Below are 51,451 nucleotides of genomic sequence, written 5' to 3' on the forward strand. Positions count from 1 at the left end.
TGCTGAGGTATTGAAGAAGTTGTTGTAGATAAGATTCTCATTTGCAGAACTTAACAACATGCCACCACCACACAATTCCACCACATTGTCTGTTATAGTGTTGTTGTAAGAAGTATTCAACTCTTGGATATATATACCCACGTTGTTCAAAATAATACCATATCCGGCAATATTCACTACAGTGTTATCAATGAGTGAATTATGACTGGAAGAAGACAAACGTATACCATCACCGTTTTGTTTGGTTACAATATTTCCAATCAACCTACTATAGCTGGTACCTTCCAAATAAATACCGGGACTTCCACCGATAGCTGGTTCCTCTTCTGGTTCATAATCACCCTCACCCTCAACCCTATTACCATCCAAATAGTGATTACTACCACTTACAACGATACCAGCCTCACTTATTTGATCGCAATAAACGGTGTTATTTATTAGAGTATTGTTAGTTCCACCCATATGGAGAGGAGGCGTAGTACCCATAGGAACATAAACAATATTATTGAGCAGTATGTTGCCCTCAGCATCACCAGCCACTTCAACACCTGCAGCATTATTATTGATTAGTTTGTTTCCATTTGAATTTATAACATTAATACCTGGTAAAACATCAGAACTAACCGCATCGTTGTTGGTTATTATGTTGTTATTAGAATGAGACAAAAAAATCTCTCCACGACCGCCTCCATTGCTGTCTAATATGTTATTATCAGAATAACTAAGGCTAATACCTCCCGTGAAATATTCACCATTTATAATATTACCGGTTAAGTTGTTGTCGTTTGAAAATACCAACACTATACCTTGCTCATTATGTTGTAATAAATTACCATCCAGGACGATATTTTCAGATTTACTCACGGAAATTCCTGTAAAACGATCTTCTATAATATTATTGGAAACTATACTTCCACTGGCTGAAAAAATATGTATACCGAGTCCATCATCGCGTGATACGAAATTACTATTAATATTAAATCCATTAATATAGAATCCATTAATAGTCGTTTCATCTGCTGAAAGATTGAACACTGGATCACTTGAAGTACCAATAACATTTGTTACATCAGCACCATCTGTGGATCCAATAATCACTGATTTATCCACATCAACATTCTCATTATATGTGCCCGGCGATACAAGAATAGTGTCGCCTGCGCTGGCAGCATCAACAGCAGCCTGTATTGTAGTGAAATCTGCACCGCCATCATCATCTACAGTAATCACACCATCACTTACAAATGCCTCTTTCAGGTTTATTACCCATATATCACCAACAGAAGCAAAAGCTATCTTTGTTCCATCAGGACTCCATACAGGATTAGTATTACCTACAGAGCTTGTTGTTAATTGAGTTTTATTGCTTCCATCGGCATCCATTATCCATATATTGCGATCTTCACTACTAGATAAATCAAGATTAGTATATAAATAGACTATTTTACTTCCATCTGGTGAGAAAGATGGTTGTTGACTGATTTCATCTTCCAGCATATTAATATTGGTTCCATCTGAATTTACTATCCAGACTGAACCTGCTACACCTTCATGAATATCGTCGGTTTGAGTGACTATCTTTGATCCATCAGGAGACCATACCTGACTTTGCCAGGGCTGCGTCTGTGAAACAAAATAATTGATACCATATGCTCCCGTATGGACCGGGTTCGTACCATCTGCATTTAGTACTGTAAGATAAATTTCACCTTCGTTACCCATTGATTCCTGAACCACTATTTTAGATGAATCAGGTGACCATGCTAGAGCCGCAAGAAACACTTGCCATCCGGTGCCATCACCAGGATATTCTGGTTGAGTATAGATTACCTGTTTATTTGAACCATCCGGCTCTATTATTATCAGCTCAGTATCGTGTGTATAAGCAATCTTTGTCCCATCCGGGGACCATGCAAAATATGTTACTACATCATCTGTATTTGGTATTTGTCGTTCTGAAGAACCGTCCTTGTTCACAATCCAGAGACTACCATTTAAGAAAATTACTTGATTGCCGTCAGGCGACCACTTGCCACCAGGCACATCCAGCTCAACCTCTATTTGATCTGCCAAAGCCATCTTGTAAATAGTACCATCCCTTGAATAAATCATTTCAGTACCATCTGGTGACCATACTGGTGATCCTTCGTTCCCGCTTCCGCTTGTAAGTTGCACAATACTATCAACTTCAAGAGGAGCTGCTGATGCGACACTGCTCATTAGTAGAATAAAAGCAAAAATTATACCAATCAGGCATAATTTGGTGTTTAAGTTATATTTCTTGTTAGTAGTATTAACTAATCTCAACCCTTTTTTGAAAGCTTTCATGTGTGTACCACCTCTGCCATATCCTCTACCCTATTTCTGACAGAATTGAATAAAGAGTACGATGTAAAAAAACTATATAAACATTATGAAAAAATTTGAATTGTATATGAACTATTAATATATACTCACTTATATTTAACTTCCTGAACTTGAGCATTGTACCATCAAATAAGTTGTATCAAGCCATCTGGAAAGTTACTATACACACCAGCAAATGCTCGAATACACTGAAACAATGCATAAACAATGCAAAAATCTTGAAAAAAAGAGCAGATAAGAGAGAGAATAACATCACACCTCTTTCAGCATTCAGCTTGCTTTCTGGAGTCGCGAATACTTAGATCCTATAAAAATGATACGAAGAACACCGATAGTGAGTATCGGTGTTCATGGTGGTTTGGGGTGGTACTATTCAAAAATAGTGTCCATACCACTAATGACAAAAATACTATAAAAACACTTACATTTCAAATAAGTTTGAAATATCGACTTGTAGGACCATTTAGGGTTGCTAGAGTTTTGCGGTTTATGTGCGTCCTACAAGTCATGGGAAGAAATGGTAGTAAAACTTCCCTAAGTAGCCATCTAATAACAACTTAATATATATAATTCTAGCATAATAATTGCATATTAATGTACATTATACTTTTTTGCTAGCTGGTCTATATATTTTAAAATCACGCTTTAAAGAAGGACTTTCTTGGGGTTATTTATAGCAAGGTATTCCCGGCGTCTACTAGTATAATCTCTTATTTAGTTATGAGCGATAGGAGCTATATAGATTTTCGAATCAATCTCCTGTTCCGTCTTCTACATATGAATAGTTTACCTACGGGAAGACGACATCAAGATAATAGAATAAATATAACTGGCTTGGAAGCATACAATAAAGAGATTAAAATGATGAAAATAGAAGTGAAAAGAGAAGTTGGTAAGAATGTCATTGTACTGACTGACGAAGCCAACGGAAAAGAAGAAGCTATTGAAAAAATAAAAGAGCTTGAAGATATTATTGAGTCATCCAAAAAGTCAAAAAAGGAAAAAGGAGCAGCTTCTAAAAAGCCGGAAAAAGAAAAGATAGTGACTGTAGGCGATCAGGCTAAGGTGTTAAAAAAGAAATAAATGTGGATGCTTAGAAAAGAAGATTGGACCATAAATGGCAATTCCCTATTAAAAGTCCAATCATTTGGTTTAGGTATTATTTGCCATTAACAAGTGCTCAATTTATTTTATAACTTAGTTTTTCTGTAACCTTTCCCATTATAATGAAGTAATGGTTATTCCGTTATAGCCCCACTCCAACCACCAGAAAAATGCTGCCATGATATTGCCCCGGTAGCCAGTATCTATATTTTGTAGAATGTGCGCGACAGGTTTATACATTTTTAAAGAATAGATTCCACAGGTTCGTTAAAATTTTCGGCGATATCATGAGTCAGAAGTACACTAACAAAAGAAAAAGGAAGGCAACTGAAAAGCAGAAAATGAATATCAAAATGCTGCCACTTATACTGGGAATTTTGCTCATGATAGCAGGTGTCGTCGGAATACTTAGTAGTTCTGACGAGCAGGCTGACTGGTCGGTTTCAGATGAAGGAATCCTTTCTTATTCACAAATTGAAGATATAGAATATACTTTAAACAATGTCACAACGATCCATGACAATGTCACTCTCAAGTCAGTCACATTCAAAAGCAGGGACACAAAAATCGAAGGGTTGATAAGAATACCTGTATCCAATACAAGCGTTCCCGGTGTAGTGGTGCTTCCAGGTGCAGGAGTGTCCAAAGAAAAGCAAGTTGCAGTACCGGAATTGCTTTCAGAGATGGGATACGCTTCTGTAACAATTGATCAGAGGAATCTGGGCGGTATTGACATGCAGTCAGACATGGAACTTTTTATGGCTGGCAGCGAACCAGTGGAATATATGATGGTATATGATGCACTGGCAGCTGCAAATGTTCTTGCTGAACAAACTGAAGTTGATGACGAAAATATTGCCATGCTTGGACTTAGCAACGGAGGAAGGTTTGCCATAATTGCAACTGCGATCGATCCGTTGATAAAAGGTGTTGTGGCCATCAGCACAAGCGGATATGATGCTGATACCATTGTTGTTAATGAAAGCACAAACCTTGAAGCTTATCAGTTCTACAGATCCATTGACCCGGATACTTATATTGGAGAGATAGCTCCACGAAAAGTTGTGATGTTACATTCACAAAACGATAGCATAATTCCATACGATCTGGCACTGCTTACGTTCAGCAAGGCAAATGAACCAAAGGCAATATATTCTGTCAACGGCAGTACTCACGGCTATTCGCCAGCTATGGCAGATAATCTCCAAAAAGAACTGGAAAACATATTACAATAAATATGCAAAAAATGGATTGATATGTAATTTCAATCCATTTAATTCACAATAACAGTTCCTGACATGGCAGTGTTATCCTTTGCACTGTACGTATAAGTACCAGATTCCTCAAAGGTATATGAGAAAATCTTACCATAATAGATGATCTGGTCATCCCACAGGTCATCCTCGCTCCTGAGCACAACAGGGAACTTCGGTCTTTGAAGATTTCTCCAGGTAACGGTATCTCCTGCCTCTATCTCAATCACCTCAGGAGTGGCTACACGGACCATAAGTATCTCATTTGTCATGCTCATTTCCTGTGTCCTTTGCTGAGTCTCCTCCCTTACAGGTTTCATCCTGGTTTCACCAGCAGTGGTCTCAGTCATCATGATCACAGGTTCGGGCACTTTTGTAATATCCTCTTCAGTGGTATCCGACACGGACTTGACCTTTTTTTCGATGACAATAACTGTACCGGATAGCCGCTCATTATTCTTGTCACTGAAAGTGTAAGTCCCGGGCTCATCAAAAGTATATGAGAATATTTTCCCGTAGTAGATAGTTTCATCATCCCACAGGTCCTCATCGCTTACGAGAACAACAGGAAACTTAGGCCTTTGCAGGTTTCTCCATGTCACCGTATCTCCTGCATATACTTCCAAAACAGAAGGTGTTACTGTACGTACTATAAGGAACTCCTTCCTGTGAATCATCAGTTGTTCCCTGACAGGAGCCATCATACCTGTACCTGCAGATGCATCATCCATCATTGCAACCGGTTCAGGTGCCTTTTTACCATCATATCCAGATATGTCAGAAACAGAAAGCATCTTTTTTTCCAATACAATGATAGTTCCGGTCATTGCAGGATTATTCTCCACGCTGAACTTGTATGTTCCAGGCTTATTGAAAGTATATGAGAATATTTTCCCGTAGTATATAGTCTCGTCATTCCAAAGACCATCATCACTTACAAGCACAACAGGAAACTTGGGCCTCTGCAGGTTTCTCCAGGTAACGGTATCGCCTACTGATATCTCGATAAATTCAGGAGTTGCTATTTTAATAAGCAGGAATTCATATTTGTCACCACTTGCCAACATCATCGTATCATCTGTATCTGAATTTGCTGCCAATGCAGCAAATGTTAAAAATACTGACCCTGCTATGAATAGGGCTGAAACTAATGCTATTGTTCTTATATATCCCATTAGATAATTCCTCCCGAGGTCCCTCTCCTCACTACATATTTTCAGCCGATTCCATATAGACAAAACTATGATGTATTGATAAAAGGCATTTGTATATTCCAATACACTAGGAAAATTCTATTAGCATTGGAATAAGACAACATTGTTAGAATAATTGATATGAAACTTTTTTCCAATGACTATATATGCGTTTAAATGTAAACTATTATGGGGGTTATATGAGGTCATCTTTAATTGACACTTTATTCCTTTCTGAAAAAAGAAAGGAATTACTGTTATTTCTCAAAGACGGAACTAAGAGCTCAGATGAGATAAAGAATGCCTTTGATTTTCCATGGAAGTCCATGATACCTCAGATAAGAAAACTTGTTGAATGGGACCTGATAACATACGATAAAGGTAATTGTACCCTTACGCCCATGGGGCATATCATTGTTAAGAACCTTGAAAATTTTCTGATGACTTTAGAAGTCCATGAAAAATACAGGAAATACTGGATAAAACATGATCTAAGCTCTATACCGGAAGGACTTCGTTGCAGAATAGGAGACCTTTGTGAATGTGAGATTCTTGAACCGGATATACCAAACATATTCGAACAACATGAAGAAACACTGAATAGAATAAACGGCTCTGAGAGAATAATGGCTTTTGTATCAGTACATCATCCGGCACAGTTAATCGTCTATTCAGAGCTTATGGAGAAAGGAACAAAACTTGACCTGATAATGACCGAAGATGTTTACAGTATAGTCAAAGGGGATAGAACTCCAACCCTGAGCATTTTACAGATAGAAAGCCCAATATTCCATTCATTAAAAGAGAAGTATGAAAAAGAGATCGAAAACCTGTTCAATGACCCTCATTCATGTATATTTGTTTACAAAGGAGAGATAAAACCCCTTAATCTCATAGTAACTGACACTTTTTTCTCACTGACACTTCCAGATAGTGCAGGCAAATACAATAACTCCATGATCACAAGTTCTGAGAACTCTGCAATTTTATGGGGTAAAGCATTGTTTAATTATTACGTGGATATATCGGATAAACTTTAGACATAGAATTGTAAGTATAATATCAACTTTGACTATATATCCGCCATCATCCAAAAATAAGACATTCGATCTCTGGATTTTATTTATTATTTATCCGAATGAATGCCTGACCACATGAAGAATAAAAGCCATCTTCTTCACTTCGTATAGATACGTTTTCATCAGCTGTTGTTATTGCCTGCAAGCGCATAGAAGTATCACCCTTCTTTTGAAAGTTCATTTTTGTAACCATTGTTAACCCTCGTCAACGAAATTATCTGACAAACAATTCAGATGTTTTTATATACACGTGTGTTATATAAATAATTTTTTATAATATATGTTGCAGACGAATACCTGATATATGAATGCTGCATAATTCCGACCAGATAACTCACATAAGAATCCAAAAAGCAGGCTGATGTTATGAACAACATAAAAATAAAAGGTGTGATTTTTGATATGGATAACACCCTTTTTGATTTTATAGAAGCAAAAATTGCTGCCTGTACAGCCATTGTAGAATATATAGGAATAGGTGAACCCCATGAGCTCCTATCTTATTTTCGCAGGAAGAAATATAGATTTGAAGACATTGAAAATATCAGTGATTACCTTGTAGAATATGGAAAATACACAGAACAGGTATTCAGAGAGTGTTGCAGTATATATGAAAGGGAAAAAATACGCACTATAGAACTTTATCCTGATGTTAAAAAGACAATGATTGATCTGAAAAGTATGGAACTTAGCATTGGAATACTCACTGATGCCGACGGAATAAATGCCAGAACACGCCTGAAAAAAGTTGGCCTTTGCGGATGCTATGATTCACTTTTTACCTTTGACATGACCGGATGGAAAAAACCCTCCCTGAAACCATTTATGTATGCGCTTGAAACAATGGAGCTTAAAGCCTACGAGACCCTTTTTGTAGGGGACAGCCTCATAAGGGATATTGCTCCTTCCAAACAACTTGGAATGATGACCGCACATGCGATATATGGCGACTGTAACCCTCCGGAAGATAACAGTTTGTCAGGCGAAAAACCAGACCATATAATTAGCAATTTCAGAGATGTGCTTACAATAATACAGAATGGGAACAAATATTGATATGACAGAATATGACGTTATTGTTGTGGGAGCCGGACCCATTGGCTCAACAGCAGCAAGATATGCCGCCATGCATGGTGCACGGACATTGATGGTTGAAGACCATTCCTTCATAGGAAGTCCCGTTGGATGCACAGGACTGTTGAGTACAAAAGCAGTCAGTGAATGTGATATTGAACCATCGGATGATTTTGTTTATAATTCGGTAAGAGGTGCATTTGTACACCCAATGAATGGAGAGTGTCTTCCCATAGACGGGAAAAAGACAAAAGCCTATGTTGTTTCCAGGAAGATGTTTGACCGCCGGCTTGCTGTCATGGCACTTGAAGAAGGTGTTGAACTCAGTCTGAACACAAGAGTCAATGATATTGAAACATCCAGTGAAAAACAAAAAATATCTGTTGTAAGGAATGGACAGCCTGAAACAATAGAAGCAAAAGTTATAATCGCTGCAGATGGTGTGCGCAGCAAAGTTGCAAAAATGGCAGGTCTTGGAAATGTCAGCAAAGTCTTACCCGGAATTCAGGTAGAAGTACCTTATCGCTCAGATGATACTGATTTTGTGGAGTTATTTGCCGGTTCACAAGTTCCCGGTTTCTTTGGATGGGCAGTTCCTGTTAATGAGAATATTTCCCGCGTAGGAATGGCAATTGACCCTAAATATGGCGTAAGCGCACATCAAGTACTTGAAAACCTTTTAACGCAAAATCCCCATGTTGCCTCAAGGTATGGAGGTGGAAAACTTGACCTGGTAATGGGGGGGATACCACTTGGACCACTTGAGAAGACATATGCAAAAGGCGTACTGGTTGTAGGTGATGCAGCAGGCCAGGTAAAACCCACGTCCGGCGGAGGTATATACACAGGAGCAGTGTGCGCAAAGATAGCAGGAGAAATGGCTGCCAGGGCTTCTGCCGAAGAAGACAGCTCAGAAAACTTCCTTTTAGAGTATGACAGAAGATGGCGGGGAAAAATAGGAAAAGAACTTGCCATGGGAATGAGAATACACAATTTCATAGGCGGGCTAAAAGACAGTGAACTCGACGAACTGATAGGCTCAATGAATAATCCTGCTATACTTGACACCATAACACGTTATGGGGATATGGACCATCCATCAATACTAATGAAGAAAATGTTGCACCCTTCAAGATCGGTGCACATACTAAAGGTCTTCCGTGCGTTTGCTAAAGCGGTCCTTTAAAATGCAGAGTACTTCAATAGATGCTTACACCTTTTACAGATTCCAGCTTAAGCAAGTCTTCCACGATGCTGCCTGGAACCTTGGTGTCTGTGATAATCGTGAGTTTCGGATCGTTTGTGAAGAACGGATCGTCAGATACGGCCTGTCTTATGCTGATATTGTGTCTGGCTATGACTGTGGATACATCGGATATTATACCTTTATGAGAAGCATCATCCGGAGATATTATAATCACGCCCTGCCCCATGAGAGGAGCAACGTCACGGAGAAAAGGTATTGATCGTACATTCTGGAAGATTTTTTTTAGCTGCTCATCTGAAAGAATTACCTCGGTAGTGGAATCCACAACACGCCTGTCAACACCTGCTTCCCTGGCAAGTTGTGTATGGGCTATTTCTATGGCACCGGAAGTAACCTTGCCCTCATCATTGACCTGGAAACCACGTTCAAAAAGAAGCTTTAAGACTTTTTGCTGGGCCGGGTATTTTTCAAACTTGCTGAGTAATGTGCTCCACATATTAACCATATAATCATTTAAATTATAAAGATTTAAGGTTAATCAAAAATGATACAAACTAATAGAATATAGAAAATTTACCAAAGAAAAGACATTTTAAGTATGAGGTCGTGTATAGCATTCTGTAATTCATCTTTCATAAAGATAATCATCCGGAGTATAATCGTTTTCTGATGTGATATTAGAATATTGGTATTAACTCATTTCTACAATTGATCATAAATTCCGGGATCTTCACGATTTACACCAAAGGAGGTATTGAATGAAAATATACAAAGATTATGAAGACCTTCCAAAAATAAAATTACCGCTTGGCCAGGAAGTATCTATTAGCGACAGCACGATTAGGGACGGAGCACAGATGCCTGGTATTGTAATGAAAAGCCAGCAGAAGTTCCAGATATATGACTACCTACATAAGATAGGAATAGAAAAACTTGAGACTTTTGTCTATAACGATAGAGACCGAAAAGCTATCAAGCTCATGATGGATCAGGGTTATGAATTCCCTGAGATCACCGGATGGGCACGTGCAAACCCTGCTGACATCGACATGGTCCTCAACATTGACGGCATAGAAGAAACCGGTATCCTCATGTCAGTTTCAGACCCTCATATAGTTGACAAGATGGGGCTAACCCGTGAAACAGCTGAAGAGAAATACCTCAATGCACTCCAATATGCAGTAGACCATGGCCTTCGTACCAGGGCTCACATCGAGGATATGACCCGTGCCGATAATTATGATTTCACATTCCCACTTGTTAAGAGAATAATGGACATCGATCCTGATTGTACCATTCGTATATGTGATACTATCGGATTTGGAATACCATTTGTTGACGTTGATGAGCCATTCGGCATGCCAACAATTGTACAATACCTGAAGGATGAACTCAATGTGAAGAACATCGAGACTCACTGCCATGATGACTTTGGTCTTGCCGTTGCTAACTCCATTGCAGGATACTGGCACGGTGCCAACTGGTCAAACGTGACCTTCCTGGGAATAGGAGAAAGGGCAGGTAATGCAGAGATGGAGAAACTCCTGCTCTTCCTTGCAAGACGCATCGAAGGATTTGACAAGTATAACCTTGAATGCCTTGTAGACTTTGCAAAATTTATGGAAAGAGAGATTGGTATCCGTGTACCAAGGAACAAGTCAGTTGTGGGCAACAATGTGTTCGCTCATGAATCAGGTATCCACTCTGCAGGTGTTATCAAAAACCCGTTCACCTATGAACCATATCCACCTGAAATCGTAGGAGGCAAGAGGATATTCCTCATCGGCGACTCTTCTGGAATCGAAGTTCTAAGGTATAAGGTCCAGGAAACACTGAACGAACTAATGGACGTGCAGATAGAGATAGGAAAGGATGACAAACGTCTGCGGGCTATCCAGGCTGATATCCAGAAGCTCTACAATGACGAGAAAAGAGTTTCCTGCATATCTGACGAGGAAGTCATGGCCTATGTGAAGAAATACTTCATGTTCAACCCGATGGTAAGCAAGGACATGCACCGCAAAGAAGATGAAGAGAACAACGAGCCTGAAATTGAAACAGATGATAATCTGGGGAACACGAAAGCTCGTATGCATGATGTGGTCGACTAGATCGCACAAAGACTATATCAATATTTGATCTATTATGGTGGATTATTCCACCATGCACCTATTTTTGAAAAAATATTGCAGATGTTTAATCTGCAGGCTCTTCTATCTCGACTACTTCAGCTATCGGAGCATTTTTCTTTATGGACTCAATTCCATGCATACAGGCAGCTTTGCTTGAATATCCCTGTCCTGTTGCTATTATCTCACCATTTCCGGCCTTCAGTCTGAATCTGTACTTTCCGCTTTTGTCTGTAAATACTTCGAATTTTGGCATTTTATCACTCACTCCTGAATGCAAAACTGGGAAAATATACACTACCAATATTCTCCTCTAATAGACATTTATATGTGTCTATTAAAAAAGTTTGTGATTTTAAGCGCCCATTGAATAGAAAGTGTGTAATGTTTTCATTAAACACAAAAAACGTGAAATGAGGAAAAAAGAGATGAAATCACTTCATCTCAGCTTCGACGTATTTTACAATAGCATCGGTCATTTCGCTCATTTTAGCGTTACCGTCCAGGTCATAGGTCAGGTATTTGCCTTCGGTGATGACCTTCTCGGTAGCTGCGAAGATTGCCTTTGATTCTTCTTTCTCGCCAAGGTAATCGAGCATCCATGCGCCTGCAAGGATAGTTGCCACAGGGTTGACCTTGTCCATGCCTGCATACTTTGGTGCTGAACCTTGTGCTGGTTCGAACATTGCATAGTCGTCAGCGATGTTTGCAGAGTAGATGAGTCCGATACTGCCTACAAGTGCGGAGCATTCCTCACTGATAACATCCATGAACAGGTTTGTTGAAAGCAAGACCTTGTTGTTGCAGAGCTGGGGTTTCTTGATAAGCTGCTGGGCGATGTTGTCAATATGATATTCCCATACTTCAATTCCATCATAGTCCTTACCGGCTTTCTCAACCTCTTCAAGGAAAAGACCGCATGTTCTTCTCAGGATGTTGCTCTTGTGAATAGCGACAACTGCATCGCAGTTTCTTCTCTTTGCTTCCTCAAAAGTATACTTTGAAACCTTTGCACTGGATTTACGTGTGATCTTCCTGATTGCAATTGATACATCTTCTGTGAGTTTTATTTCCTCACCATGTACATACCCTCAGTTCCTTCCCTGACACATACAAAGTCCACATCACCAAATGGCCTTGGAGTGTTTGGGAATGTCTTGATAGGTCTGACGTTTGCGTAGGGGATCTATAACGAAAACTGACGATTTCATGATAGAAGACACATCTGTCTTCCCAACCCAAGCGGAAGCTTTAGCTCCCTAATCACATTGCTTATTTAGATACTAAAAAGCCCCGGCCGAAACCGGGGCTTTCCTTTTGTTTCCACAATAAAATTAAATAGAATCGATAATCCCATTCAATGTCGCACTAGGTCTCATGGCCTGGGATTTCAACTCCTCATCTGGAGCGTAGTATCCTTTGATATTCATAGCTTTGCCCTGAGCTTCTAACAACTCATTGGCAATCTTCTCTTCATTTTCCATCAGAGCTTTAGCTACAGGTTCAAAAATAGCTTTTAATTCGCTATCTTTCTCCTGATCAGCCAGAGCCTGAGCCCAATACATTGCCAGATAAAAATGAGATCCTCTAGTATCAATCTCATTCACTTTTCGGGAAGGTGATTTTATGTTTTCCAGAACCAGCTCTGTCGCTTTATCCAATGTTTCTGCTAAAACCAGAGCTTTAGGATTATCAAAACTGTTGCCCAGATGCTCCAGAGAAGCAGCTAAGGCCAGGAATTCTCCTAGAGAGTCCCAACGCAGGTGACCTTCCGATTCAAATTGCTGTACGTGTTTGGGTGCCGAACCGCCGGCACCTGTCTCGAAAAGTCCACCGCCATTCATTAGGGGAACGATTGATAGCATTTTCGCACTGGTTCCCAATTCCAAAATGGGAAAGAGGTCTGTCAGATAATCTCTCAAAACATTTCCAGTCACAGAGATTGTATCTTTGCCCTCTTTAATTCTCTCCAATGAAAACTTGGTCGCTTCAACGGGAGCTTTGATCAATAGTTCCAGGCCATCAGTATCATAACCTTTCAAGTATTTATTCACTTTTTTAATGAGCTGTGAATCGTGAGCTCTTTTCTCATCGAGCCAGAAGACTGCAGGATTGCCTGTCGCTTTGGCTCGTTTAACGGCCAGCTTGATCCAGTCCTGAACGGGTGCGTCTTTCACCTGACACATGCGGAAGATATCTCCTTCCTCTACCGGCTGTTCAATGAGTACATTATTGTTGTCATCAATAACTTGAACTTTTCCTGTACCAGTCATCTCAAAGGTCTTGTCATGTGAGCCATATTCTTCAGCTTTTTGCGCCATAAGCCCCACATTGGAAACGCTTCCCATTTTTGATGGATCAAAGGCACCGTGTTTTTGACAGAACTCAATAGTTTCCTGATACACTCCCGAATAAGCGCGGTCTGGAATTATGGCTTTCATATCTTTCAGTTTCCCGTCTGGTCCCCACATGCAGCCTGATGAGCGGATTGCTGAAGGCATGGAAGCATCGACGATAACATCGCTGGGAACATGGAGATTGGTAATTCCCTTATCGGAGTTTACCATAGCCAATGCCGGTCTCTTGGCATACACAGCTTCTATATCTGCTTTGATTTCAGCCTGTTTGTCTTCAGGCAGATTCTGGATTTTTGTATAGAGATCTCCCAGTCCATTGTTGGGATCTACACCCAATTCTGAAAGCAGATCACCATATTTATCAAATATCTCTTTAAAGAAGACCTTAACCACATGACCGAAGATAATAGGGTCGGAAACTTTCATCATTGTCGCTTTCAAATGAACGGAGAATAAGACATCTTTAGCTTTGGCATCTTCTATCTGTTCAGCCAGAAATGCCTGAAGCGCTTTTTTGTTCATAACAGCCGCATCAATGATTTCTCCGGCCAGAAGAGGGGCTTTGTCTTTTAATAGTGTTTTATTACCAGCGTCATCTGTAAAGAAAATTCTGAAATTGGTAGCCTCTTCAATTTCAACAGATTTCTCACTGCCGTAAAAATCTCCGTGAGTCATGCTGGCTACATGGGATTTGGAATCGGACTTCCATTCTCCCATGGAATGGGGATGTTTTTTCGCATAATTTTTTACAGCTTTAGGAGCTCTGCGGTCAGAATTCCCTTCTCTCAATACAGGGTTAACAGCACTGCCCTTGACAATATCGAATTTCGCTTTGATCGCCTTTTCTTCATCATTAGAAGGATCTTCGGGATAATCGGGCAGATCATACCCTTTAGCCTTGAGTTCTGCGACTGTCGCTTTAATCTGGGGAACTGAAGCGCTGATATTGGGTAGTTTGATAATATTGGCTTCCGGAGTTAAGACCATCTCTCCCAATTCGGAAAGAGCATCGGAAATCTTCTGGCCCTCTATCAGTCTTTCGGGAAACTGGGCAATGATTCTTCCCGCCAGGGAGATATCCCTCGTTTCCATAGTGATTCCGGCGTTTTTCACATAAGCCTGTACAATAGGCAGGAGCGAACTGGTTGCCAAAGCCGGAGCTTCATCGGTTTTCGTATAAATAATTGTCGGTTTCTGTGCCATGTTAATCCTTTTCTCTGTAAATTAATATTGCTCAAAATCAATACATTTTTTAACAAATTGTAATTTGACAGAAAACAAATAATTTTCTAAGAGTTCCGTTTTTCAGTATTAACTATATCCCCTAAGTATTGTACGAGGGGACCAAATTTGAACTTATTCAAAATTAAGCGTACACTTTTTTCACTTTATATATATCCCTGACGTTTGCGTAGAGGTTGTATTTCTGCCTGATAGATACTGCCACACTTCTTAGAGCAAATTGCCCTATTGACGACTCCATTATATATATGTCATACCCAGCAGGGAAACAAAGCTGCAACTAAGATTGTAACTGATTTTACTGTCAGTTTTTAGAGTCGTTTGTTAATATAATTAATTGAAAAACGGTTTTTACAGAGTCATACGCAATTCATTTCGAATTTATATACCCTGTGCTCTTTGCTAAATTTAATAACCTTAAAATAGTGACGGAAAAGATAAAGGTAAAACCAAGCAAAACAACTACAAGAACAATAGCCCTTTCTAAAGACACATCTGTATAGAACAACATAACAGAAGCAATGGATATAATGATCATCTGCCCAAGCAACGAAAGCAAACTGAGCCTGACATACCTGTGCTTTAAGAACATTCCTAGATTCATCAGGGCATATTAGTATTGAAGCCATTTATACATAATTACCCATTAATTTTGAATTTCACAACAGTATCATTTTACATAATGGTAACATATATCCATATATGACACAAAGTTTCCCCATAACAGACGAGCACATGCACATAGACCTGCGGGCTAAGGGACTAAAAGCGGTCAAAGAGTTCCAGAATAATGGCGGAACACACATTTTTCTTGTAATGAAACCAAGCTGGACCCTTGGGATCAAAGTTACAAAACCTGAAGATCAGATCGCAGTCTTTGAAGAAACCGTTGACATCTCACGTCAGATCAATGAAACAGGCGTTACATCCTTCCCCGTACTTGGAGTACATCCGGCAGAGATAACAAAGCTCACGGAGTACATGGAGCTTGAAAAAGCGGTGGAAACCATGAAAGGCGGACTGGATATCGCAGCAGGATATGTGGAAAAAGGACTTGCAGTGGGCCTTAAAAGTGGACGACCGCATTACCCGGTAAGCCCGGAAGTATGGGACGCTTCAAATGAAGTTATGGAATACGGATTCACACTTGCCGCTGACCTTGACTGTGCGATCCAGCTACATACCGAAAGCGTGGGTGAGCCAGAACTTATCGACATAGCAGAGCGGGCCAAAAAGACCGGGATCAAACTTCACAGAGTCGTGAAACACTACGCACCACCGCTTGTGGATGTTTGTGAAAGGCTGGGTATATTCCCCGGAGTGCTGGCAGGCAAAGATGCCATTGAGGAAGCACTTGAGCAGGGAACCCGTTTCATGATGGAAACCGACTACATCGATGACCCGGAAAGACCAGGGGCGGTACTTGGACCAAAAACAATACCAAGAAAGACATTAAAGCTTGTAGATAAATTTGGAGAGGAACCATTCTGGAAGATCCATAAAGAAAATCCGGAAAAGGTGTATGATGTTGATATTGAACTCTAGAACCTGTCAATCAGGATTATGTAAATATCCATTACATTGGTGCCTGTAGGTCCTGTTACAATAAGATCACCTGTTTCCTTGAAATAATAATGGGAATTATTAGTGTACAGCTCATGTCTTGCATCTATTTGTAGATCCTTTCCCCTCTGAACGGTATCACCGTCAGCAAAAGCTCCTGCACTGTCAGTTGTTCCATCGTTGCCATCCGTACCGGCGGCGAGCAAAAGGACACCTTCCAGATCAGATACTTCTATTCCAAAAGAGAGTGCCATCTCCTGGCATCTGCCTCCATCTCCTTTGCCTTTCATGGTCACTGTAGTTTCACCACCAGCAAGAATACATGCCGGAAGTGGCAGGGGGTCTTCCCTCAACCTTTCCTCACGGGCAATTGCAGCAAAGACCTTGGCAACCTCCTTTGCCTCACCAATGATCGATGATGAAAGGAACATTGTATTATATCCAAGTTCAGATGCCTTTGTCCGTGCCTCATGAAGAGCAAGCGCATTGTTGCCGACAAGATAATGAGATGTTTTTTCAAATACAGTTGCTCCTGATTTAGGAGTTTCCTCTATTACACCTTCCAGACCATCTTCAAGTAATCCGGCAACAGCAAGTGATAAATTGATATTATACCTTCCAGTTATTTCGCTGAACTCAGCAAACGTAGAAGTATCAGGAACTGTTGGACCGGAAGCGATAACGTCAAATGGATCTCCTACAACATCTGAGAGAATAAGACTAATGGATTCAGAAGGATAAGCCATTTTAGCAAGTCCTCCTCCTTTTACAGCGCACAAATGTTTCCGGATTGTGTTTAGCTCATCAATTGTAGCGCCTGCGCGCATGAGACCATCAGTAAGTTTTACAACATCAGTAATGGATACACCTTTGCGCGGATAAGTTACAAGAGCCGAACCTCCACCAGATATAAGGAAAAATATCAGGTCATTTGGACCTGTCTTTTCAAGAAACCCATGTATTGTTTTTCCGGCAGCAATACTATCGTTGTCAGGTATTGGATGACCCGCTTCATATACCTTCATTTTAGCAAGATCTCCGCCAAACCCATGCTTTGTAACCGCAATGCCACTTGTAAGGGAAGCACCAAGAATATCTTCGATGGCTTTTGACATCGATATTGCAGCCTTTCCAAAAGCTACAACATATATATTGTTATAATTTGAAAGCTCATAGGAAGCGCTATTTATAATAACACTATCGCCTTCCTTTTTAACAGCTCTGTAAACACATGAAGAAGGCTCTACAGCAGCAATCGCCTCTGTCATAATCAAATAAGCATCATTTCTCATTTTATCAGCCATATGCCATCATCTATTTTTTGTATAACAGGATTTAAAACATTCATGAACGACTGTATAAGCCTACAAGTTCCCCGTAGGCAATTATATGACCATTCATGGCATCTTCCACAAGACTCCTTTCAGAGCCACTTTCAATATCCAATTCCGTGTCAAGTCCATAGAATTTAAAGAAATACCTGTGAGTTCCCGAAGGAGGACACGGACCAATATAAGCAGCCATACCAGCGCCATTTAAACCTTCAATACCCATAACATCATTTTCAGGTATCTGCTCTTGTGGATCGATGTTCCAGACAACCCAATGTGTAAATGTACCGGAAAGCGCATCGGGATCGTCCATGATCAACAAAAGTGATACAACATCATCGGAAACATCGCCGATTATAAGAGCCGGATTGATATTCACCCCATCACACGTGTATTTTTCCGGAATTATGTTGCCATTTTCAAAAGCCGGACTTGTCACAGTTAACTGGCCTATGGAAATACCATCTGAAGCAGTGTTTTCAGGAATATCTGAATTTTCAGAGGACTGAGCAGATTCGTACACATCCGGCATCTCATCAGGTTGTTCTTCACCTGATTCTACACAACCTGAAAATGATAAGGTCACTAATAATAACAATATCACTGCGGCCATTGCACTAGCATGCCTTCTGCGACTAGTAAATTTACATGAACTATTATCAGGACTATTGACCCCGGACATATTTCCCACACGTTATACACTATTTGCAGGCTATTTATTGTTTGTTGTTTGTGGGATATTAAATTCCCAAAAAAAAAGTCATTTTGATAAAATGTAAAAAATGCCGTATCGATACATCATTACTCCTTTTTCTTCACCTGTAAAATAGTACACAGCCCCGCCAACAATTACCAGAAGCAAAAGGATCCACAACCAAAGAGGTGTTATTCCCAGAACCATCTTGATCTGTTCTGTGTCTTCTATTGAATAGATGTTAGACCAGACAGAATATTCAATTACCCACTTAGTTGTAGAGATCTAAAAAGGATAAAATGAAAAGAGCAGACCAATGGACACAAAATATCCAGCACCTATTCTTCAGGAATCACTATCCATGCGACCATATATACAAGAATGCCTGTCCCCATACTAAAGAGTGTAGCTAATGCCCAGACCAGTCTAATAACTACTGGATCGATCCCAAGATAATTTCCAAGACCACTGCAAACTCCTGCGACCATCCTGTCACTCATTGAACGTCTTAATAGTTTATCCATGATTACCTCTTAATGGTGTTTCCTATCTGTGATGCAAAAATATGAAAGTACTTATATGCATTTATAAGACCCGTGGCATCTGAATTATCACAGTTCGCAGGTCTTACAGTTGGTGCCACCACATTCAGGGTTCTCGAACTGCCACTTGAGACCCCATTGCTTGACATTCTGCAAAACATGCAGGAATTCCTCCCCGCTTTCTGTCAGAGAATATTCAGATTTGATAGGGAATATAGAAGCATCTACCTTCTTATCAACGAGGCCATGCTCTTCCAGTTCTTTCAATCTTGCGGAAAGGGTTTTAGGAGTCACATCCTGCAATTTACTCTTAAGCTCATTGAACCGTTTCTGCTTGTTTTCCCCCTTATACAACTCGTGTAAAATACATAAAGACCATTTTTTGCCGATAATATCGACCGTTTTGTAAATAGTACAATCTTTCATAGTATCTAATAGGAAACCACCCAATATATAAGTGAGTATCCATAATATACCTATTATCCAGAAAAGAATTTTGGAAGAAAGGAGTTACCAATATGGCAAAAGATTTACTTGAAAAGGGAGCAATCCTACAGAGAGACCAGGAAACATATGCAATCGCACCGCACCTCCCTGGCGGAATTGTTTCAGCAGAAACACTTAGTAAAATAGCAGAAGTTGCTGCAAAATATGAAGCTGCAACCCTTAAAGTAACTTCATCTCAGAGAATTGCTATTGTAGGATTGAAAGAAGAAGATATAGACAGCGCATGGAAAGACCTTGGTGTTAAACCAGGTGCAGCTATTGGACTTTGTGTCAGAAGTGTAAAGATTTGCCCAGGTACAACATTCTGCAAGCGTGGACAGCAAGATGCTGTCGGACTTGGCCTTAAACTCGACGAGAAATACCACGGAATGGAACTTCCATGCAAATTCAAGATGGCTGTTTCCGGATGTGCAAACTCATGTTCAGAACCTGCAATTAAAGATATAGGTGTCATGGGAACACCAAAAGGCTTCACAGTCATGGTTGGCGGAAATGCAGCAATTAAACCAAGACTTGCTGACGTAATTGCAGATGAACTTTCAGAAGATGAAGTTATGGCACTTGTAGAGAAGATCATAACCTTCACAAAAGCACACGGTTCAAAACACCGCCTTGGAAGAGTTATCGAAGATATCGGACTCGACAAATTCAAAGCAGAAGTTGGCCTATAAATTCATACAAGAATATCTTTCTTTAGGGGGTAGTTCCTCCTGCTTTTCTTATTTAGAAGATTCCTTAAAAACGGAGTTGTTATCATCGAAGATGTTAAACCGGCCACCAGAATTGCAGTAATAAGGTGCGACATAGTCTCGGAAGCATGTCCGGGCGTAGGATGCTTTATGGCATTCAATAAGAAGACCATGAACTTTAGTGATTATGAGCAAAATACAGAGATGGTTGCTTTTTTCACATGCGGTGGATGCTCCGGTCGCAGGATATACCGTCTGTTGAAATCACTGAAGAAGCGTGGAGTGGATGTTATACATCTGAGTTCCTGCATGCAAATGGAGAACTATCCAAAATGTCCACACATCGATGAGATAAAGAGAACAGTTGAAAATGCAGGAATTAAGCTTGTAGAAGGAACACATCACTAACAAACGGAGATAAAAACATGGGCCAGAGAATGATAGTTAAAATAGATGAGGAAAAATGTACCGGATGTGGTAAATGTGTGTCTCCGTGTGCTGAAGGAGCCATAAAGATAATCAATGGAAAGGCAAAGGTCGTTTCAGAAGATCTCTGCGATGGTATGGGATTCTGCATAGGAGTTTGTCCTGAAGGCGCAATCACCATCGAAAAAAGAGATGCTATTCCCTTTGACCTGAGAAAAGCCGAATCACAGCCAAAGAAGACAGATATTTCAATTCACTGTTTCAGTTGCGGCTGCGGAGAGCAGGATAATTACCTGATGCCTGTAAGGCATAATATGGAAAGCCTCTGGGTTTGCACAAGATGTCTTCCAAAACTTATCCACGGATGAAATAATGGTAATTGAGATTGAACTTAGCAAGAATGCAGACTACCTCTGCGACTACACTTTCAATTTTTATTGGCATAACAAAAGCCTTGATCCCGATTCACTGATACCATCCCAGAAGGATACTGAATTGACATACAGAGAACTCGTTAATGAACTAAAGGCAGGTGGCGAGGTTCGTATCAAAGGCAATGTGGCAAAGAACTTTGCCTACAGCATGGGAGCAGACCTGAAGCACTTCGGAGGAAACGGAGAAGCAGAGAAAACAGGAAAAATATTCATTCAGGGAGATGTAGGCCCTGAAGCCGGTATGGGCATGGTCTCTGGAATCCTGTATATAAAAGGCAACATCGAATATCCGATAGGTAACCTAGTTGAACTTGAATCTGATGTCCATAGTTATCGAAAATTTCGCTCAATAACAGATATCCTCTGTAATGGTGCAGGAGAAGCCAAGCTCATTGGCAACGACTTTAATGAAAAGGAAAGAACACTGATCCTTAAGGATGGCATACCCAGAGGTACTGTTGCTGCCAGGTGCCCATATGATGCGAAGGTCATCATAGAAGGCGATGCATATAACGGAACAGGAATACTGGCAAAAAAAGCTATTGTTATCGTGAACGGAAATGCAGGTATGAACACTGGTTCACATCTTAATGGAGGAACTATCGTGGTCCATGGAGATGTGGGAGAATTTGCCGGTGCTTATATGAAAGATGGAAAACTCATATTTCTAGGTGCTAAGGGCTTCATTGGTGCAGGAATGGAAGGTGGTTCTATATACTCAAAGAATAAGGCCAAAACAAACCCTCCTGCTGCAAAGTCCAGAATGAAAAGAGAGGATAGCGCGCTTATGAGAGAACTGATGGGTGCCGGAAGAGTTGAATCAATGCTCTACAACAAGTACGAGCCAGAAGAGGAAAAACAGAAATATGCAGAAGTCCACATGCGTGATGGTTCCATTGTTATGCGTAAGATAGACTGAAACTACGCTTTTTTGAGCATTACCCAGAAAACAGAGCCCTTCCCATTTGGATTGTCTTCAACGCCAACGCTTCCATTGTGAATATCAACTACCCTTTTAACAATAGCGAGGCCAAGACCACTTCCTTTGATACCTTTTTTGTCAGCTCTTTTGAATCTCTCAAAAATATGTATTTTATTTTCATCAGAAATGCCGTCTCCCTGGTCTGCTACCTTTATTTTCCAGTTCTTATCCATTGAAACAATTTCAAACCTTATAGTTGTACCAGAAGGACTATATTTTAGAGCATTGGAGATCAAATTGGAAAATACATCCTCTATTGTAGCATTCACACTTGAAAGGTATTCACCTTTCAGATTAAATACAGGTTTGATATCCTTTACTGCAAAATCCGGAGAAAATCTGTCGGCAACCATCCTTAGTATTGCACCAACATCCTTTACTTCAAATTCCAGTTCTTCGTATGATTCAAGTTTTGCAAGCTTTGCAGCAGAACCTATCATTGATATAAGATGGTCCGTATGATCATTTATCCTCTGAAGCTTCCTTTTTTTCTCATCATCTGTTTCTTCCACATACAACACATTACCGAATCCTTTGATAACACTTGCAGGATTCAACAGGTCATGCCTCATGATGTCTGTAAACAAATCTTTGAGTTTGTTTGAAGCCTCAAGCTTTAACTTCTTCTCCCTCTCCACCATTAAACGTGAATGGACCTCCACAGTCACAAAGAGCATAAAGATGAGAGCAAAAACATACCAGTGTTGTATGAATACTTCAGCGAGGGGAACCATTCCATAATTTATGTATGGACCAATCCTGAGATCTCTCATCAGGTTATCTATGGAACTGTAATCTTCCGGAACTGCCCAGCCGGTTGAATCAAGATCCATTGCTGCAGTACTATTTGAAGGCAGCATCAAGAGGGCTATAGAAACCTCTTTGGAAATATCATCCGGTGTAAAACTCGTCTTTGCAAAAGCCCAGTCAGGATAAATATCGGTACTCACCAGAAGAGGATAATTCTCATATTCTTTCTGGTTAAGGACTTTAACATCCTCCATATCTATTTTGCCTTCGAGAACCATTTTCTCTAGGGTTCCGGTTCCTACTGTACCGACATCCGCATATCCGTTAATAATAGCAAGAACCACATTGTCATGAGTATGACCAAATGTCAGTGATCCTATATCACTCCTGTAATCAATTCCGTCATGTAGCAATTCCCCCATGGGAATCAGAAAGCCTCCATCTGACTTTTCACTTACTGCCATGAAGGATTTACCCTTCATATCCTGCAAAGAATTGATGTCAGCTCTGTCAGCCCTGGTAAAGATCACACCACCAAGTCCTAAATAAGAAGAATTATTCCACATCGGCTGGAAAGTTGCAATTCTGCTGGATCCGTAGCTTCGTTCCATTTCAACATAGAGCATTGGATTGGCATAGAAAAAATCTATTTCATCATTGCTTACAGCAAGGACAAAATCATCATAGTCAAGAGGAATGATTTCAAAATCAGAGTTTGGAATGCTCTCTGATAGATAATCTGCCGTAGGTGTCCATAATTCAATTGAATTTTCTTTTTCCCCGTAAACAGAAAGAACACCAATTTTGTAAATGTTGGGCTCACAGCTCACCACAGAAAGAAAAATAGAACTAAGAATGACTGTAAACAAGATTAATCCGGAAAAAAATCGCATTTTTCTTTTATTCAGCATTCATCCCTCATAAGTGCGGAACATCTATGCGATCGTATATATTTAGATATTACGCACTATTTATAGATAAATATATAATATCCCATTATTAATATACTTATAGGATATTTGTCAGATTTATATGACCCTACAACGATGATCCAATGATCGAACCCATTTTAGTTTTTTGGATTCTCCTTAACCTGTGAAGAAGAAAAACTGATTTCATGCTTTGCCAAGCATTACCCAGAATATGGAACCTTGGCCGTCCGAATTGTCCTCAATTCCAAGATCACCTTTATGGAGTTCCACTACCCTTTTTACGATGGCAAGACCAAGGCCTGTTCCTTTTACACCTTTTTTATCAACCCGCTTGAACCTCTCAAAAACATATTCCTTTTGTTCATCAGGGATACCATCTCCCTCATCCGTGACCATCACTTTCCACGAATCGCCTGCATCGAGAATATCGACCATGACCTTACCGCCCATTGGACTGTATTTCAAAGAATTTGATATAAGATTAACAAAAACATCCTCGATAATATCATTCACGAGGGACGGATATTCACCATGGAAGTTCAAATCCAGTTTAATTTCTTTTTTAGAGATTTCTAAAGAAAACCTTTCTACTACTCCCAACAGTATAGAACCTATATCCTGTACCTCGAACTGCAGGTCATCAGGGGATTCAAGCTTTGCAAGCTTTGCGGTAGACTCTATCATTGAGGCCAGATGATCAGCCTGATCACGTATCAACTCCAGATTTTCTTTTTTCTTAAGATTAGTTTCATTCATATAAAGGATATCACTGAATCCTCTTATAATATTTACAGGATTGATCAGGTCATGCCTCATAATGTCTGTGAAAAGGTCCTTAAGTCTGTTAGACTCTTCAAGTTGTGCTTTTTTTGCTTTTTCCAGCGTCAAACGTGAATGCACTTTCATGAGAAATATCAGCATGAGTATGAGAACCAGAACATACCAGCACTGAATGAGTAACTGAGTAGGAGACACTTTCCCATAATCTACATATAAGCTAACCCTGAGTTCTTTCATAAGATTATCTACAGGACTATAGCTTGCCGGAACTGACCATCCATTAGAATCAAGCTCAATAAAAGCATTGCTATCAGTAGGCATGCTTAAAAGGGCAATAGATACCTTATTGGAGATACCATCCGGTGTAGAAGCAATCTTTCCAAACATCCAGTCAGCGTAAAGGTCTGTGCTGACAAGGAAAGGATAACCCGTGTAATCCTTCTGATTAAGAACCTTGATATCTTCAATATCTATGCTACCCTCAAGAGCCATTCTTTCCAGAGTTCCTGTCCTGACCGAACCAGCATCTACATCCCCGTTGATAATGGCAAGGACCACTTTATCATGTGTCTGGCCAAATGTCAGTTCGCCAAGATCAGTCTTATAATCTATGCCGTTATGTTTCAATTCTCCTGCAGGCGCCAGGAAACCACCGAATGATTCTTCGCTGACCGCCATGAAAGATCTCCCTTCCAGGTCCTGCAAGGAATTGATATCAACCCTGTCAGCCCTTGTAAAGATCACACCACCAAAACCAGTATATGAGGAATTGTTCCACATTGGCTGGAAAGTTGCTATCCTACCGGCTCCGTGAAGGCGCGCCAGTTCAACGCAGACAATGGGGTTCGCATAGTAAAAATCGATATCTTCATTAGTTACTGCAGGGATGAATTCATCATAATCAAGAGGAATTACTTCAAAAGTCTCATTGGGAATACTAGTTGTCAGGTACTCTGCAGTTGGAGCCCATTGATCAATAGTGTCATTCTTTTCACCATGAACAGAAAGAACACCTATTATGTAATTATCCGACTCACAATTTACCACAGGAAGAAAGACAAAACTAAGAATCAAAAAAGCAAGCACTAACCGTGTATCTGAATACCCAGACCCCATGTTGATTTCCACTCCCTGTTAGTATGCGCTAATATAACTTGTATAATAATTATACACAAATGCAAATGCACATACCCCCTATATTAAGGTTACTGACTTGTCAACCTATTTCACCTCAATGAACTTCAAAAGGTTAGTACCACCCGGCTTGCCATATCCTGTTGACTGGCCCTGAGTAAGGATCAGCATATCGCCTGCTCCAATCATATCTGATTTTGTAAGAGCATCCATTACAGATTCCTCCCAATCTTCTACTTTTTGACGAGCTAGAACAGGATAAACAGCATATTGCATTGCAAGCTGTTCGCATGTAAGCGGATAACGACTAAAGGCAAGTATCCATACACCAGGCCTGAATCGTGAGATATGCCGAGGTGTCTTGCCTGAAACTGTAGGAGTAATAACGTACTTTACAGGCAGATTCCGCAGAGCATCATTCACCTGGATGGATATCATATCCTCAACTGTGGGATGCATTCTCTGAATGGCCTTTTTCATCATTTCAAGACCTATTGTAGTGTGATACCTCCACTTTTCCGTTGAGTGAGCTATCATTGCCATCATTCTGACCGTCTCAACAGGAAATTTTCCCACAGCAGTCTCGGCAGATAGCATCACTGCGTCTGTCCCGTCGATTATTGCATTTGCAACATCTGTGGCCTCTGCCCTTGTAGGCCTGATGTGTTCTGTCATGGACTCGAGCATCTGGGTTGCTGTGATAACAGGAGTGCTCATGAGATTGGCCTTGTGTATGATATCCTTTTGAACGATAGGAACCTTCTGGATAGGGATCTCAACACCAAGGTCACCACGGGCTATCATGATGGCATCGCTCTCTTTCATAATAGAATCGATGTTCTTCACAGCCTCCTCCCTTTCTATCTTCGAAACTATGAATACCTCTTTGCCCTTACTCGCAGCATAGTTCCTTACCAGCAGGATGTCATCTTTAGATTCTATGAAGGACAAACAGAATATACTTATGCCCTCCTGTAGACCGAAATCGATGATCTCCAAATCCCTGCCGGTTATCGGGTTGATCAGTATCTTTGAACCGGGAAGGTTGAGACCTTTTTTGGAAAAGAGCGGACCCCCTACAACGACATCACAATGGATATCCCCATCAATAATATCCTTGCAATCAAGCTGGATAAAACCATCGTTAAGATAGATAGGACTGCCTAGTGTGACACTCTCTGCAATCTGTTTATATTGAACAGGGATTATCAAATCCTTACCCACTACATCCTTTGGTGTCAGTACGACATGTAAACCCGTCGTGAGCATCATTGGCTCATCTTCAATTACACCAACTCTTATCTTGGGTCCGGGAAGATCAGCCATGATAGCTACCACCCTGTTGAGCTCATTAGCGATCTTCCGTATTCTCCTGATAATAACACGATGAGCATCAAGGTCACCATGAGAAAAATTCAGTCTGGCAACGTTCATTCCCTCAAGAATAAGGCCACGCAACACATCCTCTGAAGATGATGCGGGTCCGATAGTGCATACAATCTTTGTTTTATGATCCGGTAAATGCATGTTTCCTTCTCCCGGTTAGTAATTATAACTTTCTCCAGATATAAGTATGGAATGTGTTGGAAGATCCGGGACAATTTTGGAACATACACGGAACTGCCATAATTCAACCGTATTCTGCAGTATATAATTCAGTATATATAGTCCGTATATAGTCATTATCTTTGGTACAAATCATTAACATCTACTAAAAACAATATAACTTGTGGAGTTTTTATAATGGGAAATACAATTCATGAACTATCAGACCAGCAAAAGAAAGAGCTTTCAGATATTTTTGGAAGTGGAGTAAACTTCAAAGACAAGGAACGCCACTTTTATACACATGATGTGGGAGCATTGCCATCCCTTATCAAAACCATGGTAGGAAAGGCAAAGCCTGCTGCCATTGTGAAGGTAAATAACGAAGAAAAAGCTGTTGAGCTCATCAATTTTGCACGTAAATATAAGATCCCTGTAGTTCCAAGAGCAGGAGCTTCTTCCGGATACGGTGGCATCATACCGACAAAAGGAGGTATCGTTGCCGATGTAACCCCAATGAGAGAGATCATAGATATTGATAAGGATAATCTCAGGGTGACAGTTGGTGCAGGTGCCGTATGGCATGACCTTGAATCAAAGATCAACGAGGAAGGACTTGCATTGCAGGCTGTTCCTTCAAGTGCGATGTCGGCAACCGTTGGTGGATGGCTTGCCCAGAACGGTGTGGGTTACGGAAGTTACGAATACGGATGGTCACAAGACACCATGGAATCTGCAAGAGTGGTATTACCAACTGGTGAAGTAAAGGAGTTTTCCGGCGAGGAACTTGGAAAGATCATCGGTACCATGGGCACTACCGGAATAATCACGCAGGTCACACTTAAACTGAGGAAATTCGAAAAAACTGCTGCAATTTCAGCTAAGTTCCCTGATGCATCCTCCATGAAGAGAGCCATTAAGATGGTCGGTGAGAAGAAAATCCCTATATGGGCAATCTCCTTCCTGAATCCTCAGTGGGCTGAGATGAAGAACAAGTCCCCGTACAAAACACATTACGGAGAGACGATCGAGGAACACAGACCGGAATTACCACTTTCCTACATATGCAACTTCGCCTATCCCAAATCAAGAGATGTCAGTGCCCTTGAGAGTGTGATCAAAGAAGCAGGAGGAGAGAAGCTTTCTGATGAGATCGCTGAGCATGAGACACAGGAATGGTTCAGGTCCATGAAGGTCAAGAGACTTGGCCCTTCATTCATCCCGGCTGAGGTTGTTGTGCCGGTTGACAAGATCGACACGATGTTCAACGAAATCGAGAAGAAGATCGGCCTTCCAGTTCTTGTTGAGGGTATGGTGACAAAGGGCGACGAGGCTATTATGCTCTGTTTCATGCCACACTCAGAAAGATCATTCAAGTATAATCTTGCATTTCCGCTTGCACTGAGTATTGTAAAAATAGCAGAGGAAAATGGTGGAAGGATATACGCTTCCGGTCTTTACTTTGCAAGTCAGGCAGAAAAAGTGTATAAGGATCGCTTTAAGGCCATTCAGGCTTTCAGGAAGCAGATCGATCCTGATGACATCATGAACCCTGAGACGATGACAGGTAAGTCCATGATTAATACCGGACTTTCCCTTGCAAAGGTGTTCGAACCTATGGCCCGTATGGTGGGTAATATGTCAGGAGTTGGCAACCAGGAGTTCAAAGAGGAGAAAGGACTGCCAGGAGACATTATATCTCATGCTTACACCTGCGCTCAGTGTGGATACTGTGTTAACGAGTGTGACCAGTATTACGGTCGTGGCTGGGAATCACAGTCACCACGTGGCAAGTGGTTCTTTATCAAGGAATACCTTGACGGAAAAATGAAACTAGACCAGGAGCAAGTGGATACTTTCCTTGCCTGTACCACATGTGAGATGTGTGACCATAACTGCCAGCTTGACCTGCCTATCGAGCGTTCATGGATGACACTCAGGGAGAACTTCGTCCAGAAGAGAGGCATGATGACAATCCCACCATTTGAGATCATGGCACAAAGTCTGGATAAGGAAAGGAATATCTGGGCAAACTACAGAGTAGACAGGGACAAGTGGCTGCCTGATGATATCAGGGCAAAACTCAAGGACAAGGCGGAGATTGCATACTTTGCCGGATGTACTGCATCCTTTGTGGAAAAGGACGTGGCAATAGGTACCGTTCGCTTGCTGGATGAAGCAGGTATCGAGTTCGCATATCTTGGTGATAAGGAATCGTGTTGTGGAATTCCAATGCTAGTTGCCGGAAAATGGGATGTGTTCGAGAGAATCCTGAAAATGAACATTGCCAACATGCAGAAGATAGGTGCAAAGACAGTTGTTACCTCCTGTCCTGCCTGTCTGCTTATGTGGAGGACTATCTATCCTCAGTGGGCCGAGAAACTCGGAATGGAATTTGACATCGAAGCAAAGCACTATTCTGAAGTGCTCGTGGATAAACTTGATGTATTGAAACCAAAGTTCAAGATACCTCTGAACAAGACTATTGCATGGCATGATTCATGCCACCTGGGAAGAGCCGGTGCAGGAGTATACGAGCCACCACGAGAATTGCTGAAAGCAATTCCTGGAGTGAAGTTCAAGGAGATGGAACACAACCGTGAGAAGGCACTCTGCTGTGGTTCTGTTGTGACGCTTATCGACGAGCCGAAAGTGGCCAGTAAGATTGGAAATGTCCGTTTGCAGGAGGCTGTTGACCAGGATGCTGACATCATGGCGGCACTTTGTCCATGCTGCCTTGTTCAGTTCAGGGTTGCTGCAAGGGATAATAATGTCGATATAAAGATAGAGGACCTTGGAGCACTGGCGGCACGCAGTCTTGGATATGACCTGCCGGATACGAATAATGATGCTCTTGTAGCATGGGCGACCTTCGAAAAGATGATTGAGCTGATGGAACCGGAGAATATGACCGAGATGATGGTGGAACTGCTGCCTGATATGATCGGTGCCATGCCTTCATACATGCAGGCTATGATGAAGACGGTAAAATATGTACCGGGTATGGATGTTCTTATGAAGCCAATGATGCCGATAATGATGCCTATGCTCATGCCTTCTTTGATGCCAAAGGTCATGCCAAAGATGCTAAAGGCTGTCGAGAAGAGGGTTCCAATGCCAGATTACATGAAGGAGCAGATGCCAGACCTCATGCCGGATGCAATGGGTAATCTTTTGCCTAACATGCTTCCGCAGATCATACCTCTGCTGACACCGAAGATGATAGCGTATATTAAGGCGAACTGAGAATAAAAGGCCGATATGGCCTTCTTTTTTCTTATTAATGTGGAGAACTAATTTAAAAAGTACCAGATAATTAAATATCTGCAATGGCATTGAGATACTATAAGAAATGAAGAACATGTGATCCAAGTACTTTTTCAAAAAATCTTATTATTTTGTATCTGAAAGATAGGTATCATCTTGTTTAATTAATTTACCGCTTATATCTTTATAGGTTATATTTTTCAAAAGATTATCCCCAGAAGGAGCGTCAGTTGAACGATATTTAAATATCACCTTTTTAGAATTCGGAATTAATTGTTTTGTTTGAGATTCACCTTCTGGATTTACGTGCTCTTCGTATAAATGCTCAGGAATTTACTGAATCCATATATTCAAGATTATATTTTATATCATATGCAGGACCTTTGCCAATATTTTCAACATACATAACTTCTTTATAACCATCGTTTTCTCTTGAATATTTCCTCTCAAAATATAGAATCGGTTTATTTTGGAGAGAAAACTGTTTTGTAGAAAAATACAATGCTATCAAAGACACAATAAAAGCAAATATAGCGACTATATTATTTTCTAAAAATAATATTATGTTTAGCAAATTGAAACCTCCAATTATATACATACCATATTACATAACTTAAATAATATACATAGTATTTAAAAATATATTATTGGTTTTGAGATTAATTATTAGAAAATGTAACTGAAGGCTAAAGTCGTAGATACCCATCAATTTTCAATCCCATGCCTAGACAAGTTAAGAAAATTAGGGAAACTTGATTAATTCTGCAGACATTTTCAGTTAAACAAATAAATAACCCATACATTGCTTTAGAGCAGTGTCAATTTCTTATTTAACATTAATAGATTGCTTTTTTGGATTTGACTGGAGGTGTGATACCATAATAGTCTGTTTTTTGCTTGTTCAAAATTTCCGATTAGTCAGCATAATAGGAAAAAACCGTCCTTCGCCTTTGCAGGCTTGCAGTAAACCGATATTTCTTAAAGATAGAAAATTTTTATAACAATGCTGTTAGAAGGTTTACCTTTATTTGGCGGTTAGACAACTTGATTTTTGTACGGAATATCAAACATAAATGTCGTTAATCTAAATGTTATTAATTTAGACAATAGTCTGCAAATATATATATTGAAAAAATGGCAATTTTGATGTTTAATCATATTGTAAAATGATTGAATGCATAAGATTTAACCTATTGAATCATTAGATATTTTATGTTTACTCATTATGATGGATGTGTAGAATGTCTAAAAAAGATTTAGAATCAATTGATGAACTCAATTTAGAAGCAAAAGAAATAATAGATTTATCTAAAAAGTTCTTCTTATCGGTTCCAATCGAAAACAAAAGGCAAGTAATCTCAACTGGCAACCATATATATTCATTAGATGGCGATATTAATAAAAATCCAACCACGTATTCTAATTATTATACATGGGGCAAACTTTCTATGGAAATGTTAACCTTACAAAAAGAGATACTTGATAAATATGCATCATGGTATGAAAATAGTAAACCATTAATAGAAGTATATAACCCAAGCTGGCGTAACGCTTTCAATGAATACAATAAAATAATCAATCGCCACATAAATTTATCTGACCAAACAATCGAGGTCAATAATGAAAAAATATACCAAGTATTCATGAACTGTTTTAGATATCAAAAGAATATGGTTGATCCCATAACAGACATAATTCAAAGCCAATACATTTTTTTTATAAACAAAAACAAAATAAACCAAGCATTTAGAATAGCTTCTAAAGTAGCTAAAAAACAATGGCAATACATTATTGCCTTATTAATTTTTATTGCTTTACTCGCAGATGCCATTAATGGTTGGTCAGTAATAGCTGCATTTATTAACACAACTTTAACTTAGACTCCTACTCCTCACATTTCAGCCTTAAAATAAAATATTCTTCCTTTACTTGACAGACTGGGAAAAATGCGGTTGACGAATCGCTCAAATGGGAACGAATGGTAGGGCAAAAAATTAAATTAAAAACGATTTGTATTCGGATGTGACCTGCTTTTTATAGCAAATAGCCACCCCATATACAATATTAGATATTCTTCTGAAAAATATAGAATGCATAACCATATTCATCCGGGCGTTCTCTGAAGAGCTTTATCTCTTTTCTGTTAAACTCAATTATCATTTCTGCTTCGGTGTTTCCTTTATAGTTATCACTGATGTCATCAACTCTTTTTTCCAGATTGGAATAAAAATCATACCAGACAGAAACTGGCAATTTAAAATGCTCAATGATATCATATCCTACTGCCGTGATAACTTTTTCAGTGTCAGGTATGTTCATGATACCGGGATATATCTCCTGCCAGAACTGAAGCACTTCCGGAGAAGGTTCATCCGTGAACCATGTGTTCTCTGTCACTGCCATATAACCCCCACTTTTAAGAAACTGTTTCCAGTAGCTAAGTCCTTTTTCAAAACCAATGACAAAAATAGAGCCTTCAGCCCAGATGATGTCGAATTCTCCCGCTTCAAATGGCAGGTCATCCATGGAGGCACAAACTGTGGTAATCCTGTCGTCTACTCCTTCTTTAATCGCATTTCCCATCAGTTTGTCCAGAAAAGGCTGGTAAATGTCAGTTGCAGTGATGTGACAGTCGTTGCAGATCTTCGCAAGATGTATTGTCTGCATACCCACACCACAACCAATGTCAAGGATTTTACTTCCTGCAGGAAGGGAAGAAAGCAAATTAAAGGCTTTTTCAGTACATTCATTACTGCCAGGACCCTGTCTGGGTAAACCGTCAAATATCTCAAAAATAGGTGATTCACTCATAAATATTTATGAGAAAAATCTTACTTAAATCTGTTGTGGTACTGCGATAATGATTGTGTTTTTTAAAACCTACATGCATCAGCAAGGTATGGAACAGTACGACAAAGTATTATCAAATAAAATCGAATTAGAAAAAGAGATATAAAAGGCTGGTTTGCCTTTTATTAATACATTATTTCTTAATCGGCTTATCAGGCGTGACACCGTAGTGTTCTGTTCTTGCCTTGCCCCATGGACAACCTTTTTTCCCGAATATCTTAAGTTCAAGGTTCTGTATAGCCTTGCATAAACCGTTACCTGCACGTGCACCTTTGCATACAAGACAGTATTTCTCACAGAATACAGGAGCTTTCTTCTGGTCTGTCATAAATTATCCCCTCCGTTTGTTTAGACTTGTCTGACGTTTTTCCAGATAAAGATAAGTTAGACAGGTTATTATAATTTAGCCTGTACTTCCTTTGCGAATGCTTTTGCTTTCTGTACACAGGATTCGTCAGGCTGTCCCTTTGTAGATGGACCCATCTCACCGAATGCTTTCATCTGAGGGTCATCTGCCTTGAGCAGCATGTCAATCACTGGCTGGGCAAGCTCTCCCTGACAGTCAAATGTACCAAGAATGTTTGCACCTTCTGCAGCCTGGGCGCAGGAACCTGTCCATGAGTGTATAGCCTCAAATCCTTCAGGCACAGCGTGAGTCATGAATGTGGCAATGTTCTTACCTGATGTTTTCCCGGATAAAAATGTCTTTACATTTGCAGGAACATCGAACTGAAGCACGGGGAAACCTATGAAGGCAAGGTCATATCCTTCAAGGTCTGTAACTTCACCTATTGGTTTGATATCTTTCTCGCCTTCGAGTTCGCCGTAAATGGCTTCTGCTATTTTCTGTGTATTCCCTGTCTGGGTCATTTATGTTACGAGTGTTTTCATGTAGATACCTCTGTTTTTTGATGATTTAGTGTATCTACTATAGATTTATATAGCTAAGCGTTAGGAAACTGTAGTGAATCTTGTTTGATACAAAAAAATAACCTTGGTGAGGGTTTTGATTGGATGGTGTTTCAGGGGAGTAGAAAGAAGATAAGGAAAACATGGGACATTAATTTGGGCACTTCTGCCGTGGAGAGATTAATCACCATCTTACATGGACTTTTTTTTATTTTTACTGGATAATATTGTTATTGTTGTAGATGTGGAAAAAATATAATCAAGCAAAATTGATGAAATTAAAAATTTTCATACAGAACTGAATTTGCAGCAAATTATTTACACTATAATGCGTTAAATGCGGTTAAGGTTATGATTGAACAAGGAGTATTTAATGAACCCACAAATAAAAGATGATTTCTCCTTTTTGAAGGTTATGATTAATGATTCAAAACGTCAATCTAGTAGTCTTTATCGTCCCGGACCCTATTGGAATTATAAAGTAAAAAGCGCAATATCTGAAATAAAGAGATGCGGAATAAAAGATTTCAGAGGTTCGTCAAATCTAATTGGCCTTTCTTATGCCGATAATTTAGTAATTGATATCCGAGATGCGTATAATTATGGATTTCGTAAAATCATAATATGGGGGACAAAATTATTTCCATTTAGTAAGATATATGATGCCCAATTAGCACAGACACGTAATTATGCTGCCGAATCAATACGAAATTGCCAAGAAAACCTCAATTCAAAACCTCGAGTCAGAGAATTATTAGGAAAATATAGACTTCCATATTCCCTGCTTGGCGGATGTAAAAAAGCAGTCAACATCAATGGGCAAGATTATGCAATTCATTATCTTAATGTTCTAGAACAGCATGATAATGTGGCCGCTCACATTAGATATGATATGGCTCGAACTGTTTTTGAAATAGGAGGAGGGTTTGGAGTTAATGTCCATCTCTTAATTGAAAACTATCCAAATATCAGGAAAGTGATATATCTTGACATTCCACCGAATCTGTATGTTGGAACGCAATACTTAAAGGCTTTCTATGGCGAGGCTGTTTCTGACTGCAGAAAATTCCAAAATTTGGAAACAATAAAATTTACAGATACAGATGATCTGGAGATTTTTTGTATTGCACCATGGCAAATTGAGAAATTGCAAGCCCAAGTTGATATTTTTATAAATGCGCATTCATTTGTTGAGATGCCTAAAGATATCGTTTCAAATTACGCACACCACATCATGAGATTAAACAGTTCAGATAAATCGGCAATTGCACTAATTTCCTATGATTTATTTGATTTGACAACTACTTTTGATCCTGCGAACTTGCCACAGTTTTTCCCGGGCAGAAAATTTCAATTTTTTGAGCATGAGGGATTGGTGGATTCTTCCAGAAGGAATCTATATTATGTGTCAAGTGGAAACATTCCGGTTGAAGAGAGTTAACGTGAGTCTAATTAAGTACTTCCATAATTTCCCGGCACGAAATAGAGGATGAGTCCATTTCAAAAGTATAAATACAACTTCATGCAATAATTGCATGAGGGGTTTTGAATGAAGTTCAGAGAATTCTCTGATGAACAATGGAAGTTTATTAAGCCACATTTGCCACCACAACCAATAACCGGAAGAAAGATAGTTGATGACCGTAAGGTCATCAATGGTATTCTCTTTGTCCTAATAAAAGGTTGCAGGTGGGGTGATACGCCAGAATGTTATAGTTCAAATGTAACTGCAATTAAATCAAAGCTTTTTAAAATTATCCTCTTAGAATAATGTGTAATTTCTCAATTATCCTTATCTAGAATACAAATCTAAACTTTACTGTTATCACCGCTTCCTTTTCTATGGAATCTCAAAAACATTCACCCACGAAAAAATGAACCGACAATCATAATATGAGATATCGGATAGTTCCTCTAAAAATAATTAGACTCAAGTTGCAAAAAAAGGTTTTGTGTCCAAATAGGACACTATTCAATTTCATCTTTATTCAACGGCATATTGCTTATTTTGCTACTACTCTAACAGTATCAACAAACGCATCTTCCCGTGAATTGGACATCTTTCCCCGGAATTGAAGTTTGAGGTTGTTTATGTCGTTCAATTCAACGCTCGCGTAGTGCCATTGATTTTCCGTATCCATATATCCTCTTAAAATTGCTTTTTCAGTCCAGGTAGCTCCTCCATCTGTGGACACATCAAATGCAAGGTATTCTCAGACCACTTTCAATGTACCAGGAGAAGGTAATTGTAGCGCTTGTTTTACCATCCAGATCTATATCTCTAGAGGTTTATGGTGCATCCCTAGCCCATCCATCGACTTCAGCAGAATATTTGCCATCTACTGCCCGCTGAACTGAATCGTACCCGTAGCTTCGTCTGCCTTCAGTCCATAGTCCATTCCATGCCCCCTGCTCAAAACTATCATAGAATACCTCTTGGGGTTCACTGGATGCTTCTTTAATAGTCATAGTCGTATTTTTAATCGAGGTACCTATGGAATTTCCTGATGGATCACTTATAATCACGTTCTTCAGAGAAATTGTTGATGTGCTTGTAGCCTGCTCTTTTACACTCATTGTGATGCTTGAAGGACTCAGGTTCTAAGATGCTTGAAGGACTCAGGTTCTAAGATGCTTGAAGGACCCAATACCACACCATAAATATCTGAAAGTATCCCTGCATTGTTGTCTATATTTCCATAGCTGACGAATGTTGAAGCACCTTTCGAGCTTAAGAATCTACCTTTAGATACATCATGTACCTGTATCTTTGAGCTATCAAACTCGAGATTGAACTGTAATCCGGCAATTGCAGAATCTGGTGTTATAAAAACATCTACTGTGAAATCTTCACTGGGTGTGACGATTTGAGTTGATGGTTTAAGTGTTACATTTGCTGCAGTCGAATTAAAACAACCGAAAACAAGAAGAAGTAAAAATATAGTAACCTTTGTAATGTTCTTGATAAGGTATAGCCTCATTATTTAAGAGCTTGTAGATTTATAAGCACATATAATTATTTGATTTTATTGATAATAATATATTATTTGTGTTAAACAATACTGTTTTGGTACATCTCAAATAGAGATTTCATAAGAAAATTCATAGTTATCACACTTCTTTTCTATGGGTAATCTCCCCTACCTTTTCCACTTTTACACATCTGATTCCAGAAGTACAGAGCCACTAAATATAATTGGGATTTCCACCACCTTTTAAACCTCTTGTATCCTTTTTACCACAACATTTTCCATAAATACTAACTGTTTTCGCCATATTTTATCTTCCTATGAGAATTTGCCCACAACCATACCACAAAAAACTTATTTGTTCTTTTTTGTCGGTAAGAAATAATTATTACTTTCACTCGACTTACTATGGGTTTTTATTGTACATGTCACATAAAATAACTTGAAGTTGAGGTCGGTGATGAATTTGGAAATTATAAACGAAGCAAAGATTACAGAATTAGAAGAAAGAAACGTAGCATATGTTTCATTTATCGGCAACTACATAGGAAATGTCAAAGTGTTTGAAGATTTATTTGGCAAACTTGGCAGCTGGGCAGGTCCGAAACAATTGATGGGAACAGACCCTCTTTTTATGTCTGCATATTATGATGATCCAGGCGTTACCCCTCCGGAAGAACTTAAGCTGGATGTGTGCATGACCAGCCGTTATGATGTTGAAGTTGAGGGAGACATCAAAAAGCAAACACTTCCCGGGGGAAAATACGTTGTAATGCGTGCAGAACTAGCAGGACCGGAGGAATATGGCCCTGCATGGGAAAAGATTGTTGAGTGGCTGATACAAAATAACCTTAAAATTGATATGGCCCGGGCAAGTTACGAGATATATTTAAACTCCCCCGAAGAACACCCGGAAAAACATCATATTCTTGATATATGCATGCCTGTCAAGTGAATCAAACATAATAAACTTTAAAAAAGTAACTCAATCAAATGATTGAGTAAAAAAATATGGTGCAGCTCTTTAGAAGAGCCGCATTTTAACACTAATTTTCAGAATCCTTCAACATCAGACTAATGCATCCTCCGGGAAGTCATAGGTCATTTCTTCCACATCTGATAAGAACGAATCATCCATATCATCTGATTTCGCATAAGCATTAGCACTCACAGTATCCAGCTTGAACCTGGACACCACCATCCGCATATTAGCTGCCACATCTGCAAGTTCCTGAGCAGATTTTGATACTTCCTGCATAGATGATGTCTGCTGTTCCACGGAAGCAGCCGTTTCCTGTGCCCCTGCTGCCGATTGTTCAGATATTGCAGACACCTCTTCGACAGAAGCTGTGATCTCCTCTATTGAAGCTGACTGTTCTTCAGCGGCTGCAGCAATTTCCTGAACCATCTTGACAATTATACCTCCGGTCTCAACAACTTCACCAATTGCCTTAACCGATTTTTCAAGGGAAACAGCCCCTGTATCAACCTCATCAGCTCCCTTTGCCATAGACGTGACTGCATCTCTTGTTCCAGTCTGTATCTGACCTATCAATTGTGCAATTTCATTAGCTGCATTACCGGAGTCTTCAGCCAGTTTTCGAACCTCGTCAGCCACCACAGCAAATCCACGGCCATGTTCTCCTGCACGTGCTGCTTCTATAGCAGCGTTTAGTGCAAGCAAATTAGTTTGATCAGCGATACTTGTGATAAGATTGACTATCTCACCTATCTGCTTGGATTTTCCATCCAATTCATTAATAACATCTGAAGATTCGCCAACTGCCGATTTTATGCTTTCCATCTTCAACATAAGATCATTGGATATTTCACCAAGGCCCTGTATGAGCTTATTGGAGTCAACAGCACTTTGTGCAGCATTCTCGGAGTTAGCAGCTACCTCCTGAACAGTGAGATTCATATCATTCATTGCCCTTGAGACCTCTTCAGCCTTGACGGACTGCATCTGCGTACCCCTTGATATCTCAGCTACGATGTTAGTCATGTCTTCTGAAGTCGCTGTCAATTCCTCACTGGAAGCAGACATTTCCTGAGCAGTGGAAGCAATACTTTCAGCGTTATCAGTCACAAGAGTTACTATCTCATTCAATGAAGACCTGCACTTCTCCACACCTTCTGTAAGTTGTATGAAGTCTCCAACTCCATTAATACTAACCTTTCTTGTCAGGTCATTGGATGATATTGCATCGAGGACAGCACATGAATCACCGATAATACTCTGCAGTGTATCACCAAAACCATCAAGTGTGTCACCCAATTGTTTGAAATCACCTTCCACATCTATTGCAAATCTTGCATTCAGATCACCTTCAGCATAGGCGGTGATAACCCTTGCAGTTTCGTTCACAGGACCAACAACAGCATCAAGACAATTGTTGACACCATCAACTATTTTGAGATAATCTCCCTGGTGTCTGGAAGTGTCAGCACGGGTATCAAGCTGCCCGTCAACACCGGCCTGAGCAAGAATATTTGCATCGGCTACCAGAGTATTGATCGCTTCAATACAAGTATTCAAATTGTTCTTAATGGTATTGAAATCACCATTGTACTCATCTTTGATCTTTTCAGGAATATTTCCTTTGGAGATATTTTCCACATAATCTGCAGCCATGTTAAGTGGTCCAATCACAGCATCAAGTGTGTCATTAACACCTTCTATTATCTTTCGATAATCTCCCTGATGTCTGGATGTGTCAGCACGATTATTAAGTTTCCCTTCAACTGCACCTTCTGACAACATATTTGCATCGACAACAAGCGCATTAATTGCATCAATACACTGATTTAGGTTGTTCTTGATTGTGTTGAAGTCACCGTGATAGTCATCAGTGATCCTAGAAGGAATATTTCCATTGGAAATCTTATCCACATAATCTGCAGCCATGTTAAGCGGTCCGATGACAGCATCAAGTGTGTCATTCACACCTTCAATAATTGCTCTGAAATCACCATTTTGTTTGGAGGCATCGGCACGGATGTCAAGTTTACCCTCAACAGCAGCACGGGACAGCATGTTGGCATCATCGACAAGTGCATTGATAGCATCAATACACTGATTCAGGTTATTCTTGATCTCATTGAAGTCACCGTGATACTCATCGGTAATCTTGGAAGGAATATCACCATGAGATATTCTGTCAATATGTTCTGCCGCCATATTGAGTGGATTTATCACAGCATCCAGAGTGTCATTAACTCCCTCAATGATTGCCCTGAAATCACCATCGTGTTTGGAGGCATCGGCACGGATGTCAAGTTTACCCTCAACAGTAGCATTTGACAGCATATTGGCATCATCAACAAGTGCATTGATAGCATCAATACACTGATTCAGGTTATTCTTGATCTCGTTGAAATCACCACTGTATTCATCGGTGATCTTGGAAGGAACTTCACCATGTGAGATTCTATCAATGTATTCTGCAGCCACGTTTAGTGGACCAATTACTGCATCGAGAGTATCATTAACACCTTCAATGATCACCTTATAATCACCTTGATGTTTGAAAGCATCAGCACGAACATCGAGCTTACCTTCAACTGCAGCTGCCGACAACATATTAGCATCATCAACAAGCGCAGTGATAGAATCAATACACTGATTCAAATTAATCTTAATTGTGTTGAACTCACCATTGTAGTCATCAGTGATTTTAGGGGGTATTGCACCTTTAGAAATATTGTCAACGTAATAAGCAGCCATGTTAAGTGGATTAATTACAGCATCCAGTACCTGATTAAATCGTCTTGGTATTGCCTCAAAATCGATTCCTACATCAATGTTTGCTCTTCTGTCAAGCTTACCTTCAAGAGTATCTTTGGATATCGTGTCAAAGTCTGTTACTATTTTCTTAATTCCTCCTGAAATAGACCTGCTTATCAGGAATGCAGCAATACTGCCCAGAACTACAAAAATCAGAATAGCCATTATCAAACTGTTCTTGATAGCGTTTAAAGGTCCTTCAAATTCTTCAGTATAAGCACTTGATACAATGAACCAGTCATTTGGCTCGTAGTAAGTGTAACTAGCAATCTTCTCACGGCCCTCCCATTCATAAGTGATCGTACCTTCTTTAGTTGCAATGATCTCTTTTATGAAATCATTGTCAAAAACACTCTCTCCTTCAATACTAGGGTGGATTGCGAGATTACCGTTAGAGTCCATGACATATATGTATCCAGTCTCACCAACCGTTATCTTCGACATCTGATCCTTCATAATGACCCTGTACTGCTCTTCAGGAATGCCGACGAAAAGAATACCAATGACCTCATCTGAGCTATCTTTTATTGGTTCATATATACTTACATACCAGGAACCAAGCACATCAGCCCTCCCTTTGTAGGTTTGACCCTGCGTAACAACAGCATCGTATACTTTATCAGAAACAGTAGTCCCTACAACACGGTCTCCATCCTGATTGATAATCGTAGTACTAATACGAACTGCGGAGTCGCCCTTGATCTGGAATATAGTTACCTCCCCACCAATATCCTCCTTAATCCAGTCAACCATATCGAAGTTATTGTTGACGACATAGTTTCCACCAAGTACCATTTCACCATTGATTATGTCAGGGTTACCACGAGTATAGAATTCGTAACGTACGAGACTCAGACTGGTTTCAAGGCTTTTTTGGGCAACAGAGAATACGGAATCAATATACTGTTTTTCAAGAAATACCTGGTCACCTAAGTTTGCCTCTAATTGATTACTGGTGGCAGAAGCTGTTTGTTCATATGAATAAAACCCAACCAGCGTGACTGGCAGAATAGTAAGCAGTAGTGATACTGCAATTATCCTTTGACTTATGGTTATATTTTTTAAGTTCATTTGAATCCAACCTTTGTGAGGGCACGCAATTCATGCCTTTTGGAATGATAGAATGTAGTGTATTGAAGGATACAATTTGTAGCACAGGAATCTTAATTTGCAGCCTTCTGTTGTATCTTTAAATTATCATCAAGAGTGACAATTCCCACTAAACACAATTCCCATCTTTGATGGCTACTGGCATTACTGTGCAAACACTCACTTTTGTGAAAAACAATGCTGTTATTATATATAACAATTATTATACATACACTTGCATATATCTCGTGTGCTATATTTATATGAATATTATTGCACTGTTTACATTAACTAAAGTTGTAACCAATAAAATAAGAACAGATATTTGCGTAACACTTTCACCCCGCTCACATCACCCATATATACCCAAACTCCCAATTAACAATCCAATGACAGAATTCGAGAGAAAAGTAAAGATCATGACCCTGATTCGTAGCATGCAAAAAAGGGATGCATCAAGCAGAGAAAAGGTAAAAATGCAAACTCTTTTTTAAACTTTTGTAGTTCACCGTAAACTATACCTATTAACCACCTCATGAGATAAACAATGTCTTTGAGCAGCATCAGGATTAAAGGTGCTAAGGAGCACAATCTTAAGAATATAGACCTCACTCTGCCTCGTGACAAACTTATAGTTATCACTGGGCTTAGTGGATCGGGTAAATCTTCACTTGCTTTTGATACCATTTACGCTGAGGGGCAACGCAGATATGTGGAATCACTTTCTGCATACGCCAGACAGTTCCTTGGACTTATGGAAAAACCAGATGTTGAATACATCGAAGGTCTTTCCCCTGCCATATCTATCGAGCAGAAAACTACCAGCAAGAATCCACGCTCTACAGTAGGTACTGTTACTGAAATTTATGATTACCTGAGATTGCTTTTTGCCCGCATAGGAATAAGGCACTGCCCAGAATGTGGGCGTATTATTGAAACTCAGAGTGTTGACCAGATAGTTGACAGCATCATGAACCTGCAGGAAGGTACGAAAATACACGTACTTGCCCCGCTTGTGAGAGAAAGAAAAGGAGAGTACAAGAAACTCCTTATCGACCTGCGCACCGAGGGTTTCACACGCGTACGTGTGGACGGAGAAGTTCATCTACTGGAAGATGCCGAGAATATAGAACTCGGTCGTTACTTTAAGCATAACATTGACATTGTTGTGGACAGGCTTGTAATCAAGAAAGGAATTGAGGAAAGGCTATCCGATTCTGTGGAAACAGCTCTTGAGAAAAGTGGAGGGACACTTACAGTTCAGATTATCGATGGCGAGGAACTTACATTCAGTGAGAAACTTGCATGTACTGAATGCGGGATTGGTTTTGAAGAGATGGAACCGGCAGCATTCTCATTCAACAGCCCGCAGGGTGCATGTCCGCAGTGTCACGGACTTGGAACTTCCATGGAATTCGATCCTAGCCTGATAGTTCCCGACAGGGCACTCTCGCTTAACAAAGGAGCAGTGGAACCCTGGTACAGCAAGAAGGCTGACGGATATTACATGCAGTCACTTCAATCACTGGCGAATTACATGGAATTCTCAATGGATGTCCCATTTGAGGAGCTGAAACCTGAGGTACAACATCTCATATTCTACGGCAGTGAAGAACTCATACCTTTCGTGCATGTGGGAAAGAACGGCGGTATGTGGAAACACAAAGGACGCTTCAAGGGAGTCATTGCAAACCTCTCTAAGATATATGAAGGCACGGAATCAGAGACCAGTAAGGACAAAATGAGCAGGTACATCAGCACAAAACCATGCCTGACCTGCCATGGCAAGCGACTAAAACCAGTAAGCATTGCCGTAACCATTGATGAAAAAAACATAATCAACGTAACTGAAATGTCCGTTGAGGAAGCATTGGAATTCTTCAAGGAACTGGAAACTAAACTCAACAGCAGGGAATACACCATTTCCCGCCTGATACTCAAAGAGATCAAGGCAAGGCTTGGTTTTCTGGTTGATGTGGGTCTGGACTACCTGACACTGAGCAGGTCTGCTGCAACGCTTTCTGGGGGTGAGGCACAGCGTATCAGACTTGCAACACAGATCGGATCCAGCCTTATGGGTGTGCTCTACATACTTGACGAACCAAGTATCGGTCTTCACCAGAGGGATAATCTCAGGCTCATTACAACACTAAAACATCTGAGAGACATAGGAAATACCGTGATCGTTGTCGAACACGATGAGGAAACTATAACCAGTGCCGACTATGTTGTTGATATGGGGCCCGGGGCAGGCATACATGGCGGAGAGATCGTTGCCGAAGGCACTCCTAAAGAGATAATGAAGAACGAGAGTTCCACAACCGGTAAATATCTGAGCGGAAAAGTGAAGATTGAAGTCCCGGAAAACAGAAGGGAGGCTACCGGCATCATAATCCTCAGGGGTGCCAGCCAGAACAACCTCAAATTAATTGATGTGGAATTCCCACTTGGGGTCCTTGTCTGTGTTACCGGGGTATCAGGTTCAGGAAAAAGTACACTTATCAATGAGACTCTCAACAAAGTACTCGCAAAGAATCTTAACAGGGCAAGGGAAATACCCGGAAAGTACACATCCATAGATGGGCTGGAAAATGTAGACAAGGTCATAACCATAGACCAGTCACCCATCGGCCGCACACCAAGATCAAATCCTGCAACTTACACTAACCTTTTTACTCCTATCAGGGAACTCTTTTCCCAGACAAAGATGGCACGTGCCAGGGGTTATAAACCAGGACGTTTTAGTTTCAATGTTCGTGGCGGCAGGTGTGAAGCATGCTCAGGTGATGGCATAATCACCATCGAAATGCATTTTTTGCCTGATGTTTACGTTCCATGTGAAGTATGTCATGGAAAACGCTACAACAGGGAAACCCTGGAAGTAACCTATAAAGACAGGAATATTGCTGAGGTTCTTGACATGACTGTTGAGGAAGGCTTTGAGTTCTTTGAGAATGTTCCAAAAATCAGCAAAAAACTCCAGACACTAAACGATGTTGGTCTTGGCTACATAAAACTGGGACAATCGTCCACTACACTGTCAGGCGGAGAAGCACAGAGAGTAAAACTTGCAACTGAACTAAGCAAACGTTCTACCGGTAAGACTGTTCACATACTTGATGAACCAACAACAGGACTTCATTTTGATGATGTAAAAAAGCTACTTGAAGTGCTGCAACGACTTGTAGATGCCGGCAATACCGTAATAGTCATCGAACACAACCTTGATGTGATCAAAACTGCAGACTGGCTAATTGATCTTGGACCTGAGGGTGGAGACCGTGGCGGGGAAGTCATTGCACATGGAACTCCTGAAGAAGTGGCAAAGAGCGATATTTCCTATACAGGGATGTTTTTGAAGAAAATGCTTTCATAAAACTCAGACAACTCCTGTTTATTTTCATTTGTTTTTTTAGAGACTGTAGGATAATACTAGATAAAGTTTTCATCCTAACAATTAAAGAGCAAATTTGAAAGCATGAACTCGTTTTTGGGAGAGTCCGTCATCTGATTGATATTTCTGCCAAACAGACCATTAATATCCGCTTAAATACCATAGCCTCATTCAATGTTTTTTCCTTTTCAACATAATCTCCCACAGTTATCGCAACTCATTTTAACAAATCTCTTGAGATTTACCACAATTCCAGTTAACATTGCCTGAACATTTAGTTTCTCTATTCCCACATAACTTTGCTCTTTCCAGTCCATGAAATCTTTTCATATCTCCTTGTTTTGGTTCGATGTGTGCTCTCATTTTCATGTCATCTTTAAAATCAGGAGATTCACTATATCTCTTAGCCTCCTCAAAAATAGAATAATGTTTACTTACTGTGATAGTCTTGTGGTCAAGTTTTGCACAGTTTTGTTTCAAAGTGCAGTTATGACAATCACTTTGATGAAATGATAAAGAAGTGTGCCCGTTTTCTTGTTGTAATTTGAGATTATTGTTCTGTAACCAGCAGGACAGGTAACACTCAATTCATCTATCATGAAATTGCTTGTGAGTAATAATCACCAGACGTATTTGCATCCTTACTCACTAGTGCAATTTATAATGCCAACTATTGTTGGTATAATAAGCACGTCCCAGCTTTGAAATATCGTTTATGCAGCGAAAGTGCAGGAATTGGCAAATAAGGCGCTTTCTATGTTCAGATAGTTTTCAATTGAATCCTCAAAGTGGACCCTTCCACACATTATAAATCTTTAAAACATAAGAGGACATGCATATGATATTTATAGCGATTACCTCTCGCCAAAAAAAAGGAAAAGCTTTTAAACTGAAGTTTTAATTAGAAGGCTTCTTTTTTGTCAGTATACTTTTTTAGTGGGTAATTCACTTATTCAATCAACTTTCCATAATTCTCAACATAATCTACCATATATGCAGTTACATCGATCATATCCTTTACAAGATATTCACCCTTTTTTCTTCCTTCTTCTTTCAAACTAGGATTCCTAATAAGTTCAGACACTTTTTCAATCGAACTGGCCTGTCCACCCTTATCGAGTTTGAAATTGTATACAAGGTCATATTTTTCTTCTTCTTCGTCAGTGTATCCCCTACCAGCAAAATCACAAAATATTGAATGGGTCCCCAATATGGCGCATTCTGATGCCATGGTAGCACTTTCTCCATAAAGAAGAGTTGCATAGTAAAGAAGGTCATGCATTTTTTCAGGAGAAACAGAGACCCGGTATTGTTCAAATTCAGCATCCAGCGGTTTTTCAGATGTAATCATAACACGGCCATATTCTTTTAAAATCCTTATAGCCTCCCTTTTTGTTTCCAGTGTCAGACCTGTTTGTCCTACATCATGGTTTGCTTCCCATGAAACAAATCTTAAAACACTGAATGTGTCATTTTCTGTCAGTCCGATCTCCTGTAATGTCCCTGGATTGGGGCTGAAATAATCAGGATGCAAATATGCAAGTTCATGGTTTCCTTTGTATCGGATCTGCTTGGCACCCAAATCTCGTTTGAAACAAATTGGTGTTAGTATTGCATCCATAAATGGAAACACTATTGAATCCACAATTGTAGAATGCTCTGTATCATTAAATGAAATAGAGGAACTCCTGAAGAGTCTGCTCATATGTGCGGAAAAAGGAGAACCACGGGAGATAAACATATCAGGTTTGAATTTTCTTGCTATGCTGAACATCTTCAACTCTGATTCTATAAAGAAGGGAATTTTTCCAATTATTCCCTTTCCCCGGTTTACACCCAGTACCTCATACTTAAATCCATAAGCATCCAGTAAGTCAAGTGATACCTCTTTATCGACAGCACATACAAGTATCTCATGACCTTTTTTTTTAAGCTCCCATATCATGTTCTTAAAGTGGTGTACATGTGCAGGATGTCCGATTTCAACAATTATTTTCATCATTTCACCCGAAGTTCTTAAACAGTACATTACTGAACTGCTGATAGATTGGCATTGGGATTCTTTTCATCATATTAGTAGCAATTTTAAATTTCATGTTATCTCTGTTTTCAACAATGGACATTGGATTTTCCGGATAAAATGAATAATAAAGTTTTTTCTCGACGGTACCCCATCTGGATTTAAAGAACATTAAGCCCTCATTATCATATGATACTCTTCCAAGATCATAGTATTTGTAATTACTTTTTGATGAATCCTCAATCGTCTGCCAGTTCAATATATTATATGGTCTCATGTTGACAAATTCAGGATTTGACGCTGCATATCCTGCAATAACAGTATCCTTGTAATAAATTCGAATGCCGCCTGCAATCATCTCATCATTATATTCAACAATATAAAGTGAAATGTTTTCCTTAAAAATATCAAATAGGTTTCTGAAAAATTTCCACGGATGACAGGGCACACCTATTTCTTTTTTTGTCATAGAATTTATCTGATAAAATGATTTAAGGTCGTCCATATCCCTTGTGACCCGTACACTTAAGCCATTTTTTTTAGATTGTCTGGTGCTCCTTCTTGCATTACTCGATAATTCTGTCCATAATACATCAACATTTTTGGAAACATCAAGTATGTAAGTCGAAAACGAATTGTTGATCTGGAACTTATTTGAATTGACACTATCCCGAATCTCAATATATTTTGCATCAATCGTTCCAAAAATATCCAGAGATCTATTTATCAAAGAATCAAATGACTCTTGATTACCAACCAGACCACATGAATGAGAAAATGGAGTGGAACATAGTCGATTGCCGGTTAATTTGCTTTTTATATAAAACAAAGGTAACATGCCTGTTATCTGCCCCGTATCATCCTTTGCAAAGATATGAAGTGGCTCATAAGCAAAAGTATCCTTTAAAAACCTCTTCCATTCGGGAGTGTGGTAGATAGTTGCTTCATCGCAATTATCCAAAAATGATTTCCATTCCACCTCGCTGACATCGGTCACAATATCCATCATTTTCGCATCCACCTCAAGATAGCTTTTGCAGAATTATATCCAAGATCCAGTACCCAGGCAAAACTCCAGCCTGAAAGATTTGCGGACCATCTTTCCGGATGTAAGGTTATATACAAATTATCAACCTCCCCTCTTTCTATTAATCCTATTAGATTGTCAGTTGTGTCTGCAAAGATCCTTTTATTCTTTCCCGGAATAAAGTCTCTCAAATTGCTCTTTGAATTCCAGCCTCTTCCTGTATCAGTGAAATAATTCAACTCATCACCAACGGATAGATAGGCCTCACCAAGAATTCCGAAATCCCTGAAATCATATTTATTCCATAAGTCTCTGTTATCATGTTTTGACAGTGAGGCACCATGCATACATATGGTTTTAAGAGTACATATCTCCCTGAACCTGTTGACATCCTCTTCAAATAAGCCAATCGCTTTTTCATAGTCACCATCTGCAGTGCTTAAATTCTCATAGTGATAACCAACTTCATGTCCCATCTTTTCTATTTCCTTGATGATTTGAGGAACAAAAACATTATTTTTGGTTCGGAAATAATAAGTTGCCTTTAACCCAAGATCCTTTTCGACATGAGCAGCCCTCAAACCTGCTTTTGGCCATTTATCAATATCATGACGCATGATAACAAAACGCTCAGGAAGGTCATTTCTTGAAGACAAATAATGTTCCATGGTGACAGGCACATAGTTGTTATTCACTAATGCGGAACACAACTTGTGAAACTTAACAATCGTAAAATCAAGTTCATTAAAATCTAACATTGAATACCCCAGGCAAAATTAAAATTCTATAGGATTCATACAACTTACGTAATTATAGTGTACCAACATAGTTTTCCCAAAGTTTGCTATCTGATCTACATAATAGTACAAACTCCATTCCATTATATGTGATGACCATCTTTCCATAAGTATTAGCATATATATTTTCTAATTTCTTGCTTCCAATTAATTTGATAAGATTATTAGTGTGTTGACAAGGACATTTTCGTTCTTTTCAGGTATAAAATACCTGATATTTTTCCCATGTGCTCATGTCCTCCCATTATATAATAATTACATGTGGATAATAGTATAATAGCTTTTGTCTAAATAATATGAGGTTATCTGGAGGATATCTAATTAGCTCCAAAATTCTCCTATTCCAATTAGACAACTTATGTTGGAAAAAGCTAGGAGTGAAGTTTTGAAATCGGCTCATTGTTAAATCGTGAATATGCAATGATCAGAAGATGTCTGCTTATTAGTTCATAACTTAGCTATGTATTAAATTAAGTATGGATAACAACTTCTTAACCAGATATCCGAAAATCAAGAGGAAAAACTATAAAGAAATGATTTAATGTGTTTAAATTTCTAACATAGTGCCTCATGTGCATAAAGTAAGAATTATGCTGATTATGATAATAAAACGAGCTTTGTACATTATTACCATATTTGTAGTTTTGATGGTATCCCATATCAATGTTGGTGGTGCATCTGTTGTATATGTTGCTGATGATGGAATCGATGATCATGTAGAAATTAACAAGGCGCTTGATTACGTTGAGTCTATTGGCGGAACAATCTATATGAAGTCAGGTACTTTTGTTAATAGTGGTCCCCTTAATGTAGCTTCTAACACTATTTTGACAGGTAGTTATTGCTGTTTAATCAAAAAGTAAATAGTAAATGGAGGCGCTTTACATGCGCCTTTTTTAATTCCTGTATGAATATCACATTATTGATCAATTATTTTTATAGCTACCTTTTTTAGTTAACTGAGAATAACAAAGCTCTTTCGAAAGAGATGGACATCCTTACAAGTACAAAATCGAAATGATTATGTTGCCTGGTCATATGACAAATCTTATGATATCTTTTTTAACCTTCTCTTTGAGGTTAAGCAGAAAGTATTATTAATATCATGTTCCATGTCCATAATCAGTTAGCATGTCAAAGAGACTTCACTAACTATTTTAGGACCACCCGTTTGTTTTCTATTGCTATTGTTTATATCGATAAAAGTGATTTAATGTGTATTCTGCATTCTCAGGAAGTTCATCATACTTCATTCAAACCGCCGATGGTATAATAAGACAATTTTACTGTTGAATAAATGTAAGTACGCTTTCATATTTTAGTGCCAAACTTATGGACATACATGCACATGGAGTTTATATTCATGTGCACGATTAGTATATTTTGATTAATATGGCAAAACGAAAGATGTTAATGGGTGCAATTTTTGTTTTTTTACTTGTATCATTTACTGCTCTGGGTAGTGCAACTACTGTATATGTTGCTACTGACGGCAGTGGTGATTACAATTGTGACGGAAAAGATGACCACGTACAGATAAACCAGGCACTTGCTTATATCCATTCAATAGGCGGTGGAACAGTCTATCTGAAATCAGGTACTTACAGTGCAGGAGATCCTGTTAAGATAGGTGATAATACTGAACTTACGGGCGATTCTAATGCAAAACTGATGATAGAAAACAACGCATATTTTGGAAACTATGTCCCTCTTATAAAAAATATGGGTTCAGTTGGAAATATCAAAATTCATGGTTTTGAACTAGATGGTAACTATGAAAATAATGATGAACAGATACTTGGAGTACCTATGTATTATATGTTGATTTTCATCCAGGATGTCGATAACATTGAAGTCTATGACATGTATATGCATGACAATGCATACGATTTGACACACTTTAACCGATGTTCAAATGTGTCTGTCCATGATAATATAGGAAGGAATCAAGGACATGAATTTATCTGGGTCTTTTACTGTGATGGTGTAGAGGTCTACAACAATGATATGTCTACTCAGATTAATACG

At 39.5% G+C, this 51,451-nt stretch carries 44 protein-coding genes and 1 pseudogene; 19 read left to right on the forward strand and 26 right to left on the reverse strand.

The window, feature by feature from the left end; translation table 11 throughout:
- The coding region (locus QZZ23_RS13650; RefSeq protein WP_292471188.1) for a NosD domain-containing protein at window positions 1-2,220 on the reverse strand (2,220 nt) is incomplete at its 3' end.
- Between the two features lie 1,008 nt (window positions 2,221-3,228).
- Between QZZ23_RS13650 and QZZ23_RS13655 the strand changes: the two genes are divergently transcribed.
- On the forward strand, window positions 3,229-3,450 hold the full coding sequence (locus QZZ23_RS13655; protein ID WP_292471190.1) for a hypothetical protein: 222 nt from the start codon (window positions 3,229-3,231) through the stop codon (window positions 3,448-3,450).
- Between the two features lie 308 nt (window positions 3,451-3,758).
- A complete protein-coding gene (locus QZZ23_RS13660) occupies window positions 3,759-4,706 on the forward strand; it encodes an alpha/beta hydrolase (protein ID WP_292471192.1) in 948 nt (315 codons plus the stop codon).
- Between the two features lie 38 nt (window positions 4,707-4,744).
- On the opposite strand, the gene QZZ23_RS13665 is transcribed toward QZZ23_RS13660, so the two are convergent.
- Window positions 4,745-5,899: a cupredoxin domain-containing protein gene (locus QZZ23_RS13665; RefSeq protein ID WP_292471195.1), complete on the reverse strand. Its 1,155-nt coding sequence runs from the start codon at window positions 5,897-5,899 to the stop codon at window positions 4,745-4,747.
- A 218-nt stretch (window positions 5,900-6,117) separates the two neighbouring features.
- On the opposite strand from QZZ23_RS13665, the gene QZZ23_RS13670 reads away from it, so the two are divergent.
- Window positions 6,118-6,957 carry a winged helix-turn-helix domain-containing protein gene (locus tag QZZ23_RS13670; protein WP_292471197.1) on the forward strand — a complete coding sequence of 280 codons (840 nt, stop codon included), beginning with the start codon at window positions 6,118-6,120 and terminating at the stop codon, window positions 6,955-6,957.
- A 79-nt stretch (window positions 6,958-7,036) separates the two neighbouring features.
- Here the strand turns inward: QZZ23_RS13670 and QZZ23_RS13675 are convergent, their stop codons facing one another.
- A complete protein-coding gene (locus tag QZZ23_RS13675; protein WP_292471199.1) occupies window positions 7,037-7,189 on the reverse strand; it encodes a hypothetical protein in 153 nt (50 codons plus the stop codon).
- Window positions 7,190-7,362: 173 nt separating this feature from the next.
- Here QZZ23_RS13675 and QZZ23_RS13680 point away from each other — a divergent pair, with 173 nt between their 5' ends.
- Both QZZ23_RS13680 and QZZ23_RS13685 read left to right on the forward strand, forming a co-directional pair.
- Complete coding sequence (locus QZZ23_RS13680) at window positions 7,363-8,052, forward strand: HAD family hydrolase (protein ID WP_292471201.1); 690 nt, start codon at window positions 7,363-7,365, stop codon at window positions 8,050-8,052.
- Between the two features lies 1 nt (window position 8,053).
- Window positions 8,054-9,256, forward strand: a complete 1,203-nt coding sequence (locus tag QZZ23_RS13685; protein WP_292471203.1) for an NAD(P)/FAD-dependent oxidoreductase — start codon at window positions 8,054-8,056, stop codon at window positions 9,254-9,256.
- Between the two features lie 13 nt (window positions 9,257-9,269).
- On the opposite strand, the gene QZZ23_RS13690 is transcribed toward QZZ23_RS13685, so the two are convergent.
- Window positions 9,270-9,773, reverse strand: a complete 504-nt coding sequence (locus tag QZZ23_RS13690) for an amino acid-binding protein (protein WP_292471206.1) — start codon at window positions 9,771-9,773, stop codon at window positions 9,270-9,272.
- A gap of 262 nt (window positions 9,774-10,035) precedes the next feature.
- Here QZZ23_RS13690 and QZZ23_RS13695 point away from each other — a divergent pair, with 262 nt between their 5' ends.
- Window positions 10,036-11,388: an isopropylmalate synthase gene (locus QZZ23_RS13695; protein ID WP_292471208.1), complete on the forward strand. Its 1,353-nt coding sequence runs from the start codon at window positions 10,036-10,038 to the stop codon at window positions 11,386-11,388.
- A gap of 85 nt (window positions 11,389-11,473) precedes the next feature.
- Here the strand turns inward: QZZ23_RS13695 and QZZ23_RS13700 are convergent, their stop codons facing one another.
- The 3 genes and pseudogenes from QZZ23_RS13700 to QZZ23_RS13710 all read right to left on the reverse strand — a co-directional run bounded on the left by QZZ23_RS13700 (window position 11,474) and on the right by QZZ23_RS13710 (window position 14,966).
- Entirely contained in the window at window positions 11,474-11,662 is a 189-nt protein-coding gene (locus QZZ23_RS13700) for a YegP family protein (protein WP_292471210.1), read from the reverse strand.
- Between the two features lie 178 nt (window positions 11,663-11,840).
- A pseudogene (locus QZZ23_RS13705) lies at window positions 11,841-12,622 on the reverse strand (isocitrate/isopropylmalate family dehydrogenase); the annotation flags it as partial.
- Between the two features lie 118 nt (window positions 12,623-12,740).
- Complete coding sequence (locus QZZ23_RS13710) at window positions 12,741-14,966, reverse strand: NADP-dependent isocitrate dehydrogenase (RefSeq protein ID WP_292471213.1); 2,226 nt, start codon at window positions 14,964-14,966, stop codon at window positions 12,741-12,743.
- Between the two features lie 741 nt (window positions 14,967-15,707).
- Between QZZ23_RS13710 and QZZ23_RS13715 the strand changes: the two genes are divergently transcribed.
- Window positions 15,708-16,550 carry a TatD family hydrolase gene (locus QZZ23_RS13715; RefSeq protein ID WP_292471216.1) on the forward strand — a complete coding sequence of 281 codons (843 nt, stop codon included), beginning with the start codon at window positions 15,708-15,710 and terminating at the stop codon, window positions 16,548-16,550.
- On the opposite strand, the gene QZZ23_RS13720 is transcribed toward QZZ23_RS13715, so the two are convergent.
- The 4 genes from QZZ23_RS13720 to QZZ23_RS13735 form a co-directional block, all read right to left on the reverse strand.
- Complete coding sequence (locus QZZ23_RS13720) at window positions 16,547-17,872, reverse strand: glycerate kinase (RefSeq protein ID WP_292471218.1); 1,326 nt, start codon at window positions 17,870-17,872, stop codon at window positions 16,547-16,549. The two genes, QZZ23_RS13715 and QZZ23_RS13720, sit on opposite strands and share 4 nt — an antisense overlap.
- A 40-nt stretch (window positions 17,873-17,912) precedes the next feature.
- On the reverse strand, window positions 17,913-18,581 hold the full coding sequence (locus QZZ23_RS13725) for a YbhB/YbcL family Raf kinase inhibitor-like protein (protein WP_292471220.1): 669 nt from the start codon (window positions 18,579-18,581) through the stop codon (window positions 17,913-17,915).
- Window positions 18,582-18,931: 350 nt separating this feature from the next.
- Window positions 18,932-19,117, reverse strand: a complete 186-nt coding sequence (locus QZZ23_RS13730) for a PspC domain-containing protein (protein ID WP_292471223.1) — start codon at window positions 19,115-19,117, stop codon at window positions 18,932-18,934.
- Between the two features lie 87 nt (window positions 19,118-19,204).
- On the reverse strand, window positions 19,205-19,561 hold the full coding sequence (locus QZZ23_RS13735; protein WP_292471225.1) for a helix-turn-helix domain-containing protein: 357 nt from the start codon (window positions 19,559-19,561) through the stop codon (window positions 19,205-19,207).
- Window positions 19,562-19,653: 92 nt separating this feature from the next.
- Between QZZ23_RS13735 and QZZ23_RS13740 the strand changes: the two genes are divergently transcribed.
- The 4 genes from QZZ23_RS13740 to QZZ23_RS13755 all read left to right on the forward strand — a co-directional run bounded on the left by QZZ23_RS13740 (window position 19,654) and on the right by QZZ23_RS13755 (window position 22,110).
- On the forward strand, window positions 19,654-20,313 hold the full coding sequence (locus QZZ23_RS13740) for an NAD(P)/FAD-dependent oxidoreductase (protein WP_292471228.1): 660 nt from the start codon (window positions 19,654-19,656) through the stop codon (window positions 20,311-20,313).
- 120 nt (window positions 20,314-20,433) lie between these two features.
- Complete coding sequence (locus QZZ23_RS13745; RefSeq protein ID WP_366931363.1) at window positions 20,434-20,739, forward strand: CGGC domain-containing protein; 306 nt, start codon at window positions 20,434-20,436, stop codon at window positions 20,737-20,739.
- Window positions 20,740-20,756: 17 nt separating this feature from the next.
- The gene (locus QZZ23_RS13750; RefSeq protein WP_292471231.1) at window positions 20,757-21,125 is read left to right on the forward strand and encodes a 4Fe-4S dicluster-binding protein; all 369 of its coding nucleotides are present in this window, start codon (window positions 20,757-20,759) and stop codon (window positions 21,123-21,125) included.
- 4 nt (window positions 21,126-21,129) lie between these two features.
- On the forward strand, window positions 21,130-22,110 hold the full coding sequence (locus QZZ23_RS13755; RefSeq protein ID WP_292471234.1) for a formylmethanofuran dehydrogenase: 981 nt from the start codon (window positions 21,130-21,132) through the stop codon (window positions 22,108-22,110).
- A gap of 2 nt (window positions 22,111-22,112) precedes the next feature.
- Here the strand turns inward: QZZ23_RS13755 and QZZ23_RS13760 are convergent, their stop codons facing one another.
- The 3 genes from QZZ23_RS13760 to pyk form a co-directional block, all read right to left on the reverse strand.
- Window positions 22,113-23,753 carry a sensor histidine kinase gene (locus QZZ23_RS13760; RefSeq protein WP_292471236.1) on the reverse strand — a complete coding sequence of 547 codons (1,641 nt, stop codon included), beginning with the start codon at window positions 23,751-23,753 and terminating at the stop codon, window positions 22,113-22,115.
- A 285-nt stretch (window positions 23,754-24,038) separates the two neighbouring features.
- The gene (locus QZZ23_RS13765) at window positions 24,039-25,751 is read right to left on the reverse strand and encodes a sensor histidine kinase (protein WP_292471239.1); all 1,713 of its coding nucleotides are present in this window, start codon (window positions 25,749-25,751) and stop codon (window positions 24,039-24,041) included.
- 105 nt (window positions 25,752-25,856) lie between these two features.
- The gene (gene pyk, locus QZZ23_RS13770; RefSeq protein WP_292471242.1) at window positions 25,857-27,296 is read right to left on the reverse strand and encodes a pyruvate kinase; all 1,440 of its coding nucleotides are present in this window, start codon (window positions 27,294-27,296) and stop codon (window positions 25,857-25,859) included.
- Between the two features lie 216 nt (window positions 27,297-27,512).
- Between pyk and QZZ23_RS13775 the strand changes: the two genes are divergently transcribed.
- Window positions 27,513-30,560 carry an FAD-binding and (Fe-S)-binding domain-containing protein gene (locus tag QZZ23_RS13775; RefSeq protein WP_292471244.1) on the forward strand — a complete coding sequence of 1,016 codons (3,048 nt, stop codon included), beginning with the start codon at window positions 27,513-27,515 and terminating at the stop codon, window positions 30,558-30,560.
- Between the two features lie 346 nt (window positions 30,561-30,906).
- Here the strand turns inward: QZZ23_RS13775 and QZZ23_RS13780 are convergent, their stop codons facing one another.
- The gene (locus QZZ23_RS13780; RefSeq protein ID WP_292471247.1) at window positions 30,907-31,155 is read right to left on the reverse strand and encodes a hypothetical protein; all 249 of its coding nucleotides are present in this window, start codon (window positions 31,153-31,155) and stop codon (window positions 30,907-30,909) included.
- A gap of 667 nt (window positions 31,156-31,822) precedes the next feature.
- Here QZZ23_RS13780 and QZZ23_RS13785 point away from each other — a divergent pair.
- Complete coding sequence (locus QZZ23_RS13785) at window positions 31,823-32,461, forward strand: hypothetical protein (RefSeq protein ID WP_292471250.1); 639 nt, start codon at window positions 31,823-31,825, stop codon at window positions 32,459-32,461.
- A gap of 184 nt (window positions 32,462-32,645) precedes the next feature.
- Here the strand turns inward: QZZ23_RS13785 and QZZ23_RS13790 are convergent, their stop codons facing one another.
- From QZZ23_RS13790 to QZZ23_RS13800, 3 genes are all read right to left on the reverse strand, one after another.
- Entirely contained in the window at window positions 32,646-33,392 is a 747-nt protein-coding gene (locus QZZ23_RS13790; RefSeq protein ID WP_292471252.1) for a class I SAM-dependent methyltransferase, read from the reverse strand.
- Between the two features lie 172 nt (window positions 33,393-33,564).
- Window positions 33,565-33,759 carry a hypothetical protein gene (locus tag QZZ23_RS13795; protein ID WP_292471255.1) on the reverse strand — a complete coding sequence of 65 codons (195 nt, stop codon included), beginning with the start codon at window positions 33,757-33,759 and terminating at the stop codon, window positions 33,565-33,567.
- A 68-nt stretch (window positions 33,760-33,827) separates the two neighbouring features.
- Window positions 33,828-34,301 carry a flavodoxin family protein gene (locus tag QZZ23_RS13800; protein ID WP_292471257.1) on the reverse strand — a complete coding sequence of 158 codons (474 nt, stop codon included), beginning with the start codon at window positions 34,299-34,301 and terminating at the stop codon, window positions 33,828-33,830.
- Between the two features lie 412 nt (window positions 34,302-34,713).
- Here QZZ23_RS13800 and QZZ23_RS13805 point away from each other — a divergent pair, with 412 nt between their 5' ends.
- Complete coding sequence (locus tag QZZ23_RS13805; RefSeq protein WP_292471259.1) at window positions 34,714-35,781, forward strand: putative sugar O-methyltransferase; 1,068 nt, start codon at window positions 34,714-34,716, stop codon at window positions 35,779-35,781.
- A gap of 108 nt (window positions 35,782-35,889) precedes the next feature.
- On the forward strand, window positions 35,890-36,111 hold the full coding sequence (locus QZZ23_RS13810; RefSeq protein WP_292471261.1) for a transposase: 222 nt from the start codon (window positions 35,890-35,892) through the stop codon (window positions 36,109-36,111).
- 232 nt (window positions 36,112-36,343) lie between these two features.
- Here the strand turns inward: QZZ23_RS13810 and QZZ23_RS13815 are convergent, their stop codons facing one another.
- The 3 genes from QZZ23_RS13815 to QZZ23_RS13825 all read right to left on the reverse strand — a co-directional run bounded on the left by QZZ23_RS13815 (window position 36,344) and on the right by QZZ23_RS13825 (window position 37,321).
- Complete coding sequence (locus tag QZZ23_RS13815) at window positions 36,344-36,535, reverse strand: hypothetical protein (protein WP_292471264.1); 192 nt, start codon at window positions 36,533-36,535, stop codon at window positions 36,344-36,346.
- A 94-nt stretch (window positions 36,536-36,629) separates the two neighbouring features.
- Entirely contained in the window at window positions 36,630-36,809 is a 180-nt protein-coding gene (locus QZZ23_RS13820) for a hypothetical protein (RefSeq protein ID WP_292471266.1), read from the reverse strand.
- 125 nt (window positions 36,810-36,934) lie between these two features.
- Window positions 36,935-37,321, reverse strand: coding sequence for a cohesin domain-containing protein (locus tag QZZ23_RS13825; protein ID WP_292471268.1), 387 nt, complete (start codon window positions 37,319-37,321; stop codon window positions 36,935-36,937).
- A gap of 448 nt (window positions 37,322-37,769) precedes the next feature.
- Between QZZ23_RS13825 and QZZ23_RS13830 the strand changes: the two genes are divergently transcribed.
- A complete protein-coding gene (locus QZZ23_RS13830) occupies window positions 37,770-38,264 on the forward strand; it encodes a GyrI-like domain-containing protein (protein ID WP_292471270.1) in 495 nt (164 codons plus the stop codon).
- A 114-nt stretch (window positions 38,265-38,378) separates the two neighbouring features.
- On the opposite strand, the gene QZZ23_RS13835 is transcribed toward QZZ23_RS13830, so the two are convergent.
- Window positions 38,379-42,167: a Cache 3/Cache 2 fusion domain-containing protein gene (locus QZZ23_RS13835; protein WP_292471272.1), complete on the reverse strand. Its 3,789-nt coding sequence runs from the start codon at window positions 42,165-42,167 to the stop codon at window positions 38,379-38,381.
- A 565-nt stretch (window positions 42,168-42,732) separates the two neighbouring features.
- Between QZZ23_RS13835 and uvrA the strand changes: the two genes are divergently transcribed.
- Window positions 42,733-45,561, forward strand: coding sequence for an excinuclease ABC subunit UvrA (gene uvrA / locus QZZ23_RS13840; RefSeq protein WP_292471274.1), 2,829 nt, complete (start codon window positions 42,733-42,735; stop codon window positions 45,559-45,561).
- Between the two features lie 240 nt (window positions 45,562-45,801).
- Here the strand turns inward: uvrA and QZZ23_RS14745 are convergent, their stop codons facing one another.
- The 4 genes from QZZ23_RS14745 to QZZ23_RS13860 form a co-directional block, all read right to left on the reverse strand.
- Window positions 45,802-46,167, reverse strand: a complete 366-nt coding sequence (locus QZZ23_RS14745; RefSeq protein ID WP_366931364.1) for a transposase — start codon at window positions 46,165-46,167, stop codon at window positions 45,802-45,804.
- A gap of 361 nt (window positions 46,168-46,528) precedes the next feature.
- Entirely contained in the window at window positions 46,529-47,578 is a 1,050-nt protein-coding gene (locus tag QZZ23_RS13850) for a DUF354 domain-containing protein (RefSeq protein WP_292471278.1), read from the reverse strand.
- A 4-nt stretch (window positions 47,579-47,582) separates the two neighbouring features.
- Complete coding sequence (locus QZZ23_RS13855; protein WP_292471281.1) at window positions 47,583-48,608, reverse strand: GNAT family N-acetyltransferase; 1,026 nt, start codon at window positions 48,606-48,608, stop codon at window positions 47,583-47,585.
- Complete coding sequence (locus QZZ23_RS13860) at window positions 48,605-49,384, reverse strand: hypothetical protein (RefSeq protein WP_292471284.1); 780 nt, start codon at window positions 49,382-49,384, stop codon at window positions 48,605-48,607. The genes QZZ23_RS13855 and QZZ23_RS13860 overlap by 4 nt, the downstream gene beginning before the upstream one ends.
- Before the next feature lie 686 nt (window positions 49,385-50,070).
- On the opposite strand from QZZ23_RS13860, the gene QZZ23_RS13865 reads away from it, so the two are divergent.
- Both QZZ23_RS13865 and QZZ23_RS13870 read left to right on the forward strand, forming a co-directional pair.
- On the forward strand, window positions 50,071-50,286 hold the full coding sequence (locus tag QZZ23_RS13865; RefSeq protein ID WP_292471286.1) for a hypothetical protein: 216 nt from the start codon (window positions 50,071-50,073) through the stop codon (window positions 50,284-50,286).
- A gap of 529 nt (window positions 50,287-50,815) precedes the next feature.
- The coding region (locus QZZ23_RS13870) for a glycosyl hydrolase family 28-related protein (RefSeq protein WP_292471288.1) at window positions 50,816-51,451 on the forward strand (636 nt) is incomplete at its 3' end.

Source organism: Methanolobus sp. (assembly GCF_016278385.1).
Lineage (GTDB): Archaea > Halobacteriota > Methanosarcinia > Methanosarcinales > Methanosarcinaceae > Methanolobus.

Bases quoted from the DNA above. Each gene is read 5' to 3' on its own strand.
- QZZ23_RS13655 (WP_292471190.1), top strand. From the start codon at position 3,229: ATGATGAAAATAGAAGTGAAAAGAGAAGTTGGTAAGAATGTCATTGTA.
- QZZ23_RS13660 (WP_292471192.1), top strand. From the start codon at position 3,759: ATGAGTCAGAAGTACACTAACAAAAGAAAAAGGAAGGCAACTGAAAAG.
- QZZ23_RS13665 (WP_292471195.1), bottom strand. From the start codon at position 5,899: ATGGGATATATAAGAACAATAGCATTAGTTTCAGCCCTATTCATAGCA.
- QZZ23_RS13670 (WP_292471197.1), top strand. From the start codon at position 6,118: ATGAGGTCATCTTTAATTGACACTTTATTCCTTTCTGAAAAAAGAAAG.
- QZZ23_RS13675 (WP_292471199.1), bottom strand. From the start codon at position 7,189: ATGGTTACAAAAATGAACTTTCAAAAGAAGGGTGATACTTCTATGCGC.
- QZZ23_RS13680 (WP_292471201.1), top strand. From the start codon at position 7,363: ATGAACAACATAAAAATAAAAGGTGTGATTTTTGATATGGATAACACC.
- QZZ23_RS13685 (WP_292471203.1), top strand. From the start codon at position 8,054: ATGACAGAATATGACGTTATTGTTGTGGGAGCCGGACCCATTGGCTCA.
- QZZ23_RS13690 (WP_292471206.1), bottom strand. From the start codon at position 9,773: ATGTGGAGCACATTACTCAGCAAGTTTGAAAAATACCCGGCCCAGCAA.
- QZZ23_RS13695 (WP_292471208.1), top strand. From the start codon at position 10,036: ATGAAAATATACAAAGATTATGAAGACCTTCCAAAAATAAAATTACCG.
- QZZ23_RS13700 (WP_292471210.1), bottom strand. From the start codon at position 11,662: ATGCCAAAATTCGAAGTATTTACAGACAAAAGCGGAAAGTACAGATTC.
- QZZ23_RS13710 (WP_292471213.1), bottom strand. From the start codon at position 14,966: ATGGCACAGAAACCGACAATTATTTATACGAAAACCGATGAAGCTCCG.
- QZZ23_RS13715 (WP_292471216.1), top strand. From the start codon at position 15,708: ATGACACAAAGTTTCCCCATAACAGACGAGCACATGCACATAGACCTG.
- QZZ23_RS13720 (WP_292471218.1), bottom strand. From the start codon at position 17,872: ATGGCTGATAAAATGAGAAATGATGCTTATTTGATTATGACAGAGGCG.
- QZZ23_RS13725 (WP_292471220.1), bottom strand. From the start codon at position 18,581: ATGTCCGGGGTCAATAGTCCTGATAATAGTTCATGTAAATTTACTAGT.
- QZZ23_RS13730 (WP_292471223.1), bottom strand. From the start codon at position 19,117: ATGGATAAACTATTAAGACGTTCAATGAGTGACAGGATGGTCGCAGGA.
- QZZ23_RS13735 (WP_292471225.1), bottom strand. From the start codon at position 19,561: ATGAAAGATTGTACTATTTACAAAACGGTCGATATTATCGGCAAAAAA.
- QZZ23_RS13740 (WP_292471228.1), top strand. From the start codon at position 19,654: ATGGCAAAAGATTTACTTGAAAAGGGAGCAATCCTACAGAGAGACCAG.
- QZZ23_RS13750 (WP_292471231.1), top strand. From the start codon at position 20,757: ATGGGCCAGAGAATGATAGTTAAAATAGATGAGGAAAAATGTACCGGA.
- QZZ23_RS13755 (WP_292471234.1), top strand. From the start codon at position 21,130: ATGGTAATTGAGATTGAACTTAGCAAGAATGCAGACTACCTCTGCGAC.
- QZZ23_RS13765 (WP_292471239.1), bottom strand. From the start codon at position 25,751: ATGGGGTCTGGGTATTCAGATACACGGTTAGTGCTTGCTTTTTTGATT.
- pyk (WP_292471242.1), bottom strand. From the start codon at position 27,296: ATGCATTTACCGGATCATAAAACAAAGATTGTATGCACTATCGGACCC.
- QZZ23_RS13775 (WP_292471244.1), top strand. From the start codon at position 27,513: ATGGGAAATACAATTCATGAACTATCAGACCAGCAAAAGAAAGAGCTT.
- QZZ23_RS13785 (WP_292471250.1), top strand. From the start codon at position 31,823: ATGTCTAAAAAAGATTTAGAATCAATTGATGAACTCAATTTAGAAGCA.
- QZZ23_RS13790 (WP_292471252.1), bottom strand. From the start codon at position 33,392: ATGAGTGAATCACCTATTTTTGAGATATTTGACGGTTTACCCAGACAG.
- QZZ23_RS13795 (WP_292471255.1), bottom strand. From the start codon at position 33,759: ATGACAGACCAGAAGAAAGCTCCTGTATTCTGTGAGAAATACTGTCTT.
- QZZ23_RS13800 (WP_292471257.1), bottom strand. From the start codon at position 34,301: ATGACCCAGACAGGGAATACACAGAAAATAGCAGAAGCCATTTACGGC.
- QZZ23_RS13805 (WP_292471259.1), top strand. From the start codon at position 34,714: ATGAACCCACAAATAAAAGATGATTTCTCCTTTTTGAAGGTTATGATT.
- QZZ23_RS13810 (WP_292471261.1), top strand. From the start codon at position 35,890: ATGAAGTTCAGAGAATTCTCTGATGAACAATGGAAGTTTATTAAGCCA.
- QZZ23_RS13820 (WP_292471266.1), bottom strand. From the start codon at position 36,809: ATGACTATTAAAGAAGCATCCAGTGAACCCCAAGAGGTATTCTATGAT.
- QZZ23_RS13825 (WP_292471268.1), bottom strand. From the start codon at position 37,321: ATGAGGCTATACCTTATCAAGAACATTACAAAGGTTACTATATTTTTA.
- QZZ23_RS13830 (WP_292471270.1), top strand. From the start codon at position 37,770: ATGAATTTGGAAATTATAAACGAAGCAAAGATTACAGAATTAGAAGAA.
- QZZ23_RS13835 (WP_292471272.1), bottom strand. From the start codon at position 42,167: ATGAACTTAAAAAATATAACCATAAGTCAAAGGATAATTGCAGTATCA.
- uvrA (WP_292471274.1), top strand. From the start codon at position 42,733: ATGTCTTTGAGCAGCATCAGGATTAAAGGTGCTAAGGAGCACAATCTT.
- QZZ23_RS13850 (WP_292471278.1), bottom strand. From the start codon at position 47,578: ATGAAAATAATTGTTGAAATCGGACATCCTGCACATGTACACCACTTT.
- QZZ23_RS13855 (WP_292471281.1), bottom strand. From the start codon at position 48,608: ATGATGGATATTGTGACCGATGTCAGCGAGGTGGAATGGAAATCATTT.
- QZZ23_RS13860 (WP_292471284.1), bottom strand. From the start codon at position 49,384: ATGTTAGATTTTAATGAACTTGATTTTACGATTGTTAAGTTTCACAAG.
- QZZ23_RS13865 (WP_292471286.1), top strand. From the start codon at position 50,071: ATGGTATCCCATATCAATGTTGGTGGTGCATCTGTTGTATATGTTGCT.